43 protein-coding genes and 1 pseudogene (2 of these 44 running past the window's edge) are annotated in these 57,671 nt (G+C 51.8%); 24 read left to right on the top strand and 20 right to left on the bottom strand.

All coding sequences use genetic code 11. The features are described from left to right. The 3 genes from A6R74_RS02605 to A6R74_RS02595 form a co-directional block, all read left to right on the top strand. Nucleotides 1-400 carry the 3' portion of a hypothetical protein gene (locus A6R74_RS02605; RefSeq protein ID WP_064232908.1) on the top strand. Its footprint begins 2,405 nt before the window's first position, so the window shows 400 of its 2,805 coding nt (coding positions 2,406-2,805); the start codon falls outside the window, past its left edge; it ends in the stop codon at nt 398-400. Between the two features lie 730 nt (nt 401-1,130). Further along, on the top strand, nt 1,131-1,865 hold the full coding sequence (locus A6R74_RS02600) for a hypothetical protein (RefSeq protein ID WP_064232907.1): 735 nt from the start codon (nt 1,131-1,133) through the stop codon (nt 1,863-1,865). Further along, nucleotides 1,862-2,164 carry a hypothetical protein gene (locus A6R74_RS02595; protein ID WP_064232906.1) on the top strand — a complete coding sequence of 101 codons (303 nt, stop codon included), beginning with the start codon at nt 1,862-1,864 and terminating at the stop codon, nt 2,162-2,164. The genes A6R74_RS02600 and A6R74_RS02595 overlap by 4 nt, the downstream gene beginning before the upstream one ends. 59 nt (nt 2,165-2,223) lie before the next feature. On the opposite strand, the gene A6R74_RS02590 is transcribed toward A6R74_RS02595, so the two are convergent. The 5 genes from A6R74_RS02590 to A6R74_RS02570 all read right to left on the bottom strand — a co-directional run bounded on the left by A6R74_RS02590 (nt 2,224) and on the right by A6R74_RS02570 (nt 5,873). After that, nucleotides 2,224-2,886 (bottom strand): hypothetical protein, encoded by a 663-nt coding sequence (locus A6R74_RS02590; RefSeq protein ID WP_064232905.1) that lies wholly within the window; start codon nt 2,884-2,886, stop codon nt 2,224-2,226. A gap of 246 nt (nt 2,887-3,132) precedes the next feature. Continuing rightward, a complete protein-coding gene (locus A6R74_RS02585) occupies nt 3,133-3,636 on the bottom strand; it encodes an opioid growth factor receptor-related protein (protein ID WP_064232904.1) in 504 nt (167 codons plus the stop codon). Nucleotides 3,637-3,644: 8 nt separating this feature from the next. Continuing rightward, nucleotides 3,645-4,151, bottom strand: coding sequence for a gamma-glutamylcyclotransferase family protein (locus tag A6R74_RS02580; protein ID WP_064232903.1), 507 nt, complete (start codon nt 4,149-4,151; stop codon nt 3,645-3,647). A gap of 30 nt (nt 4,152-4,181) precedes the next feature. Then, nucleotides 4,182-5,207: a helix-turn-helix transcriptional regulator gene (locus tag A6R74_RS02575; protein WP_064232902.1), complete on the bottom strand. Its 1,026-nt coding sequence runs from the start codon at nt 5,205-5,207 to the stop codon at nt 4,182-4,184. 60 nt (nt 5,208-5,267) lie between these two features. Further along, nucleotides 5,268-5,873, bottom strand: coding sequence for a DUF2201 family putative metallopeptidase (locus A6R74_RS02570; RefSeq protein ID WP_240488145.1), 606 nt, complete (start codon nt 5,871-5,873; stop codon nt 5,268-5,270). A 553-nt stretch (nt 5,874-6,426) separates the two neighbouring features. Here A6R74_RS02570 and A6R74_RS02565 point away from each other — a divergent pair. From A6R74_RS02565 to A6R74_RS02555, 3 genes are read left to right on the top strand one after another with little or no spacing between them, the layout of a single operon-like run. Then, complete coding sequence (locus A6R74_RS02565) at nt 6,427-7,656, top strand: DUF6361 family protein (protein WP_064232901.1); 1,230 nt, start codon at nt 6,427-6,429, stop codon at nt 7,654-7,656. Then, nucleotides 7,650-9,446, top strand: coding sequence for a hypothetical protein (locus A6R74_RS02560; protein WP_064232900.1), 1,797 nt, complete (start codon nt 7,650-7,652; stop codon nt 9,444-9,446). Before A6R74_RS02565 ends, A6R74_RS02560 begins: the two co-directional genes overlap by 7 nt. Nucleotides 9,447-9,461: 15 nt before the next feature. Beyond that, nucleotides 9,462-12,821 (top strand): helicase-related protein, encoded by a 3,360-nt coding sequence (locus tag A6R74_RS02555; protein WP_064232899.1) that lies wholly within the window; start codon nt 9,462-9,464, stop codon nt 12,819-12,821. A gap of 90 nt (nt 12,822-12,911) precedes the next feature. On the opposite strand, the pseudogene A6R74_RS23820 reads toward A6R74_RS02555, so the two are convergent. After that, nucleotides 12,912-13,287 (bottom strand): annotated as a pseudogene (locus tag A6R74_RS23820) (IS1380 family transposase); the annotation flags it as partial. 263 nt (nt 13,288-13,550) lie between these two features. On the opposite strand from A6R74_RS23820, the gene A6R74_RS02550 reads away from it, so the two are divergent. From A6R74_RS02550 to A6R74_RS02525, 6 genes are all read left to right on the top strand, one after another. After that, nucleotides 13,551-18,854 carry a DEAD/DEAH box helicase gene (locus A6R74_RS02550; protein WP_064232898.1) on the top strand — a complete coding sequence of 1,768 codons (5,304 nt, stop codon included), beginning with the start codon at nt 13,551-13,553 and terminating at the stop codon, nt 18,852-18,854. Continuing rightward, entirely contained in the window at nt 18,851-21,622 is a 2,772-nt protein-coding gene (locus A6R74_RS02545) for a helicase-related protein (protein ID WP_064232897.1), read from the top strand. Before A6R74_RS02550 ends, A6R74_RS02545 begins: the two co-directional genes overlap by 4 nt. Nucleotides 21,623-21,630: 8 nt before the next feature. After that, nucleotides 21,631-26,226, top strand: a complete 4,596-nt coding sequence (locus tag A6R74_RS02540; RefSeq protein WP_064232896.1) for an Eco57I restriction-modification methylase domain-containing protein — start codon at nt 21,631-21,633, stop codon at nt 26,224-26,226. Further along, nucleotides 26,213-28,156, top strand: coding sequence for a DUF2326 domain-containing protein (locus tag A6R74_RS02535; protein ID WP_205634130.1), 1,944 nt, complete (start codon nt 26,213-26,215; stop codon nt 28,154-28,156). Before A6R74_RS02540 ends, A6R74_RS02535 begins: the two co-directional genes overlap by 14 nt. 105 nt (nt 28,157-28,261) lie before the next feature. Further along, nucleotides 28,262-30,931, top strand: coding sequence for an ATP-binding domain-containing protein (locus tag A6R74_RS02530; protein WP_064232895.1), 2,670 nt, complete (start codon nt 28,262-28,264; stop codon nt 30,929-30,931). Then, entirely contained in the window at nt 30,928-31,689 is a 762-nt protein-coding gene (locus tag A6R74_RS02525; RefSeq protein WP_064232894.1) for an HNH endonuclease, read from the top strand. Before A6R74_RS02530 ends, A6R74_RS02525 begins: the two co-directional genes overlap by 4 nt. A gap of 130 nt (nt 31,690-31,819) precedes the next feature. On the opposite strand, the gene A6R74_RS02520 is transcribed toward A6R74_RS02525, so the two are convergent. The 6 genes from A6R74_RS02520 to A6R74_RS02495 form a co-directional block, all read right to left on the bottom strand. Continuing rightward, nucleotides 31,820-33,193: a site-specific integrase gene (locus A6R74_RS02520; protein ID WP_082906559.1), complete on the bottom strand. Its 1,374-nt coding sequence runs from the start codon at nt 33,191-33,193 to the stop codon at nt 31,820-31,822. Nucleotides 33,194-33,569: 376 nt separating this feature from the next. Then, nucleotides 33,570-34,073 carry an opioid growth factor receptor-related protein gene (locus tag A6R74_RS02515; protein ID WP_064232893.1) on the bottom strand — a complete coding sequence of 168 codons (504 nt, stop codon included), beginning with the start codon at nt 34,071-34,073 and terminating at the stop codon, nt 33,570-33,572. Next, nucleotides 34,073-34,588 carry a gamma-glutamylcyclotransferase family protein gene (locus tag A6R74_RS02510; RefSeq protein WP_082906558.1) on the bottom strand — a complete coding sequence of 172 codons (516 nt, stop codon included), beginning with the start codon at nt 34,586-34,588 and terminating at the stop codon, nt 34,073-34,075. Before A6R74_RS02510 ends, A6R74_RS02515 begins: the two co-directional genes overlap by 1 nt. Before the next feature lie 42 nt (nt 34,589-34,630). Continuing rightward, nucleotides 34,631-35,665 (bottom strand): helix-turn-helix transcriptional regulator, encoded by a 1,035-nt coding sequence (locus A6R74_RS02505; RefSeq protein ID WP_064232891.1) that lies wholly within the window; start codon nt 35,663-35,665, stop codon nt 34,631-34,633. 40 nt (nt 35,666-35,705) lie between these two features. Beyond that, nucleotides 35,706-36,326, bottom strand: coding sequence for a DUF2201 family putative metallopeptidase (locus tag A6R74_RS02500; protein ID WP_064232890.1), 621 nt, complete (start codon nt 36,324-36,326; stop codon nt 35,706-35,708). 446 nt (nt 36,327-36,772) lie between these two features. Next, nucleotides 36,773-37,381, bottom strand: a complete 609-nt coding sequence (locus tag A6R74_RS02495; protein WP_064232889.1) for a hypothetical protein — start codon at nt 37,379-37,381, stop codon at nt 36,773-36,775. Between the two features lie 647 nt (nt 37,382-38,028). On the opposite strand from A6R74_RS02495, the gene A6R74_RS02490 reads away from it, so the two are divergent. The 6 genes from A6R74_RS02490 (at nt 38,029) to A6R74_RS02470 (ending at nt 41,691) form a co-directional block, all read left to right on the top strand. Continuing rightward, nucleotides 38,029-38,715, top strand: a complete 687-nt coding sequence (locus A6R74_RS02490; protein ID WP_064232888.1) for a hypothetical protein — start codon at nt 38,029-38,031, stop codon at nt 38,713-38,715. A gap of 88 nt (nt 38,716-38,803) precedes the next feature. Continuing rightward, a complete protein-coding gene (locus A6R74_RS23435) occupies nt 38,804-39,052 on the top strand; it encodes a lysozyme inhibitor LprI family protein (RefSeq protein WP_353047674.1) in 249 nt (82 codons plus the stop codon). Then, a complete protein-coding gene (locus A6R74_RS23430; RefSeq protein WP_205634137.1) occupies nt 39,022-39,204 on the top strand; it encodes a lysozyme inhibitor LprI family protein in 183 nt (60 codons plus the stop codon). The genes A6R74_RS23435 and A6R74_RS23430 overlap by 31 nt, the downstream gene beginning before the upstream one ends. 532 nt (nt 39,205-39,736) lie before the next feature. Next, the gene (locus A6R74_RS02480) at nt 39,737-40,780 is read left to right on the top strand and encodes a PDDEXK nuclease domain-containing protein (protein WP_082906557.1); all 1,044 of its coding nucleotides are present in this window, start codon (nt 39,737-39,739) and stop codon (nt 40,778-40,780) included. A gap of 47 nt (nt 40,781-40,827) precedes the next feature. Continuing rightward, nucleotides 40,828-41,085 carry a hypothetical protein gene (locus tag A6R74_RS02475; protein ID WP_125410274.1) on the top strand — a complete coding sequence of 86 codons (258 nt, stop codon included), beginning with the start codon at nt 40,828-40,830 and terminating at the stop codon, nt 41,083-41,085. Nucleotides 41,086-41,259: 174 nt separating this feature from the next. After that, nucleotides 41,260-41,691 (top strand): DUF488 domain-containing protein, encoded by a 432-nt coding sequence (locus tag A6R74_RS02470; protein ID WP_064232885.1) that lies wholly within the window; start codon nt 41,260-41,262, stop codon nt 41,689-41,691. 83 nt (nt 41,692-41,774) lie between these two features. Here the strand turns inward: A6R74_RS02470 and A6R74_RS02465 are convergent, their stop codons facing one another. Then, on the bottom strand, nt 41,775-42,341 hold the full coding sequence (locus tag A6R74_RS02465) for a YIP1 family protein (RefSeq protein ID WP_064232884.1): 567 nt from the start codon (nt 42,339-42,341) through the stop codon (nt 41,775-41,777). A gap of 127 nt (nt 42,342-42,468) precedes the next feature. Between A6R74_RS02465 and A6R74_RS02460 the strand changes: the two genes are divergently transcribed. Further along, entirely contained in the window at nt 42,469-42,885 is a 417-nt protein-coding gene (locus A6R74_RS02460) for a MarR family winged helix-turn-helix transcriptional regulator (protein WP_064232883.1), read from the top strand. Between the two features lie 138 nt (nt 42,886-43,023). Here A6R74_RS02460 and A6R74_RS02455 read toward each other — a convergent pair whose 3' ends face one another. The 5 genes from A6R74_RS02455 to A6R74_RS02435 all read right to left on the bottom strand — a co-directional run bounded on the left by A6R74_RS02455 (nt 43,024) and on the right by A6R74_RS02435 (nt 49,502). Then, nucleotides 43,024-44,517, bottom strand: coding sequence for an MFS transporter (locus A6R74_RS02455; protein ID WP_064232882.1), 1,494 nt, complete (start codon nt 44,515-44,517; stop codon nt 43,024-43,026). A gap of 56 nt (nt 44,518-44,573) precedes the next feature. Further along, the gene (locus tag A6R74_RS02450) at nt 44,574-45,032 is read right to left on the bottom strand and encodes a universal stress protein (RefSeq protein WP_064232881.1); all 459 of its coding nucleotides are present in this window, start codon (nt 45,030-45,032) and stop codon (nt 44,574-44,576) included. 72 nt (nt 45,033-45,104) lie between these two features. Beyond that, nucleotides 45,105-46,697: a hypothetical protein gene (locus tag A6R74_RS02445; protein ID WP_064232880.1), complete on the bottom strand. Its 1,593-nt coding sequence runs from the start codon at nt 46,695-46,697 to the stop codon at nt 45,105-45,107. A 238-nt stretch (nt 46,698-46,935) separates the two neighbouring features. After that, nucleotides 46,936-47,604 (bottom strand): two-component system response regulator NarL, encoded by a 669-nt coding sequence (gene narL / locus A6R74_RS02440; RefSeq protein WP_064232879.1) that lies wholly within the window; start codon nt 47,602-47,604, stop codon nt 46,936-46,938. A gap of 17 nt (nt 47,605-47,621) precedes the next feature. Further along, entirely contained in the window at nt 47,622-49,502 is a 1,881-nt protein-coding gene (locus tag A6R74_RS02435; protein ID WP_064232878.1) for a type IV pili methyl-accepting chemotaxis transducer N-terminal domain-containing protein, read from the bottom strand. 176 nt (nt 49,503-49,678) lie between these two features. On the opposite strand from A6R74_RS02435, the gene A6R74_RS02430 reads away from it, so the two are divergent. The 3 genes from A6R74_RS02430 to A6R74_RS02420 are packed head-to-tail and all read left to right on the top strand — an operon-like array spanning nt 49,679 to nt 51,079. After that, the gene (locus A6R74_RS02430) at nt 49,679-50,248 is read left to right on the top strand and encodes a hypothetical protein (RefSeq protein WP_240488144.1); all 570 of its coding nucleotides are present in this window, start codon (nt 49,679-49,681) and stop codon (nt 50,246-50,248) included. 42 nt (nt 50,249-50,290) lie between these two features. Next, entirely contained in the window at nt 50,291-50,683 is a 393-nt protein-coding gene (locus tag A6R74_RS02425) for a hypothetical protein (protein WP_064232876.1), read from the top strand. A gap of 9 nt (nt 50,684-50,692) precedes the next feature. Beyond that, on the top strand, nt 50,693-51,079 hold the full coding sequence (locus A6R74_RS02420; RefSeq protein WP_064232875.1) for a SirB2 family protein: 387 nt from the start codon (nt 50,693-50,695) through the stop codon (nt 51,077-51,079). A 164-nt stretch (nt 51,080-51,243) separates the two neighbouring features. Here the strand turns inward: A6R74_RS02420 and hmpA are convergent, their stop codons facing one another. Then, nucleotides 51,244-52,416, bottom strand: coding sequence for an NO-inducible flavohemoprotein (gene hmpA / locus A6R74_RS02415; protein WP_064232874.1), 1,173 nt, complete (start codon nt 52,414-52,416; stop codon nt 51,244-51,246). A 158-nt stretch (nt 52,417-52,574) separates the two neighbouring features. Here hmpA and A6R74_RS02410 point away from each other — a divergent pair, with 158 nt between their 5' ends. Then, a complete protein-coding gene (locus A6R74_RS02410; RefSeq protein WP_064232873.1) occupies nt 52,575-53,786 on the top strand; it encodes an NnrS family protein in 1,212 nt (403 codons plus the stop codon). Between the two features lie 6 nt (nt 53,787-53,792). Here the strand turns inward: A6R74_RS02410 and A6R74_RS02405 are convergent, their stop codons facing one another. Next, entirely contained in the window at nt 53,793-54,239 is a 447-nt protein-coding gene (locus A6R74_RS02405) for an Rrf2 family transcriptional regulator (protein WP_064232872.1), read from the bottom strand. A gap of 321 nt (nt 54,240-54,560) precedes the next feature. On the opposite strand from A6R74_RS02405, the gene A6R74_RS02400 reads away from it, so the two are divergent. Then, nucleotides 54,561-57,671: the 5' portion of a nitrate reductase subunit alpha gene (locus A6R74_RS02400; RefSeq protein ID WP_064232871.1), read on the top strand. 687 nt of this gene lie beyond the right edge of the window; the window shows 3,111 of its 3,798 coding nt (coding positions 1-3,111); its start codon is at nt 54,561-54,563; its stop codon lies off the right edge, out of view.

Genomic DNA, 57,671 nt, shown 5'->3' with positions numbered 1-57,671 from the left:
AACGGTGGCATGGGTAGCCCGTCATGTTGACCCGTCAGGTCAGTATGCCGACCCAATGGAGGCCGTTAACGCTGCCCAAGCGGCTGATCCTGAGCAAGAGCAGTTAGACGCGTTGCTGTGCTCGCTTGCAGATGTGTTTGGTAGCGATCCCTTCACCGCGAAAGACGTGAAGAAGATTCATGACAACTACCATGATACTCAGCTTAGAGAGTTCTACTTGCCTGATCCAGAGCAGACCCTTGCAGAGGCTATAACGGAATTCAAAAACGCCAAGCACTTAACCACACGAGGTGTGGGTAGCGTCTTCAAGTATCGGGCTGACCGGGTTGTAAATGGTAAGCGACTACGCAAACGCAGCGGGCGGGGAGGCGTCGCTGCGTGGGTAATTGAGACTGTTTAGCATTCGGCGTTTAGAAAAGTTGCTTTGGTTAGTCTGGTGAGTTTGTTTTCTACCGCCATGAAATAGGCATCTCAGAAATTCTGATAGATACCTAAGGCATAACAGGGGAAATCCAACCAACCAGACCAACCAGAGCCACGCGTAGGTCGAGATTAGGTGACAACTATAATTTATCAATCTACAAGCTATCGTCGGCGAACGTCAGCGTAGGGAGGTTATGTTGACCCGTATTCTCACACGGCGGTATCAGTAGCGGCATGGCTAGCGCATAGGCTGCCGGTAATATTGATGAGAGTGACACTGCCTCTAGACTGGCCGTACTTGAAACACGCGAAACTAGAAACGTCCGATATTCTCCGTCAACAAAGGATGAATGCCTTATGGGCGAAGTTCTTGAACTGCAGAAGGCTAGTTCTGAAGCTATCCATTAACTCGCAAGCTATTTATTGGCTAGCAAAAGCGAAGTAACAGGTTGAGTTGCTGAAAAATTAGCGAGCTTGCCGCGCTTACCCAATGGAATCTTCGGATAGCACTGGACTTGAGCTAACTGAAGTTACCTAAATTCGTATAACCCATTTTTGGAGTTAGTCATGAGGCAGCGAAGCATCCATACTAACCATGTTTATATAGCAATAATATATTGATTATTAAGTATAAAATTTATTAATAATTGATTTGAAATACGAGCCGCTATAGAATGTTACAAATAGTTACATTGTAAGGAGCTGCCGTGAGTAAGAAGCGCCAGGTGAAGCTAAACTCCCGCGGTGAACACCCGGCCAGCTTAGCGAATCTGCTGCCTGCTGGCCCGGGTAACCAGCGAGCACGTAAACATGGCGCCTATGCTCGGTATCATCCAACAGAGATCATTGAACGAGTTGCTCCAGCCACCTCTTCACCTGAGCGCATTGAGGCTTTGATTGAGCTAGAAGAGGCGCGCCTTCACTCCGTTTTACAAGAAAAGGTTCGCTGGGATGCTCGCTGTGAATACGATGAGCTGGTCTCGGTTGACTTAATTCTTACCGAAATTCGTACTGGCAGTGATGGTAAGGCAACCAAACGTGAGCGCCCCGACTTCGAACGACTCATTGACCGATCGATGGGCCGAATCAGTGCCCTGGTAGACCAGAAAGAACGATTGATCGTTCTGCCCGCTCATGTCGCTATCCAGACCGCAGCACTGCTTGATAAAGCGGAGGATGCGGGGATGCGCGCGATTGAGTGCGCTGAGCTTTTCGAGCGTGAAGGGCTTGCCGTACCGCTATCGGTACAGCAGCGCGTCCGGGCTGAGCTTTCCATGATGGAGCCACCGGAGCCTGAAGGCGGCATAACCGATGAGGAGCTGGAGCGGCTATCAGTCGAATACGAAGCTCAGGCTGCCCTGGAGCCAGACTGGCTAATAGAGCGACAGCAGCAAATGAAAGAAATACACGATCAGAGCAATAAGGAGCAGACCGCCCAATGATTACTCCCAGCTATACCCTAAAGCAAAATCAAGAGCTCAACGAGTTGGAGGCCAAGTATGGCTTCCCAGATCTAATCGTCGCCAGTGTTGATTCCGATATCTCAGCAACCCTGACGCCATTACAGCGCCAGCACGCAACTAACTGGCGAAGCATTGCGAATCAACGCTTCGGTGAAGAGCTAAAGGCCCAACTGGGTCGCCAATCAACCTTAGAGGAACTGGCTAACCGCTTGTCGCTATCCATAGCCATTAATCAGTTCCGCAATGACTGTACAACTTTACCAAAGAGCAGTAGCTGACTGTCATATTGATATTGCGAATTGATTCAGACTGCTAATGTAGAAGCTGCCATCGTAATTCATCGGTCTGTTCTTTTGTCATTCCAGAATCCAGAGATAAGATCTATAAATCGTTCTTTGCTGCTAATTTTGTTTTGCTTTCGGTTCCACCAAGGGCTTGCCGGGTGGTGGAAGCTCACGGATCGATGGTTAAGGCGTTTACTCAGAGCTCTTTTCGCTTTAGTTGATACGAAGACAACGTACTCTGGCTGCAGCGCCTCAATTACTTGGTTGATAGTATCTGCAGCGATCTCAATATCCTGATTCGTGGTTTTGATTGATACGCCGGTTTTGGCAGGCCGCTGAAAAGCGTTCATAAACGCAGTTTGCCGGAAAACACTGTCGTTTGCTGGCAGGCCTGCTTTTAGTAGGGCGGATTCAAGGTGGCGATAGATAGCATGCCCCTTTGCTTGCCAGCCTTTCAGGGGTTTATTCAGAATTCCCCTGGTGTGTATCCATCGCTGTTCTTTAGATGTCAATTTGTCCTCGTTGCTTGAGTACCAGCTCTCAGCGTTAATATGCACAGTACTTTCTGATGGCAAGTAGTGACTTTCAGCAATTAACAGAATTCGAGGGCCGACAGTCCCATAATCGGAGCCTACAAAGGGCTTAAGCAGTGGGTAACGCTGATAGATGTCTATGCAGTGCAGTTTGTCATCAAATACTTCTGTGTAGTAATTCATAATTCATCAGATCCAAAGTTTAGATATCGCTCCCGTCTGTTCCAGCAACAGTTCGATAACCGTTGTCGGCTTGTCTGGGGAGTACTTGTAGCGTTGCGGGGGTGTGCTCAGAATACGCAGCTGCGAACGCGCCCCTTCGCGTACTTGCACAAACGAGGGGGCTTGGGTAGCTTCTCGTCGTTTTCTAAGGCGGCCATTTCAGTCGGTTATCGGTAAAGAACTAGGGTTTTAGTAGGTTAAGCTAATTTAAATGGCATCCTGCCAAAACTGCACTGACGTTTCCGATACTATGCCGTCCTTAGCACCAATCTCGATAACGGCCTGCTGAAAAGCCTGAGCTAGCTCTAGCTGGTGACACAGCGCTAATGAACGAATGATGCGCGTAATTCGCAAGTGGTTGTGGCCGTTGGCTTTTAACCAAATATGGGACTGGATGGATAGGGTAGGTTGTGAGGAAATGGCTTTGCTTTCGCGCGCAAGGCCAAAAAAGTTCAACATCACGTCAAGAGAGCGCTGCTGGTGCTGGCGTAACAGAAGATCCCTCTCAAACGCTGCTTGTACCTCTGAGGTTAGCAGTGGCGCAAAGGCGTTAAAGCGGCCTGCTTCGGGGATGGGAAACAGCCATTGAATATAGTCATGAGTGTGTTCCAGCCAGAAGGGCGAGAGCGCCCAGATCTCGCTGAGATAGCGGCCTTTATGGTCGACCCCATCGCCACGATGAAATGCGATTAAGCGAGCGTCATTAGCCATCATGCCCCTCAAACCAAAAGTTCATCGAAACCATGCAATGCCATTTCGCGTGCATGGCGTTCAGTGTCTGGATCGTGAAGTGCCGCGATACGCTCTAGTGCGCGCACATAGGCTGCCGGTAAGCCGTGTTCTCGTGCACCTGCTAACACATGGTGCTTGTACCACGTATAGGGGAGCATGCCGGTAGAAGTAATTTTGCCCACATACGCTTGAACTTCAAATTGCCCTTCACCCTCAAGGTCAGTGACTGTCAGCCAAGTTTCATCGTAGGCAACACCAAGACCTTCGTAACCATCCAGTGTCGGTTTATGAGGCGATGCTACCTCCCAGACAACTCCATAGACAGTTGACTGATCGGATGCCGGTACAATATCGCACTTGCCCGAGCAATCCCCTCCACGCTGGTGAAAGGCAAGACGATAGGCAGGCAGCATCGCCGTAGTCACAAACCTTGCCGGAATCCGCGCGGCCAAGCGCTGAGTCGACATGTTAGAGCCATAAACAAAACAGAGCATAGCTATCTCCTTTATAAGTGTCATGGCTTTTTAAGCTGTCGTGACTGAGTCTTGGTATTGGGCAAGCACCTGTTTGGCGTTTGCTTTAAGCGTGTCACGCCATGCGGCTGGTGCGATCACCTTGACGTTCGCCCCCATGCCCATTAGCCACCACAGAGTTTGCTGGTCATCAGGCACGCAGGCAGTGAGGCGGTGCCACTTGCTATCGGGGAGCGCTTCGATCGTTTGTGTATCGGCAATAGGTGTCTCGCTCAATAACCAGGCAACCGGGCGCGTGATCTCTGCCTCAAGGGTGACGTCACCCGGTCCTTGCCGATAACCAAAGGCACCGCCCTGAATATAGGCATCAATATTGAATGCCTCTGTTGCCTGCCATTTCATATCGCTCAAGGCCACTTGCTTGACTCGATGTAGCGCAAACTGGCGCAAGTCACTGAAGCCTTCCACTTGGGCGAGGAGGTACGTCGCGCTGTGGCGACTGACAATGCCTTGTGGGTGAAGGGTAAAGTGCTTTTTCGTCTCGCTAGTGCGCGACAGGTAGGTCACATCAATAGCTTTCTGCTCTAGCAGCGCTTGGGCGACCGTTTGCCAAGTGGCTTCCTCAAGCTCAGCGGGAATTAACGCCATCCCATTAGGGATAGCGCGCACCTTACGTGCCCATTGGCTCAGCCCGTTTGAAGCAAGTTCATCTAGTAGACGCCGGGCATCGGTAAAGTGGGATGAAAGTTGTCCCACCACGACAGGCGGCAGTAAGCCTTTCAAATACTCTTCAGCCAGTACCAGTGTTAACGCACTGGGCACATCCAGTGCTGGTAAATGACATTGAAAGTCGCGATCAAAATACCAGCTATAAGGCTTCTGAGTGTCATCGCAGCTAATGGGAAACTGTGTAGAGAGCTTCTGGCTCAGGTCCCGCTGTAGCGAGCGTACGTCAATATTAACCCCCCGCTCAGCGAGTTTTTCTTTCAGTACTGGGGTGGAAATGCGTCCAGGATAGCGGGGAATTAACTGCAGAAGCGTCAAGTAGCGAAAGAGTGTATCGCGAGCATCAGACATAGATTTGCTAACCCTGGGCGTGATAATGAAAACATACAAGCTTAACGTGACTCACAAAACTTAGCGACTCTCTCGGGCAGGGCGCCTGTCTCCCGGGCGATCAAATGCGCTCGGTGCCGACAGCCATAGCGAAACCATGCGCTGATCTGGAGTGGCGTTGGGAAGGTGCCACCATAGCGCCGCGGGGTGAATGTCGGTGGCCACTTCCAGTGAGGTGTCGGGGTGTCCTTCAAGCCAGCGATACACATCGATAGCGCTGCGGCCAACGCATACGGGAAATAGCAACGAATTCAAAGGCAGCGGTATGCCGAGAGCCAGCAGCAGCGCATTGACTTCATGGTCACACGCTAGGTGCCAACGATGTCGATCAGCCACGAGCGGGGCGGTTAAATGGCCAGCCACGCAATGCCAGATGAGATGGGCATGCAAAAAGCGTCGAGACTCATCAGAGAGGCTGGCGCTATAACGAGGGCAAAAATAGAGATGTCTGCCATCCGTGCTTGCCGTGGCTATTTGCTGATGCAGTACAGGAGTTAGAATTAAAAAATTGCTGAGCATCTCCATAACTGGGAGTGTTTCTGCCCAATAGGCGCGATCCGCCTGCCACTTCGCTAATTCTTGCTGTGCATCTGCGGTTGCTGAAGCTGAACTTACCAACATATCCATACCGTACCTTCCCTGAAGGGTTAGGTGTCATAAGCTACGGTATGGGTGCGACAACTTAAGCCGCATAAAGGAAAAGAATACTTATGACTGTTCGGGTAACCAGTTTTGTATGAGGTGCTGAGCTTCCCATGATGGTTCGCGTTTCGCAAAAAGCGTGCTTGGCTCAGTTCCCAGCGATGGATTTTCTTAAATCAATTATTTAGATGCAGGTTATAAAATATGGGGCTGAGGGCGGGATGCTAACGAGCATTATAATTCTAGCCATGTTTCAAGCAAATTCGGAGATAGGCCTTCATGCCGAGCTGGCTTATTTCGCATTTACATTGACTGCAGAATTAATGGGAATGGCTGACGTAAGAAGAATCTGATATCTCGCGGTTCTTTAAGTCAAGAAACTTTCAATGCGGCGAATTCAGAAGGCGTGATGGCGGTCGCATTCCACCGGCAACACACGTTAAATTAGGTATCGAAAAGTGCCTGCAGAATGGTAATCCCTCCATTTTTATTTGGCTTTGGTACTGATAGATTCAAGAGCGCAAAACCGAGGTAAATTATGAGCAGTATTGGCTGGGTGGACTTCTCATCCACTGACAGGGAAAAAGTGTCGCAGGTTCTGGCGATGCTGCAGGAACCGGGAACTTTGGATGAGTTGGGAATAGGCCAAATTCGTGATGCTTTTGCCGATCAATTGTTTCCGGGATTCTCCACGATTCAGACCCGTGCTAAATACTTTATCACGGTGCCCCGAATTATCCGTGATTACCTCACTCTGGATGTGCGAATACAGCGCAGAACCTCACTCAGGGAGTATCTGGAATCGCAAGAGAATGAGCTCGTCGAACTTTTGGTAAAGAGGCACGATTCAACTGAGAGAGGCATTATCGGTTCGGAGATGGTCGGGAGCGAACAAGGAGTAGCCCGAAAGCCGTCATCGGTCTATTGGAATGGCCTTCGGCAGTTCGGAATTGTGAATACCTCAAAATCCCTTGCAGAGTTTTCCAGAGAGATTGGTCAAGCTAAGTCAGCTCCCCGTACTGGAGGACATGAGGAAGATGATCCAGATGCGGTAACGCACCGTTCCGTAGTGCATCTGGATGTTTTTGAGTCGGACTGGATGAGCGATGCCTCGATTCACTTATCCGAGTCCGAAGCTCGATTTCTAATCGACAAGCTGACCCATACCCCGGCCATCCGGAACAGTGTCGTATCCCAGTTTCTAATTCATGATTTAGCCAAAGAGCTAGTTGACGATGGTGCAGGGGCTCTTACATTTCCTGAGCTTGTTGCCTGGATGAAAGGGAGGGCAGAAGTCTCTCAACCTTGCCAGCATACCCTTGAGCTGGCGGACGAGTTCAGTGATGCGATAAGAGGGGCGCATATCCGGTTCAATATACTGATTGCACGTAACTCTGGGAATGCGGCGCTGGAGGCTGAGCGAGAGGAGATTTTTTCGCATTGGCTTGAGCAAGCGAGAGAACGAAATCTATTCTCGGCTTCCAGAGTGGATGACTGGTTGCAGGCTGCAACTGCTGGCAGAAACCGGGTCAATATGAATGCCCGAGAATTTCTAGATAAGTGGCATGAGGCTATTTACCAGAAAAAACCTGTAAGCAGTCTGGATCGATTGGTTGAAGGTCGAGCACAGAAAAACAAAGGCCGTCGCTCAATTCTCCTGAAGAACCTGGGAGAAGCGCCGAATTGGCAAGGGATGGATTCATTGAGTTACCGCTGGCCGACAGTCAGGACCATCTTGAAAGATATTGTGCAGGGTGCTGAATGCTGAATCCAAAAACTGAACGAGTGGATTATGGCTTGGAGTTAAGGCCTCCGGAGGGATACGAGCTTGATTCTGCTATGGCCGCAACCTATACGCTCGACCTGGATGCACTTCTGTCCGTCCCCGTTGCTTTATGTTTCCACGATACCCTGGAAGGCGAAATTCAGGGCGAGCGCCTGGCTCTGTTGGAAGCAATTGGCCAGTTGAATAACCGTCTGAAGGTTTTTTATCAGGCAGGAAAAATAAAGCTACCTAGCTCCTACAATCGCCTGTTCGCGCTGCTGGAGCCTTGGTTGCAGCCGGTAATGCCAGGAAATGTGGCTTATTCCTCCTTCCACCCGAAGTTCTGGCTGCTTCGGTACACCGCCCCCAAACTTCCTGTTCGCTATCGCCTGATCGTGCTTTCTCGGAACCTGACATTCGATCGAAGTTGGGATCTGGCCGTATCGCTGGATGGAGAAGTGTCACGAGAATCGATTTACAGCGCCCACCAAGGTTGGGATGACCTGGTGAGAGATCTTCTACTGCAGGATACTTCTTTTGAGCCTGGCAAAGTCATCAGGAAGGAGCTTGGCCGGATCAACTGGTACCCACCTGAAAACTTTAGAGATCCTAGAATTCTTGCGGGTGGGCCGGAGTATGGTCAGCCACTAGATATGCTCAACTCGAATGATTCGATATTGGTTGTTTCACCATTTCTAAAGGATTCTATAGGTGGTATAGGGGCTTTGGATGAGTTTGCTCAAAGAGTACCGGTAGGTAGCCGCTGGTTGATCAGCCGTGGTGAAGAGCTTGATGCGATAGGACCTGAGAAGCTTGAGGGATGGTCGTGTTTTTCCATCAATAGTGATGTCGTTGAGGGTGAGGAGCGTCTGGAGCTGGGCACTGCCATGCAGAATCTTCACGCAAAGTTGATTGTTGTGGAACGGGGACAAACCTGTCACTGGCACTTGGGGTCTGCCAATTCGACCGCCGCTGCCTTAGGTACCGCAGGCCATGACCCACGCAATACTGAATTGATGGTCAGACTGACAGGTAAAAGCACTTTGATTGGGCCAGCCGCGTTGTTAGAGCAGTGGGTTAATAGAGATAATCCTGGCAATGGGTTGTTTGTGGAGCATCAGTTTGAAGAGCGATCAGAGAGTGAGGGCGAAACCGAGAGAAATTTGTTTCGCGTTCTCTCGTTTGATCTCATCAAGGCGAATTGGACATTGTATGCCAGGGAAGCAGAGAGCGATCCCACCCTTTTTGAGCTAGAGCTGCAGATAGATGAAATACCGACACTGCCAGAGAGTCTTTCGGTGGAAGTGGCCCTTTTGCCAGTGAAGGGATCAGATCGGTCTCTCGGTAGTGTCATCTGCTGGAAAAACTTGAATATAAACCAGCTCAGCGCGTTCCTGGCCGTAAAAATCACTTCACAGGCAAGTTCTGAAACCGAGCACCTGGTTATTCAGACTGCTTTGAATTTACCGCCGGGTACGGATCGTGAGCGGCGCATGATTGAACAACTGGTGGATACTGAAGATAAGTTTCTGAATTACATCCGTCTGCTCTTGCAGAGACATCCTGACAAAAACGAGTGGTTTGGCTTTGATAGCGCCAGTGGTCAGTTTGGAGCTTTGGCCACCTTGTTCGGTGACTCCCCGATTTTCGAGCAGTTGATGCTTGCCGCTGCCCGAGACACTGAGGCCCTTGAGAGAATTCAAAAAATGATCGACCGGCTTGAGGGGACGTCTGTGCCCGTTCCGGAACGGTTTGTTCAATTATGGCGGCATTTCGCTCCAAAAAAGCGCTAGGACTGGTGTTATTTTATGCATAAGGTTTTTGAGCAAATCGAAAAAACACTGGCCGGGCTGAAAGACTTTCAGCAAGCCTCGGTGAACCGGGTGGTTGAAAACTTCTTTTCAGCGGGGCACAGCGAGCGGGTTCTTGTGGCTGACGAAGTCGGTTTGGGCAAAACCATTGTCGCGAAGGGCGTAATCGCAAAGATGCTTCGCATGCAAATCAATCGCAGCCTGTTATCTGACGATGCTGAACACCCCCAGCAACCTTTTCGTGTGGCCTACATTTGTTCCAATCTAGCCTTGGCAAACGAGAATCGTAAAAAGCTGGCGGTGTTCAGTGAGGATCTTGCGAAGAAGTATGTCAGAGAGCCCTCGTTTGGTCGTTTGGTCGAGTTGGCAGCCAGAGAAAAGCATGGTGCCAATGGCCAGTTGCTTGAAGTCTGTTCACTGACACCCTCCACGTCGTTTTCAATCACAAACAGCGATGGCAACGTATGGGAACGGCAAATCCTCTTTCAGTGTTTGATGAACCACAACGCACTGAAACCGTGGCGATCGGTACTGGGTCGGCTGATGCGTAGTGAAGTCAAACAGAGCACATGGGATACCCGAGAGCGATGGTTTCAGGAGTGGTATGAGCTAAATGAAGAACTTGTAGATGAATTTTTAAGTGATCTTGAATCTGAAGTATCACTTTCAGAGGATCTTTCGGACTGGCTTGAGGTTTCCGGTTGCTCGTACATTGATGCGCTGGAGGCAATCGGTCGTCGATTATTTGGAGATGTGCCGGATGACTCAGAGGAAACCTGGAATGAGCTTTTAGGTGGCGTTGCCGGGGCAGCATCAGACATCCATTCAGCTTCCTTTTACCGGTTGCGCTCGGATCTGCGGACCAAGCTGGCTAAAACCTGTGCCCGACACATACGCGCCGATCTATTCATCTTGGATGAATTTCAGCGCTTCGATTCCCTCCTGGATATGTCGGCGGACTCGGAAAACGCTTTGATCGCCCAAGAGGTGTTCAAGCGTGATAATCCCGGGAAAATCCTTCTGTTATCGGCCACGCCTTTTAAGGCGCTGAGCCGGATCGAAGATGATGAAGTTGAAGCCTCTCACCAGGACGAATTACGTCACCTACTAACGTTTCTGATGAACTCGGATCAACAACGGCTTTCCGAGTATGAGGCGGCCAGGAAAGACCTGTTGGCCAAGATCCTAAGGCTTCGGGATGAGTCGTTTTCAGTCGAGGATCTCTCTAACGCCGAAAAACTGAGAGTGGAGCGGTCACTTGGGGATTTTATTGCCCGTACTGAGCGTGGACAGATCGGTGAAAACGTTGACTCGGTATTCAGATCTAAACGCCTGGATTGCGCGAAATATTTCAGCCACAGCGATATAAAATCATTCGTGGCAATGACCGGGCTGGCGGACACCGTCGATCAGGTATCTCAGGCAAGACATGGTCATCAACTTATGGAGTACTATAAATCGGCTCCTTGGGCGCTGTCTTTTCTCGGTGGCTATTCGTTCAGAGAAAGGCTGGAGCGAAATATGAAGAACTCCAAAGTCCGCTCTGCTCTTCGAGCATCGGCTCTGTGTTGGTTGCCTCGGGAACGTATTGCTAATTTCGGATTGAATCTTTCGAAAGATGCTCCAAACGCGAAAGTGCATGGTCTGGTAAACCGTGTTATGAAGGATAGAGTTGAGGAACTGCTATGGATTCCGCCCAGCGCACCTCATTACCCCTTGCTGGGGCCGTTCGAAGCGAATCCTAACTTCGCCAAAACCCTTCTTTTCTCGGCCTGGGCAATGGTTCCAAGGGCCTTGAGTGGGTTGCTGTCTTATGAGATGGAGAGGCGCCTCCAGAAAAGAAAGGGGAGTCGCCCCAAATATTTTGTCGAGGACAAGAAGCGGAGTGTGCCGCTCATTCGCCTTGAAGGTAAGAACGCGCTAACTGGGTGGTCACTGATTTATCCCTCGCGGGTGCTGGCTTCAGCACCGTTAGTCCATGGTGATACGACATTGGAAGAGCTTTTGGCCCAAAGGAGTGTGCAGTTCGGGGATATGCTGACAAACCTCCATCAATATGAGTCTGAAGGACCTGATGACCACAACTGGTATGTGTATGCTGGCATGTTGCTGGATCATGTCAGTGGTGAAAGTGATAAACTCGATGACTGGATGGATTGGCTACAGACCGAGCAGGCAAGCTTAAAGGATATAGGGCGGCGGAAACATCTGAAGGAGATTGCGGGCAGCTTGGAACAGCTCCTGGATGGGCAGAAAACGCTGGGTAAAATGCCAACTGACCTGGCGGATTATCTGGCTCTGCTTTCGGTCGCGGGGCCTGGGGTATGTGCGCTTCGTATGTTCTCAGGGCTTTGGGATATCGGGTCCTCAGACCAATTAAAAGCGGCGGTTGGCGTTGCTTTCGGGGCTCTTACTTTGTTCAACAAGCCAGAGTCTATTGCCGTCATCGAAAAGCAATCAGGCACTCGGGTAAAGAACTCCTCCCAGCTGAGCAGTATCTGGAAGTCTCGCAAAATCCTGGACTACTGCGCTCATGGCGGCTTCCAGGCCATGGTCGATGAATATGGTCACCTTTTGAAGGGTAGCGGTCTATCCGCTGGAGAGACGTCAGACAGATTTGCAGGCGTAATGGGCTTTCAAACCTCATCCGTGACCTTTCAGTACTTGGGCCACGCAGATGGCAAGCGTCATTTAATCCCTATGAATGCCTCGCTGCGATGTCATTTTGCTGTTCCATTGGGCATACAGAGCGCCACTGATGACAAACAGCAGGTTCGCGTTGAGCACATCCGGGATGGTTTCAACTCACCCTTCAAGCCCTTCATGCTTAATTCCACGTCCATTGGCCAGGAAGGCCTGGATTTTCACTGGTATTGCAACCGAGTGGTTCATTGGAACCTACCGTCGAACCCGATTGATATTGAACAAAGGGAAGGACGGGTGAACCGCTACAAGTCTTTAGTGGTTCGTCGTCGGGCAACTGAATATGCGCATTCTCACGGGTTAGACTTAAATCAGCCGGGGAATAGTGGTGATTACTGGGAGGCTTTGTTTTCAAAAATTGATCGGCTTTATGAAAATCGCAACAGTGATTTAACACCCTACTGGCATATTCCCTCGGGAACCGCCCAGATTGAAAGACTGGTTCCAATGATGCCCATGAGCCGCGAAGAATCGCGGTTGGATGAAGCCCTCAAGATTCTCTCGTTGTATCGACTCGCTTTTGGCCAGCCTCGTCAGGAGGAGCTATTGGGCAATCTTGTTAGGCGGAAGTTTTCTGAGGATGAATGGGGGAAGATTCGGAGCGCTTTGGTTATTAATTTGGCGCCTTTGAATCAGATAATATCCAGAAATTAACTGATACAGTAATGTTATCTACCTCAGTCGCGACGCAGGTTAAGATGTATCCGCAATTTAGAAATCTCATGGGGAAGTCACTTGTTCAATGCGAGGCTGTAGGGGGGGACGATCAAACTGTCGTATCAGATAGGGATGGTTTCGTAGCTGGCCTAGGTAACAAATGTCGTGTTCCTCCAGAGCTTCCAATGTCCTATTGTCAGTGAAGTCTGCGACAATACACACTCGTATTTTTGCGCCATTGATGTCGTGAGTCGACGTTCCAGATGCGGGAGACAAGTACCGGCAGGTTCGGCAGCATTATCTAACAGCTAGCCATCAACCATTTCGCCAGTTTTCGCCAACTACGTGACCAGTGGAGTAAATGCGGGTACCTGCAAGGCCATGGAAGGCTGAAACTCCATCTTGACCATGGAATTCAATGGGCTAGACCGTCGATATTCAGTTCCCGTTGTTCAGGACGTTTGTGGCTATAGCACCCTGCTCAGGAAAGAAGGAGGAATTGCAACGGCTGAATCGTGCATTTGACCGCCTCACGGTTATAGCCGTGTATGGGGGCCACCGTTTAAATACTCAGACATCAATTGCGCAAGGAAGATTGTTAACAAGCCTCTGTGTGATGTTAGATCTGTCCGGATATCGCTTTCATAGTTAGTCACAAAATTTTGTAGCGAAATTTTCAGTATTTTCTTAGGGCGCAGTGAGAGAAATCAATAAGGGAAGCGCAGTATGGATAATGTTTTTGAATTTCGTGACCAACTAGTTGATGAGTATAGTAATTTTTCAAGGAGCTTTACCCGCATTGCAGCCTCTGATATTCGCCAAGAGGTCGAATGCCAGTACGATGCAGGGCGTTACTGGCCAGAGCCACTGATTCAGATTAATCCTAATTATCAACGCAAAGGCACTGTCCAGCAGATGGCAAAGGACGGTCTGCTACACAAGGATTGTGCTGAGATATTTCAGACAGGAAAAACCGAAGCTAACAGGCAGCCACTTCATCTCTATGCCCACCAGATGGAGGCTTTGGCGAAGGGGCAGGCAAGGCAGAGTTATGTCGTCACTACCGGAACGGGTTCGGGAAAATCACTGTCTTTTTTTCTACCAGTAATCGATCGGATTCTCAAAGCCAAACAAATCGATTCGACTCCGCGTACTCGGGCTATCGTTATATATCCAATGAACGCGCTAGCCAACAGTCAGTTAGAGGAGCTGGAGAAATTTCTGTACGGTTTCCCCGATGACGAGAAGCCATTTACTGTCGCGCGTTACACTGGTCAGGAGAAAACTGCGGAAAGAGAGGCTATTGCCAACAATCCGCCCGATATTCTGCTGACCAATTTCATGATGCTGGAGTTGATACTCACCCGCTATGAAGATACGGATCGGCGTGTGGTTGAGCACTGTCATGGTCTGGATTTTCTTATCCTGGATGAGCTGCATACTTATAGAGGGCGTCAGGGTGCGGACGTTGCTCTGCTAGTAAGACGATTGCGTGAACGTCTGCAGGCTACAGAGCTTGTTTGTATTGGCACATCGGCAACTATGTCCAGTGCTGGTACGCAGGCTGATCGCAACAAAACTGTAGCGGTGGTGGCTAGCAAGCTGTTTGGTACAAAGATCACCGAACATGACGTCATTGGCGAAACCTTGGAACGAGTCACAGATCCTTCCAAAGATGTAGCAGCGATACGTGCAAGATTGAAAGCCCAGCTTGGTAAAGAAGCTTTTTTCTGGGAAAGTTTTGATGAATTTCGTAACGACCCCTTTGCAATATGGGTTGAACTTCACTTGGGTATTGAGCTTTCCGCCCATGAAGCGCCGCGTCGCGCTAAGCCAGTCACGCTTGAAGCCGCCAGCAAACAGCTTGCTCTCGATGCTGAGTGCGGTGAAGCTTTAGCAAGAGAAGCTTTGCAACGATTTTTGATTGCTGCACATTCTGTAAAAACCGATCAGGGGAGAGCGCCCTTTGCCTTCAAACTCCATCAATTCATTAGTGGCCCCGGCAAGGTACACACAACCTTGGAGCCCGCGGGATCTCGGCAAATCACACTTGATGCGCAGCGTTATGCACCTGGTCGACAGTCTGAGTCTGTACTTTTATACCCCGCACATTTCTGTCGTGATTGTGGCCAGGAATATCATCCGGTTTGGCGCTCTGAGCAAGGCCGCGTGCAGTACTCTCCTCGCGAAATTGATGACATCACCGCAGATGATAATGACGATGTACGTTTCGGCTTTCTCTGCGCGAAGAATGATGCACAGCTCTATAAGGGTCAGCTTGAAGACCTCCCAGAGTCCTGGCTCGATCTGACCAGGGCAGAACCAAAAGTCAAAAGCACCTATAAAAAAGCAATGCCTGTGCCAACCCAGGTTGACCCGCAAGGTCTGGAAGGGCGAGGTGAGCAATACTGGTATATTCCAGGAAAATTCCGCTTCTGTCTTAATTGTGCCATCTTGCACGAAGCCCATGGCAAGGACATGAACCGATTGGCTAGCCTATCGGGTGAGGGGCGGTCTTCCGCCACCACAGTATTAACCCTGGGCGCGTTGCGCCAGCTTTTCTCCATGCAGGATTTACCTGAAGGGTTGCCAGATCCGCGTAAGTTACTCGGTTTCTCAGATAACCGTCAGGATGCGGCCCTGCAAGCGGGGCACTTCAACGACTTTGTTTTCCTGCTCACTCTTAGAGCGGGTCTAATTGGTGCTCTTCAAAAGAATCAGGGTCTGCTTACAGAGGAGCATCTGGCAGATTCAGTATTCAAGGCATTGGGTTTTGGGTCAGTTGACCCAGCCATGCTTGCCGAATACCTGCGCACGCCAAAACTGATGGGCTTGGCCAGGCAGGAAGCACAGCGGACGCTACGATTTATTATCGGCTATCGATTGTTGCGTGACCTGCGTCGTGGCTGGCGTTTCAATAATCCCAATTTAGATCAGCTGAATCTGCTGGCCGTTCGCTATCGTGGACTGGATGAGTTCTGTAATGAAGCCCCCCTTTTTGAAGACAGGGGTTCAGTTCTTCGTAAGCTTCATCCGGAGAACCGAGCAGCGCTCTATCAGATTGTGTTTGATGAAATGCGTCGCGGCTTGTGTCTCGAAACTCGTTATCTTGATCCGGTGGAGCAGGATAAGGCTCGTACCAGTGCCTTCAGTTATCTGCATGAGCGTTGGGCTTTTGCTGCAGACGAAAAGCTTGAAACGGCGCGCTACCTGATTTTTGACAAGCGGCCAGAGTACAGAGGAAAACCCCGCACTGATCTGTTAAGCGGCGGGCCACGTTCACGGCTACTCAAGCAGGTCAAAATGGCCGAAGTGTGGAAACAAACCGCTTTCGCTGGCCAAGTCCATGAGTGGAAAGAAGTCGACTGGGCAGAGTTGATTGAATCCATGCTTCAAGCGGCAAGTTATTACGGCTATATCCACAAACATTCTATTGATTCGAAGCTGGTTGGCTGGCGCCTGAATGCCGCTGCCATGGACTGGTGTCTAATCGCTGATGAAAATGATACCGGTCGAGTCAATGCCTTCTTCCGCCACCTGTATCTCAACGTGGCCAAACTGCTTGAGCAGCCCGGCCATCCACTGTTTGATTTTGAAGCTCAGGAGCACACGGCTCAGGTAGAGCCAGCTCGCCGGCAGTTGTTAGAGCAGCGTTTCCGCTTTACAGAAAAAGATCGCAACGACTGGGATGAGAATCCTGCCCACGAGGCACCGCTGGAACGACTTCCTGTCATGTTCTGTTCACCCACCATGGAATTGGGCGTGGATATTTCCGCGCTCAACACTGTTTATCTGCGGAATGTGCCGCCCACGCCTGCCAACTATGCCCAGCGTAGTGGTCGAGCTGGGCGCTCAGGCCAGCAGGCGCTTGTGGTGACCTACTGTGCGGCGCTTAGCCCCCATGATCAGTGGTTCTTTCATCATGCCAGTGACATGGTGCATGGTATCGTCAAGCCGCCAACTTTGGATTTGGCGAACCGCGATCTGGTTGAGAGCCATTTACACGCGGTCTGGCTGTCATGTGCTGAAGTGGGACTGGATACCAGCATTGCTCCCCTTCTGGAGTTGGAAGAGCCCGGCAAACCTGTGAAGCAGGCATTGCATGAGCGGCTTGCAGACAGAGCTGTGTTGGAGCGAGCCCGCCGAAGTGCACTTGACGTAGTTACACAATTGTCGGTGGAACTGAAGGACAGCAGTTGGTTCTCGGAGGATTACGTTAATCACGTGATAGATGCTGCTCCACTAGCATTCTCTGCTGCTCTGGAGCGATGGCGAGCCTTATTTGATGCAACACGCAAACAGATGGAAATGGCCGATCAGATCGTTAAAAGCCATACCGCTACCCATGCTGAGCGCAATAATGCCGGTCGTCGTTACGGTGATGCTGCCCGTCAATTTGCAGTGTTATTAAAAACGGGGAATACCCAAGGTTCAGATTTCTACACCTATCGCTATCTAGCAAGCCAGGGCTTCTTGCCCGGCTACAATTTCCCGCGTCTTCCTTTAATGGCTTGGATCCCCGCAAGAAGCGGGCAGGGGGCAAGTGGTAAGGATGACGAGGGCAGCATGGTTAGTCGGCCTCGGTTTCTGGCGCTTTCCGAGTTTGGCCCGCGCAGTCTGATTTATCATCAGGGGCGCATGTACCGTGTTATCCGTGCCAAGCTAAATGTGGGCTCGACCGATCATGTATCAGGTAGTAGCCAGCTAAGTACCATTGCGTCGCGTATTTGCAGCCAATGTGGCTATGGTCATCTCGGTGAGCCGGACGAAGGCGAGCCCTTGGTTGACCGCTGTGAAAACTGTGATGCTCTATTGACTGATAACGATTGGGTGAGAGAACTGTACCGCATTGACACCGTCGAAACGGTTCCGGTTGAACGCATATCGATCAATGATGAGGATCGTCAGCGGCAGGGTTTCGAGCTGCAAACCACCTTTCGCTTTTTGCCAGGCGCAGATGGAACCATTCAGAAAAGTCATGCTGAAGTTCGCCAAGGTGATGATCTGTTGGCAGGGCTTGTCTATACACCCGCTGCCCGCCTGTGGCGCATCAATCGAGGCTGGCGGCGGCGCAAGGACAAAAACCAACTGGGCTTCTATATCAACCCCATCACCGGTACCTGGAGTAAGAAGGATGACCCCAATGCAAATGAGGGTGATACGGCCGTTGATGAACCGTTACTTGATAAAGTATCCAATCAGCGCATAGTGCCTTTTGTCGAGGATCACCGGAATTTGTTGATCCTTACCCCGCTCGGGGAGCTATCACTAGAAGTTATGGCCACCTTGCAGGCAGCTATCAAACGCGGCATTGAAATGACCTTTCAGATTGAAGAGTCAGAACTGGTAGCTGAACCTTTGCCAACACTGGACGAGCGCAAGTCGCTAATGTTTTATGAGTCTGCAGAGGGCGGTGCAGGTGTACTCACACGCTTAGCGAGCGAGCCGCAAAGTCTTGCAGAGGTGGCGAGTGCAGCACTTTCGTTGATGCACTTTAACAAGCCCGAGGGCCATTGGACGTTTGAAGCTCTGGAGGGGCTGGAGCAGAAGCACGGTGACCTTTCGATTTGTGAAGCGGGTTGTTATCAGTGTCTATTGTCCTACTTCAATCAGCCGGATCACGACTACATCAATCGCCGTAACGACGAAGTATTAAAGCTACTGGTTGCACTAGCCAATTCCAAGGTCAAGTTATCGGATCATGCGGCCACACTTCTCCAGGAAGCCGCCAATCTGAAACCAGTGCCGGGCACAAGCAGCATGCTGCAAGAATGGCTGCACGCTTTGGATAAGCGAAACCTGCGCCAGCCTGATGCACTAAATGTATCAGTAGGGCAAGGCGCTGCGATTGCGGCGGCACAATATAAAGCTTCGCGAGCACTGGTTTTTATTGATCCAGTTACCGCCGATATAAACTCGATGCTTGCTGACAAGGGATGGCAAATACTAGATTTTTCAGATCAGAACCAATGGCCGATCTTGTTTGAAGAACATACAGAAGTATTCGGTAAACATAAGAGCACTCAATGACTCAAGCCAATTTTCTTCCTGGTAACCTGGTGCGTGCACGCGGCCGCGAATGGGTGGTGCAAAGTGACTCCCAGCCAGACTGGTTGCGCCTACGCCCCTTGGGCGGCACCGATGAAGATATCGTTGCGCTGCTTCCTGAGCTGGAAAGCGTACCGGTTGAATCGGCTACTTTCCCCTGGCCCGACCCATCCCGACCCGGTAACCATGCTGCAGCATTACTGTTGCGTGATGCCCTTCGCTTAAAATTACGTGCTGGCGGAGGCCCGTTCCGCTCGTTCGGTAATATCGCCGTTGAACCACGTAGCTACCAGCTTGTACCTCTGCTCATGGCGTTGCGCCTATCCACGGTTAGGTTGCTGATCGCCGATGACGTAGGTATCGGTAAAACCATCGAAGCAGGCCTGATTGTCCGCGAGTTAATGGATCGAGGCGAGATTGCACGCATAGCCGTTCTATGCCCACCACATCTGGTGGAGCAATGGCAAAGCGAACTGGCGTTTCGTTTCAATTTACAGGCCGTTGCCCTGACTTCCTCCAGTGCACCCCGTATTGAACGAAACCTGCCACACGGTGTGAGCTTATTTGACCATCATCTGGTAATCGTTGTCAGCCTTGATTACATCAAGAGTGAACGTCATCGCGAGTATTTTTTGACCATTGCCCCCGAGTGCATCATCGTCGATGAAGCCCACACCTGTGTTACTGGTGGCCATGGCAAACAGCTGCGTTATGAGTTACTGCAACGCCTGGTAGTCGATACCGAGCGCCACTTGATTATGCTCACCGCTACCCCTCACTCGGGGGATGAAACGGCTTTCTACAACCTGTTGTCACTGCTTGATCCGCGTTTTGCCGTACTGCAGAGTCGAACTACTGCAAGTGATCCCTTGCGTCAAGAACTGGCACGGCATTTTGTCCAGCGTCGCCGCAAGGATATTGAAGAATGGCAAGCTGAAACTGACGCAGGCCGTGCCTTCCCCAAACGTATGAAAACTGAACTCACCTATCAGCTCAGCGGTGATTGGGGCCGCCTATTTGATGAGGTGCAAAGCTATTGTCGCGAGTTAGCGGAAAGTATAGAACAAGCCGACAGCGGCGCCTCGCGGCTGATCTGGTACGCTACCCTGGCGCTATTGCGCTGCGTAGCTTCCTCTCCGGCGGCAGCAGTCAAAGCGCTCAGTACGCGCCTGCAAGGCACATTGGAAAGCGTAGACGTCCTTCACGACGGGCGCCTTCACGATGGCGAAGCTGATGACCTCTCCGGCAATGATCTGGAACCCCCTGGCCAGTTACAGGACACCAGCCGCCTGCAAGCCCTGATCGCTGAAGCTGCTCGCTTATCTGGTAAAAAAGGTGACCCCAAGTTGGCTGCGCTGATCCAACACTTGCAGGAACTGGTTAAAGAGGGCTATCAGCCGGTAGTGTTCTGCCGCTATGTTGCCACCGCACACTATGTAGCCGAGCAACTGCGCAGCCACTTTGGAAGCAAAGTCATGGTGGAATCGGTCACCGGTGAGCTGACCCCGGATGAGCGCCGCGAACGTGTGGAAACTATGGTAGAAAACGGTCAGCGCATTCTAGTTGCCACCGACTGCCTTTCCGAAGGCATTAATCTGCAACACCTGTTTACCGCTGTAGTGCATTACGATCTTGCTTGGAATCCCACCCGCCACGAGCAGCGCGAAGGCCGAGTTGACCGTTTTGGGCAACAGGCGGATGAGGTGCGTGTCACCATGCTCTATGGTCAGGACAATCCGGTAGACGGTTTTGTACTCAACGTGATTCTGCGCAAAGGTGAGGCAATTCAAAAGGAATTGGGCGTACTGGTACCCATGCCGGAGGACGAGCAGCGCATCAATCAGGCTTTGGTCAAGGCGGCGCTGATGAAGCGCAGCGATCGCAAGCACTTTACACCGGATATGTTTGCTGAAGCTGAAGTCATGCTTCAACCTCTACAAACCAAATGGCGTGATGCACTGGACAAAGCCAAAAGCAACCGCACAGTGTTCGCTCAGCGTCGTATTCGTCCTGACGAAGTGCTGCCTGAATGGCAAAGACAGCAACAGGTGTTGGGTAGCGCGGATGATGTAAAGCGCTTTGTCCACAGTGCCTGCGCTCGCCTTAACGCACCGTTGGAACAAACAGAGCAAAACCAGTTTCGCTTTTTACCCCAACATCTGCCAGAGGCGCTCCGCTTGCGCCTAGCCGATGAAGGCATAATCAAACCGCTCTCCCTCGACTTTGCAGAACTGCACCGCAGCCACCCGCTAGTAACGTTGTTGGCCGATCACTTGTTGGAAGAGGCTTTGCAAGGTGATAAACCGATCGCCGCTCGCTGCGCTGCGACCGTCACCACCGAAGTGGATGTGGTAACTACCCTTTATTTGCTACGTCTGCGACATCAGTTAAGTTATGTGCGGCGCCGCCAGCCCCACCAAATGATGGCCGAGGAAACTGTCACTCTTGCCGTTCAGGGGCGGAACAATCCCCAGTGGATCAGTGATGACAATTTCAGTACCTTGCTTCAATGCCAGCCCAGCGCCAATCTTCCTGCCGAGCAAATGCAGCGCGAAGTTCGTGTCGCATTAGAGTTCTTGCAGACCCAGCCTGAATGCCTGACGGCGTTGGCTGAAGCACGAGCACAGGCCTTGCTGGAAGACCACCAGCGGGTGCGTAAAGCAGCCCGCGATGTGGGCCAATATAGCGTAGCCCCTTGTCTGCCGGTGGATGTCATCGGCGTTTATGTTCTGTTACCTGATTCATTGTAAGGCGGCATATGAAAAAGATCAGTCACAAAAAACACGCCGCTCTCAATCTGCCTAGCTTGCGTCTGGAGGGAGTCTTGTTCCTGCCTGATCAACTAGAAAAGGCTGCCCTGGGCGTTCTGGGTGATGCTTTAGGACAAGGCGAAGCCGACTACCATACCCCCAAGGGCTTAAGCCTTAAGGACGACTACAGTCGAGCCTTCCAGATCGCTAGTGCCCAGTGGAAGCACTTTGCTCCGCTTATCGAGCGCACTGACAGAGCCCCCCTCGCCGTTACCAATAACTTTGTTCAGGAACTGTTGCGAGATGCCTTTGGCTATCACACAATCCAGCCGATAGACGGATTCAGCCGGAACGAACGCCATTTCCCCATCAGCTTTCTGGCAGGCGCAGTGCCAGTTGTGGTGGCACCCCACCATCTCGGCCTGGACAGCGCCGATGAGTGCTTTGCCATAAGCCATGTTGATGGTGGCGGTAGCCGTAAGAAAACCGCTTTTCAGTTAGCGCAAGAATGGCTAAACGCCAGTGAGGAACACTTCTGGGCACTGGTTACCAACGGCAAACAATTGCGCCTGCTGCGTGATGCCGAAACCTTGACTCGCCCCAGTTACCTTGAAATCGATCTGCAAGACATACTTAGCGGTCAACGTTTTGCTGAGTTTGCCATTGCTTGGCGGCTGCTGCATGCCAGCCGTTCCAATCAGTCAGGGGAACAGCCGCAACATTGCATTTGGGAAGCTTGGCGTGAAGCGGGCAAGGAGGAGGGCACTCGCGTGCGCGAAGGCTTGCGCAAGGGGGTGACCCAAGCCCTAATTACACTCGGTACAGGCTTTTTGCAGCATCCGAGCAACAGTGCATTGCGCCAGCAACTGCAAGAAGGGAGTCTGAGCAAATATGATTACTTCCAGCAATTGCTGCGCCTGATCTACCGGCTGATCTTCCTGTTCACCGTAGAAGAACGTGGCGTACTGCACCCGGATGACGATAGCCCACAGGCGCAGCAAGCCCGGCGAGCCTTCGCAGAAGGCTATGCAATGGCCCGCTTGCGGGAACGTGCATTGAAACGTCGTGCGCGCAACGATTTTGATGATCTGTGGCAAGCCGCCTGTATCCTGTTTCGCGGCCTACACCAGGGGGAACCGCGCCTGGCATTGCCAGCCCTCGGAGGCCTGTTTGCCCAAGATCAGTGTCCGGAGCTTGATAGTGCCAGTCTGACCAATGCCGATTTTTTGCAGGCCATCCTGCATCTGCGCTGGGACAACGCTAGTGGTAGTTTAGCCCTGGTGGACTACCGAAATATGGGGCCCGAAGAGCTGGGGAGCGTATATGAAAGCTTGCTGGAGCTAGTACCAGAGGTGGAGCTGCCCGGTCGCCAGTTCGGTTTTGCAGGCCTCACCAGTGAGGGTTCCACTCAAGGAAACGCTCGCAAAACCAGCGGTAGTTATTACACACCGGATTCGTTAGTGCAGGAGCTGATTAAAACCGCGCTGGAGCCCGTGATTGAACAGCGTCTGGCTGACAACCCAACCGACCCTTCCGCCGCACTGCTTGACATTAAGGTCATTGATCCATCCTGTGGCAGCGGCCACTTCCTGCTCGCCGCTGCTCGCCGTCTGGCTGAAGAACTGGCCGTGCTGCGTAGCCCTGAAGGCGCCGTCAAGCCCCAGGATTACCGCCACGCTCTTCGTGAGGTGATCAGTCAGTGCATTTTCGGTGTGGATCGCAACCCAATGGCGCTGGAGCTGTGCCGCACCGCTCTGTGGTTGGAAGGGTTTGAAGAGGGAAGGCCATTGTCCTTTCTTGATCACCACTTGCAATGCGGCGATGCTCTGCTGGGCCTCACCGATCTGGGCGCGCTGAAAATCGGTATTCCTGCTGCTGCCTTTAAGCCGCTATCTGGTGATGACAATGCCTCCTGCAAGGAGTTAGCTAAAAGTAACAAAGTGGGCCTCAAGCAACTCGAACGAGACCTCAAACACGGCCAGCAGCTGATGCGTTTTGACACCGCTCAGGGCCTGACCCAATTACAAGCCCTGGAAGCTCTGCCGGAAGACACGTCAGCAGACATCGCCGCTCGTGCCACCGCCTATCAAGCTTTTGAGCGACAGGCCTTCAACAGTCGCATCGCTCAGGCCGCAGATTTGCTGGTGGGTGCTTTTGTATTGCCCAAAACTGAAGCCACAGCAAACCTGATCCCCACCAGCCAGACCCTTTACCTGCATCTGTTCAGTGAGCAGCCCAATGCACAGCACCAGCAACAGTTGGAGGCCGCTCGCGAAGCCTGCCGCGAGGCGCGGGTCTTCCATTGGCCGTTGGCGTTTCCACAGGTATTTACTAAAGGCGGCTTTGATTGCGTATTGGGCAATCCGCCATGGGAGCGCATCAAACTGCAAGAGGAGGAGTTTTTCGCTAGCCGCAGTCCACTAGTGGCGCAGGCGAAAAACAAGGCCGAGCGTAGCCAGCGCATTGACTGGCTAGCCCAGGGGAAACTGGCCAGGCAATTGTATCCTGGTCAGGAGACTGATAGCGCCGCCTGCGTGGCCGAACAACGCCTTTATCGCGAGTTCCTGAGAGCCCGCCGCACCGCCGAGGCCGCTAGCGTATTTGCCCATGTTAAGGGATCAGAAGGTGGCCGCTACCCGCTCACAGGCGTGGGTGATGTGAACACCTATGCGCTGTTTGCTGAGACTATTCATCAAATCACCTCTGCTCGTGGCAGAGCTGGATTTATAGTGCCCTCTGGTCTTGCAACGGATAATTCAACCAGAGCCTTCTTCGGCGAGCTGATCTTTAAAAAGTCCCTGGACAGCTTTTTTGAGTTCGAGAATGAAGGTTTTTTCCCAGGCGCGGGCCAAGGGCATATGTTGCGTTTTGCGCTCACTACAATTGTCGGCGCCGATCAGAATATTCCAGAAACGCGTTTCCTGTTTCAGGCTAAGAAGCTGGAGCATCTGCACGACCCTGAACGAGTGTTTACTCTCAGCGCTGAGGACATCGAACGGGTGAACCCAAATACCCTTACCTGTCCTATTTTCCAGTCCCGTTACGATGCGGAGCTGACTAAAAAAATCTATCAGCGTGTGCCGGTAATGATTCGTGAAGCCCGCGAGGGACAACCAGGACAGAACCCCTGGGGCATTCGATTTATGGCGATGTTCCATATGTCCAACGATAGCCATTTATTCAAGACTTATAAGGATTTGATTCGGGATGGCTTTGAGTTGGAGGGCAATGAGTTTATTCAAGGAATGGAACGGTTTGTGCCGTTGTACGAGTCTAAGATGATTCAGTTATACAATCATCGAAACGGAGACTTTGCAGACTCAAATCATGAGCGGGCGCATATATTGCCGCTAGTGCCCGAGGATCGTCTAGCAAATCGAGATTATCTAACAATGCCTTACTACTGGGTTAGTAGTAATGATGTTGACAATGCACTTAAGGAAATTGGGTGGAGCAGAAAATGGTTTCTTGCATGGCGTAATGTTACTGATTCAAGGGCAAGTGCAAGAACGCTGGTAACAACAGCTATACCGTTTTGTGGCGTGGGGAATAGCCTGCCAGTCTATTTGCCGTTAGCTGCTGAGCCGAAGGCATGTGCGCTACTTCTAGCTAATATGTCCTCTTTGGTGGTTGATTACGCCGCTAGAAATAAGGTTGGCGGTTTGAATTTTAACTATTTTATTTTCAAGCAAATGCCAGTGCTAGCCCCTGATTATTATACGAAAAAAGACTTTGAATACATTATTCCGAGAGTTGCCAAGCTTTGCTGTAGCTCTGTAGACATGGCTGAGTTTGCAAAGGATCTGGACTGCAAGGTTTCTGAAACAGACAGTATCTCCAAAGATAAAATTCAGGCTGAATTAGACGCCTACTACGCAAAACTTTACGGGCTGAATCGTAATGAACTTGAATTTATACTTGAGCCTGAGTCAATCAAACCTGGTTATCCATCTGAAACTTTCTCAGTTTTAAAGCGCAATGAAGAACGTGAGTTTGGCGAATATCGCACCCGGCGATTGGTGTTAGAAGCTTGGGATAAGCTGGAAAGTGGGCAGCTGTCGACTACTAATGTCTCAAATATCATAGCGGCAAATGAATCCCCGCTGCTTGACACTACAATTTTGCCGGATCTCGCTTGGCAAAGGCCGGGCGTAGATCAACGTGCGGAGACTGGTGTGCAGCTATTGGCGCTACTCAAGATTGCTAACAGACCACTTCCCGCAGGTCAGGTTCGGCTGGCGGCAGTTCTGACTATGGAACCGCGATTACTGTTTTCTATGTTGGATCAGCAGCAAAATGCCGAGTGGCAGCGCCTGATCGGCAATGAAGCCATACCACTATCTACGAATATTCTTACCTTTGCTTCTCGCAGTAACCATGCATGGGGTGCCGCAGTAAGAAACCTCAGAACTAATGACTATCTGGTAGAGGACCAGCAAAACCGTACTTGGGCGTCTGGTGCTCGAATCCATGAATTTGCTGTACCTGAATGGGCACATGGCCGCGCTAACTGGGTACTAGGCCTTATGCGGACTATGGATACGGATTTCATTCTCAGCCGGTTGCCAGAGGCAGCGAAGGAGTGGATCAATGCAGCCGCGTGAACTTTTCCATTACCCTCTGAATATTAAAATTCCTTCTGGCGAAGCTGTACCTCGTATGTGGGTGCGTCGACTAGTGATTTGGGATGCGCCGGACGAGATACCATTACGGGACATCAGTTTGCGACCGGGTTTGAATATCGTTTGGACGCCGGATGAACATGGTATTGGGCATGGTGGAGGTAAGACACTGTTTTGCCGATTGTTGCGTTACTGCTTGGGTGAGAACACTTATGCCCCTCAGGAAGAGCGTGACGGTATAGCTTCAGAATTTCTCAATGCGTTTGTTGGTGCAGAAGTAATGCTGGATGGAGTCTGCTGGGCTGTTTTGCGGCCGCTGGGCAACCGTCGGCGACATTTTGCGGTACCTGATGGACAGCTCGAAGCTCTGATTAGAGGCGAAGTAGCACCCACTGGTATTGAGTCCTTCCTTGATGCCATTGAAAATAACCTGATCACTCAGCCGGTAGCGGCGATGGTGCCTGGTCGGAAGCAACCATACCTAGCCTGGCAGGTGGCCTTGGCGTGGCTAACTCGCGATCAAGAGTGTCGGTTCGACCATGTTCTGGACTGGCGATCGGTTCAGTCAGACTCGGACTCGCCCGCCCGTGGGTTGAACCAAACTGAAAAGTTGGAGGCTCTGCGCGCGCTGATCAGTGCCATGGCACTTCGGGAGCAGTCATTACGACGCAAAATTGCAAGCCTAGAGCAAGAGAAAACCCGATCAGAGCAGGATGCTGCTTATAGGTACTGGGAGATCCAACGATTACGGATTTTTGTTTCCGAGCAGTTAGAGGTTGTCGACGAGGAACTGATTCAAGGTGATTTGGGCTTAGCTGTGCTTCGTGATCTCGCGCAACAACGGCTGGCTAAGGCATGTGGCGACGCAGGTTCGGGTGACATCAGGCTGATAGAGGCTAAAAATACTTTTGAAGCCGCTCGGCAATCAATGGTAGAGCTTGAAAAAGAAGAGGAACAGCTTAAGACGCAGATCGATATTTTACCACGCGTCATTGCACATATAGAGGCTGAATACCCTTCGAGTCAATATGCTTTAGAAGAGGCAGAGAGCTTTCCTTGCCCAATTTGCGAGGTTCCGGTGGACAGAGTGTTAGCCGAAAAATGCAGCTTGTCTCACAAGTTGCCGGATTTGGAAACGTGCAGGAAACGTCTGAAAAGTAATCGTGAAAATTTCCAGCGAGAAACAGAGCAACTGAAGTCAGCCAAACAAAAATTTGATCTGCTAAAACCGAAGCTTGTGTTGGCTAAACAGAAAGTAAACAACGCAGAAAAGCAATACAAGCAGTTGGAAGAGCTGCGCACTGGAAGGGAGCAGCTAAGCTATGATGCTCAGCGTTTAGTCGATGAAGTGGAGCGGCTTTCGAAATTGATGCACGAGCAACAGCTGGCTTCTGAAAAGGCTCAACAAGCATCAGATGACCTGAATGGAAAGCGTCAGGACGTTCTTAAACATATAAACCAACAATCCCACGCGTTATCGGAGTTGAATGAAAAGTTCAATGCCATTATTCGTATTCTTCTATCAGACGATGCTAGTGGCGAAATACGTCTGACCGGCAACGGCTTGAAGCTCACGGTACAAATGGGGGGCAACCGTTCTACATCTGCTATTGATTCTCTCAAAGTGGTCGCCTTTGATCTGGCAGTGATGTGCTTGAGCATGGAGAATAAAACTAATATCCCTGCTTTCTTGGTGCACGATAGTCCGCGTGAAGCGGATTTGGGACTCTCGCTTTATCATCGGCTTTTTGATCTAGTTTTCCAGCTTGAGCAAGTTGGCCCTGCTTTTCAATATATCATCACTACGACTACAAGGCCGCCAGACAACATGGCAATGGATCCTTGGTTGGTATTAACTTTATCGGGCTATCCTGCGGGAAAGCGGTTGTTGAAGTGTGACTTGTCATCGTGATTGGGTCATCGGAAATGGCCCATTTTAATTTGGTATCAATGCTTTTTATATGCAGCAGGCGCTGGATGCGTCTCAAGTGTGTTAAAGCTCAGAGGGATTGCATTAATGGATGACTTTGGTTATTCACAGCTGGCTGAAGAAGCGTTAAGCACATTTGATGAAATTGCGAGCACTGCTAACAGTAAATTCAATGCCCTTACGCATGCTAGTACTGATAGCTTTGCCGCTGGTAACACTTTGACAGGAGCAGCTGCTTATCAGAAGTTGAGAGGAATTCAGCAGGTAGAGCGGGAAGCGCTGCAGAAACTGTGCGAAGAGCCAGCAATACTTCGCGTGGTTTTGCAAGATGACGCTGACAATCACAGAGTAATCTATATCGCCCGCACCAGTAACCTGCCGTTGAGTTCAGGTAAGGAGTTTGCCAGCTACCGTTCGCCAATAGGCCGCATTGCCGAAATTCCCCCTGGTGATGAGGTTTCTATCACCCTGAAAGGGCAGGAACATCTTTATTGGGTCATAGAAAAAACCAGTTTCAAACCCACTATTGATTCAAGCATCTGGGACTCGCGGCCCAGCCAGTACCGCCATTATGATAGAGGGGCTTATTCGATTGAGTCTCTGCGTGCCTTGTTGCAGGCGGAAGATAGCGGTGATTCTGACGAGTTGGATCGATTGCTTGAACAGGCAGAGGCGCAAGTCGGCATTGTTAAAGGCATCAGCCATCAGTTGCGCACAGCAATGGGTTTACGCGATCAGCCAATTCTTGATCAGTTTCAGGGGGAAATATTCCGTCTACCACTGAATACTCAGCTAATCATTCTCGGGCCGCCTGGTACTGGTAAAACTACGACTCTAATTAAACGCCTTGGCCAGAAGCTGGATCTGGAAAGTCTTGATACTGAGGAGCGCCGGCTGTCAGAAACATCCAACACCCAGCGGCCGCATCAGAACAGCTGGTTGATGTTTACCCCCTCTGAGCTGTTAAAACACTATCTTAAGGAGGCATTTAGCCGCGAACACGTACCAGCTTCAGATACTCAAATTCGCACTTGGATTAGTTTTCGCAACGACATCGCACGAAATACTTTGGGGATTTTGCGAACAGCCAACGGCGGTAAATTCACATTGAAGGTTGGTCAATCCTTGGTTCTTCCTGCAGTAGTTGAAGAAGCTAGCGCTTGGTTTGATAAGTTCCGTGTTTTTCATGAGTTGCGTTTGCGTAAACAATTTAAAGATGGTGTGGTCATCGTATCCACGGCTGCATTAGCATCAGACCAAAAAGTTGTTCAGAAAATAAAGCAAGTATTCGATATTAAGAAAGAGCGCCCACTGATAGAAATCTATCGGACGCTGGATTCGCTAGAAGACTCTTTTAAAAAAGCGCTAGCTGACTCAAAAGCTATCGCAGATGACCTTTTAAAAAGAGAGCGTAATCGTCTATATAACGCTGATAAAGAGGTTTTTCAGCGCTTAGCTAAGCACTTGGAAGCGGGACAGCAAGATTACGAACAGGATGAAGAAGAATTATTCGATGATGACGAAACAGATGAGCGGGCATCTCCTTCCCTGAGCGCGATACAGGGTGCTGTTCAAGCTTATCTTTCTTCCTTGAAAGCATTAGCGCGAAGCAAGTATCTCAAGCGCAGCATCCCAAAAAAATCTCGCTCTGGTTCAGTAATTCGGTTTCTTGGAGAAAGTATACCGAACGATGAAGTGCTAAAAGAGATTGGTCGACATATCAGCTTTCAAAATGGTTTGCGCCGTTTTATACAGAGTCACAAGCGCTATGTAATGGATGTAATAGCGAGTTATCAGCAGTTTCGTAAGGATCGTTCAGTTCTAGCTGAGTTTTATTCGCATGAGGATATATCTACATCTCAGATATCTGGTATTGAGCTAGATGCCATCATCTTACTTATGCTGAAGAACGCAAGGCAACTGATGCGCCAAAGTTTTGTGCTGAAATCATTAGACGAACCCAGGTACAACTACTTAAGCAATATAGGCGAGATTTTCAGAAACCAGATTATGGTAGATGAAGCAACCGATTTCTCTATGGTAGAGCTGGCCTGCATGGAGAGTTTGACTTCGTTAGCTAGTGAATCATTTTTTGTCTGTGGTGATTTCAATCAACGTATTACCACGACTGGGATTCGTCGCCGGGAGCAGTTGGAATGGGTCTCCTCATTGCTTTCAGTGAGGACGGTGCAGATTGTTTATCGCCAAAGCAGGAAACTTAATGCCTTTACTGGTGAGTTGCTTCGTTTGCAAGGTGGTGATTTGTCTTCCCTAGGGCAGGTTTTTGAAGATAGCAATCACGAAGGCGTGGATCCTGTTCTTCGCGAGTGGGCGTCGGATGTGGATGCCTCTCACTGGATTGCTGAGCGTATAATGGAAGTAGAGCGCTCAGTGAAACAGTTGCCTACCATTGCTGTACTGGTTAATTCCGAAAAAGAAGTCAAGCCTACCGCAGAATGCCTTACGCATTATTTAGAGGGGGTCAACCTTCGTGCGGTTGCCTGCGAGGAAGGCAAGGCGCTGGGGGAGGGAGCTGATGTGCGTGTTTTTGATATTCAGCATATTAAGGGGCTAGAATTTGAAGCGGTTTTTTTTGCTGGAATAGATACACTTGCAAAGGATAATCCAGAGCTGTTTGATCGCTATCTATACGTAGGAGCGACTCGTGCAGCAACATACCTTGGGTTGGTCTGCGGCGAGGGTTTGCCTCATGAGTTGTCAAGTTTAAGGCCGATGCTCAAAGCTGACTGGTCATGAATCCTTTCCAGCGCGCTCTGATCGAGAAAACCGGCCATGACTATGGTTTTGAATATGTACTTTCCGGATCAGAAGGAAGTGTCAACTTGGCCTCAGCTCGCCAGCCTGCAAAAGTGGCAATCAATCTTGAGAGCAGCCAGTTTGCCTTATCGTTCACCTCGCCAGCCCACGCCCTGTTGAATGCTGAGCTAATGCGTAGCTTTCCCGCTGTTGCTTGTACAGGCGAATCATTTATTGCACCCGATCAGGATACCTTGGCCGCTTTGTTACGCCGCGCTGCTGAACTGGCGCACGCCTTGCCTAATCAAGCGTCCCACGATTTTGATGCTCGTTTGCAGCAGGAACTGGCAGAATTACCTGCAGATCTTAAAGGTACTGAAGTCGAAAGAGTAGTGCGCCAGCGTGTGGGGCAACAAGCTTTTCGTAGCGCTATGTTGGATTACTGGGGCGGATCCTGCGCGCTAACAGGGATTGCTCTGCCTGAGTTGCTGCGAGCCAGCCATGCCAAACCTTGGGCCGAATGTGCCAGCGATATTGAGCGCCTAGATGTTTTCAACGGTTTTCTGCTCAGCGCAAATCTCGATGCGTTATTTGACCGATTTTTAATTAGCTTTAGTGATACGGGTGGCTTACTAATTTCAGCGCGCATCTCATCTAGGAATAAGGCATTACTTGGACTGGAACTCCCGCTTCAGCTGCGCTGGATTGTTGATGAGCACCTGCCTTACTTGCGATATCATCGTTCAAAATTTGTATAAAAATTTTTGTTGAATTGCTACTTTTGCTTGGATTTTTATGGTAGGAAGCATTCCTAATGCATCTGCTCGCTTTAATGGATTGTCTTTACCGCATGTCGTTTGTGTTTTACCGAGCAGGTACCACGTCGAGTTACGATAGGTATGTTGATTGCGTTAGCGATGGCCTAATTCTGTTAGCCTCAGCACGTAACCTGGCCTTTTGGCTTGGCCCTTGTTTTGCGAATGCCTCCACAGCGTCGCGGGCATGGTCAGGTCGCAAGTGGGCATAGTACTGGATGGTTGTTTGAATATCGGAATGTGCCATTAGCTTGGAAACTGTCAGCAAGTCGATACCTGCCATTACTAACTGGCTAGCGAAGTTATGCCGCAAACTGTATAGCAGCAAGTCATCAGGCAGCCCGGCGAGCTTGCGCACATTTGCCCACGGCTTTTGCATGGCGGTTCTGTCCATTCGCTGCCCATTGCGCTGCGAGGGAAACACCAAGCCTGTCTTTGGTTCGCCCAGGTGCTGGTGCCAGGTTGTCAGTATATCGAGGGCCGCTGAAGATAAGGGGAAGGTCATTGGCTCGGGTTGATGATGCGCCGTTTTTTCTATCACCTTGCGGATCGTACCAAAGGTCAGATTGACATGCTCCCAGCGAAGGCCTGTTATATCGCCGGGCCTAAAGCCGGTGTAATACATGGTCAAGACCCATGGCTTGACGTGATCCACATAAACCAAGCCATCCAAGTCGGGCAGGTATGATTTCCCATGGGCGCGACTGCGGCGACGCTGCTCTCGCTTCATTTCTTGATAAGCTTCCAAGCCAGTAAATAGTGCTTCAGCTTCATCATTTTCTAAATAACGACGTTGTGACGCTTGCTCAGCCATATCGTCGTCATTCATTGCTGGCTTCTGTAACTTGATACCCGTAAGTGGGTTGGTGGGGATTACCTTGCGCTCGGTGGCGTGCATCAACATGGCGTGCATGGCGTCGAAAGAACGCTTGAGACTGCCAAAGGCCAGTGGTTTTTCTTTGGTTTCTTGCCTAGCTTGCCAGCGTTCAACCTCTGCACGGGTGAGGCTACTCATGGGTTTATCTAGCCATTCATAAAAATCCTTTTGGATTCTGCGCAAAGTTCCTTTGCCGTCTTTCTTTCGATTCTGGTAGGCAGTGTAGGGGCCATCTAAGTAAGCTCGCAGCGTTTGATCTTGCTGGCGCTGTTCCTCGGCTTTAGCTTCCTCGAGCACCGCGCGCGGGTCGCCACCTTGAGCCACGATAGCTAGCGCTTCAGTAGCATTTTTGCGCGCTTGGGTTGCTGTCAATGTGCCATAACGGCCAATCGTCAGAATGCGTTGCTTACCGGACTTTGTGCGATAGAACAAGCGGAAGGTTAAACCGCGTTTGCCCGGCCTCACATGATAACCAGCCAATTCAGTATCAAAAATGTTATCAATCGGCGGCTCTTTGGTTAGCTGCTCAAGTGCTTTGCCGGTTAGTTTCATTTTTCCCGTGGTTGCCATGCTTGGTCTCTTATTTTCTAGGTAGCAAATAGGTAGCAAATATAGAATATAACGGGGTACGTCTGGAAACAATAAGAAAACTATAATATGATAAATATGTGATAAATTTCAACTAGTTAACGTTATTTATTGTTTCTATTAGTTCCTGCTTGAATATGGTGTAAACGGAATTGGGTTGCAAAGGTCGCAGGTTCGAATCCTGTCGCTCCGACCAAAAATTATTAAAAACGGTCACTTAGCAAATTGCTACAGTGGCCGTTTTTGTTTGCCAGCGTTTCAGGAGGCCTCTGGTAAGCTGCGCTCACCGCCTTAATCAGAACTACCCTAGACGGATCCCGTCTTGATGTCTCCAACGATATCGTTTAGTTGACGCTGCTTAAACCGCATCTCGCCAAAACTGCACCGACGTTTCTGACACTATGCCGCGCTGAGTACCAATATCTATTACGGCTTGCTGAAAAGTCTGAGCAAGCTCTGGCGCATGGCACAACGCTAACGAACGGATCATACGCGTAATGCGTAGATGATTATGGCCACCTGCTTTCAACCAAATATTCGTTTGGATCGAGAGGTCGGGCTGTGCTGTGATGGTGTGGTCTTCGCGTTCCAGTCCAAAAAAGTCCAGCATCACGTCCAGCGAGCGCTGCTGGTGTTGGCGTAATAACGCATCTTTCGCAAACACCGCTTGCACATCGGGTGTGAGCAGAGGAGCAAAGGCGTTAAAGCGGCCCATTTCAGGGATAGGAAACAGCCACTGAATATAGTCGTGGGTGTGTTCCAGCCAGAAAGAAGGGAGTTCCCAGATGTCTTCGAGTCGACGACCTTTATGATCGTGGCCTTCCCCGCGGTAAAATGCGATTAAACGCTCATCATTACCCATTACGCTCCTCGCACTAACGATTCATCCTGACCATGTAGCACCATTTCGCGTGCATGGCGTTCGGTGTCTGGGTCAATTCGGGCATCAATTCGTTCCAGTGCGCGAACATAGGCTGCGGGTAATCCGTGTTCTCGTGCGCCCGCTAAGACATGGTGCTTGTACCAAGAATAGGGGCGCATACCTATGGACGTGATTTTGCCAACATACGCCTGTACTTCAAACTGCCCGTCACCAACCCGGTCGGTTACCGTCAGCCAGGTTTCATCGTAAGCAGCGTTGAGCCCTTCATAACGATCCAACGTCACCTTATGGTGCGAAGCCACTTCCCAGACGACGCCGTAGACAGCCGACTGCTCAGATGCCGTTACAATATCGCATTTGCCAGAGCCGTCACCGCCTTGCTGATGAAAGGCTAGGCGATACGCAGGCAGAAGGGCGGTGGTCACAAAGCGCGCTGGGATCCTTGCAGCTAAGCGCTGGGTAGACATATTCGAGCCATAAGCAAAACAGAGCACCGTTATCTCCTTGTCAATATGTTGGCTTCCATGAACAAGACTTTAATAGGTTTTTTGCGCGACCAGTGTGCTTTGGTAATGCGCGAGTACCTGCTCTGCATTCGCTTTTAGCGTTTCCCGCCACGATGTTGGGGCCAGAACGTTGACATTGGCACCCATGGCCATCAGCCACCACAGCGTTTGTTGATCATCGGGCACCTCGGCTTCTAGCTGCTGCCAGCTGCTATCGGGTAGTGAGGTCAGCCGCTGAGTTTCCGACAGTGGCGTCTCACTGAGCAGCCACGCGACTTGTGGTGCTACCTGGGCGACGAGTGTGACGGGGACTTTGCCTTGCAGATAGCCAAATGCCCCGCCAGCTATGTAGTTGTCTAAGTCAAAGCCGTGCAAAGGTCGCCAAGTCGCTTCGCTTAGAGTGGCTATTTCGATCCGGTTCATGGCGAACTGACGAATATCGTCATAGTCGTCCACTGTCGCCAGCAAATACGTCACGCTGTGTCGGCTGACCAGCCCTTGTGGATGAAGGGTGAAGTGCTTTTCGGTTTTGGACGTGCGTGATAAGTACACGACATCCACCGGTTTCTGCTCCAGCAAGGCTTGAGAGACGATCTGCCACGTCGTTTCATTAAGCGCCGCAGGAATAAGCGCTTTGCCATTGGGGATGGCGCGAACTTTCCGAGCCCATTGACTCAAGCCGTTGGAGCTCATCTTATCAAGCAGCCGCCTCGCATCTGTAAAGTGCGGCGATAATTGCCCCACGACCACAGGGGGGAGTAATCCTTTTAGGTACTCCTCGGCCAGTACTAGCGTTAGCGCACTCGGCACGTCCAGTGCGGGCAACTGACACTGAAAGTCGCGATCGAAGTACCATCGGTAGGGCTTCTGGCTATCGTCGCACCCTATAGGAAACTGAGTAGAGAGCTTTTGGCTGAGATCGCGTTGTAAAGACCGAGTATCAATATGAAACCCGCGATCAGCGAGTTTTTCTTTCAACACGGGGGTCGACATTCGCCCAGGATAGCGGGGAATGAGCTGCAGAAGCGTCAAGTAGCGAAAAAGCGTATCGCGCGCATCGGACATAGTGACGCTAACCCTGGCTATAGGAATTGAAACATCAAGTTTAACGTGCCTCACAAAACTTAGCGACTCTCTCGGGCAGCGCATCGGGTTCCCGAGTAATCAAATGAGCTCGGTGTCGCCAAAGTCCAGTCATGCGCTGGTTTGGTGTGGCGTGGGGGAGGTGCCCCCATAGTGCGGCAGGGTGAATGTCGAGAGGCATTTCAATGGACGTGTTTGGGTGTCCTTCAAGCCATCGATACACCTCCAAAGCGCTGCGGCCAACGCATACGGGAAATAGCAGTGCATTCAAAGGCAGGGGTAAGCCGAGAGCCAACAGCAGGGCGTTGACTTCATGGTCGCAGGCAAGGTGCCAACGATGCCGGTTCGCTACTAGAGGAGCGGTTAAATGGCCTGCCACACAATGCCAAATTAGGTGGGCATGCAAAAAGCGCCGAGATTCATCGGAGAGACTGGCACTATAACAGGGACAAAAATAGAGATGCCGGCCATCCGTACTCGCCGTGGCTATTTGCTCCTGCAAAACAGGGGTTAAAATTAAAAATTCGCTGAGCAACTCCATAACAGGGAATGTTTCTGCCCAATAGGCGCGATCCGCCTGCCACTTCGCCAACTCTTGCTGTGCATCCGCCGTTGCTGAAGATGAATGTACCAACGTATCCATAGCATGCCTTTCCTCATGGGTGAGGTGTCATAAGCTACGTTAGGGGTGCGACAACGTAGGTCGCGTAAATACGAGGTATACCTATGCCTGCTCCGTTAACCATACGTGTATGAAATGCTGAGCTTCCGGTGATGGGGGCGCGTTACGTACCCCGCGTGCCTCGCTTAACTTCCAACGCTGGCCTTGGGGCGTGATGGCAACGGTTACTGGTGCAGGTTGCTGTAGGTGATAGATAGCGACTTGTCCGTTGGCGACGGCGCTGCTGTAACTGCCCACTCAGTTCCGCATATGCTCTCCCTCCAAGAGTAAATTTTGCCAAGAAGTGATAGCAGTGATTAACGTTGTGTTAGGCAAGGGCGGCGTAGGGTAGGGCCCATGGCGTTGCTGCAGTTCAGCGGCGCTACTTTGAAGGTTGCCCGCGGTTGAGTGGGCATTAAAAACATTCACTAACTGGTCGTGCAGGGCCGAAAGGCCGCCAATGAGTATACGGGGTAAAGGGCTTCAGTCCTTGTAGCTAACATGCGTTGGGTATCCACCAGCATCGCTTTAAGCCAAGCACTACCACGGTAATGGGGAGCTGGGGTTAGCGCCTCGTTGATAAGCTTGAGCAATCCCGGCCAACGCGCGCCCTCATAATTGGCTAAAAAGATAAGGTGCCTGGCGTGAACATAAAGTTGATGACGCAAAAACTCGCTGTTATCGGGATTATTTAACGCCTTTTTAAGCGGAAAGAGCTCGCGCCGAATCACCGGGCCAAGCTGGCAGCGACGCAGCAACTTGGCGCTTGATCGTGTTGCGGGTAAACTTGCAACTGCACATAGTGTTGATTGCTTGTGGTGAAGTAATGCCGCGAAGGTGTCCGCTGACCACCTTTCTTGTGCCCCCTTTTCTACCAGCAGTGTTAGCAGTAACGGGGAAGATATAGCCATGTCGAGGGCAGCGTCTAGCCGGCCCATAACCTGTGCTATTTCAATGCCTAAAAAAGGCACCGCATTAATAACCCCAATTAGTGCGTCGGGCATACCCAGCGTTAGTGTCTCTCCCTGGGGGGCCATAAGCACCTCTCAGCTGATGCCGGGGGCTCCAAAAACGCGCCCGTCGCTAGCTGTGCACCTTCTGTCTCACTTACCCACGAAAACGGCTCATCCGACTGCCAGGGGGAAAGCCGTACTTCGATTTGGTAGCCAACAGCAGAAGACAAATCAAACACAATGCGGCTATTGCAGTGTGGGTTGTGTTTCGGACACAAGTGCCGGAAAAAGCCTGAAAGACTTCGAAGGCAATTAGATAAAAATGTTTGGCTGATCATAGAGCGCAGCGGGTGTTTAACCTAAAGGCAGCGAGGTTGTCTGATCGTGACAGATATATGCGACATTAAGTGTCGCTTGGCTAGTTTAAGGTAGTGCTAAAGGCTTTGTTAAATATTGGTGATGTTGCCTATCGCTTAATTCATCATAGTGATAGCCTCTTTTTATTTATATTTTTCCGCTAATTGGCATGATGAGCATCATGCGACACGAGTTGTCGGAGCTATGACTTACTCTCCTGACAGCTTCTTTCTTTGTGACTGGCTATAACAAGGGAATAGGGGAAACTCTCTACTTACCCAGCGTTCGTGAGGTGATCCTCGACTGTTATTGGATTGAATGCTGTGTCGATGCTAGTCACGATATTATCCTAAATATATATTGGAGTATTAATAATGAGTATACGTCACGCAAGCAGGGCCATCCTGGTGCTCGAATCTCCCTGGGAACTGGATGACCGGGATGCCAATCGCAGCAGTGTGATTCCTTTTGTCGAGGGTGTGGCAAAACTGACCGGTGATACGGATGTTCACTATGCCAATTTCTACGATAAAAAGAGCTTTGAGATGGCTCTGGAGTGCCTTTGTAAAGGTGATCTAGATAGCAGAATTGTCTACATAGCGGCGCACGGTTTTGGCAAAGAGATCGTAGGTGTTCCCATGCTTGATTTGCTGCTCATTGTGGCCCGCTATTCCAAACGTTACCGCATTGACGGTGTGCTGCTCGGCAGCTGCTTTGTTGGCAAGCACTCCACCACCATGGAGGTCTGTATTGAAGAATCTCGCTTGCGCTGGTGTGTGGGCTATACCGAAGCTACTAACTGGCTGGATGGTACCCTGGTGGACTGCAAGCTGCTGGCGGAGCTATCTGAACTGGAGGATGACGATTTCTTTGAACGTGAGCCAGCAGTCGATGCGATAGCGCAAGCGCTAAGCCTGTTCGACCCAGATGCCGTAATTGGCTCTGACAAGGATGATAATGAAGTAGTGCTGAGAGATGCTATGAGCTTTGTACTTCAGCTTCGTGGTCAGGGGCAGCGTGCCCGTAACATTACTGCTGCTGTGTGGGAACAAGCAGAATAATGAAAGGCGATTAACCATAACGGCAGAATGCTTGTGAGGTGAACGGTTGCCATATTTAGGCTGTAAAACATACGAAGGAATCAACGATATGGTGATACAGAAGTGCCAACAAGCGACAGCGCTTTGCTTTCTTTTTCCGCTGGCCGCTCCCGCGCAAAGCAGTACTGAAGCTGAATACACTGCTCGTTATAGCAAATGTATGGATGCCTCTGGTGGGGTGACGGTGGAAATGCTGAGCTGTATAGCCGCAGAGATGGCTGTTCAAGATGCGCGATTAAACAATGCCTATAGCGATTTCGTAGTGAACTGTTTGAGGAGCGTCGGGAAGCGCTGTTAGCCGCCCAGCGCCTATGGATTTCCTACCGAGACGCTAACTGTAATTTCTACGCTACTGCAGGTGGCACGTTGGCACAGGTAGTGAGTAATGATTGTTTTCTTCAGGAAACCACTGAACGAGCGGCTGAACTCGAAAATATGCTGGGATGGTAATGCTAAGTGCAAGCGAAAAACAGAGATGAAAGTGTTATATGCGAGCAACCGTTAGAGGAGCGTGAAACGGTAAGACTTAACTGATCTTGTTCGGGTTCTGGCTTTTTCGTTGGCCCGACTTGGGGTCTGGTTAAATAGGTATCAAGCCTCAGTGCCGGTTCCCCATATTAAGGCTAAATGCGCACAACTGATGGACGGCACTTCTTTTTACATCATAAGGTCTCACTTGCAACGCAAAATACACTAGGCTGGTAGCCAGGCGCTGGCATCAGGACTGAACACACGACTGGGAGGATAGAATGGCTTTTTTAAGACGACTCGGTAGGCTGTCTATTTGATCAAGCTAAATCCATATGAAGTGAAGAAGAACCGCAAATATAAAGTTACTCTGCTTACCTGTTTTTCGGGAATGATATGAATCCGAACACCGCCGTGAATTACCTGTACTCTCTCAATCCCGAGGCAGCATATTTATTGCAGCAAGCAATGAATGTTAAGCATTCTTCAATCGCCAGAGAGCAGGTTGCTGACGATGAATAAGCCGCTGCTATTATCTGAGATGCTCCTGAAAGATGCCCGCTCTATCATCGCCACCGCACAGAACAATGCGGTGCGCTCGGTGGAATTTCACCGGGTAGAGATGTATTGGAAGCTGGGTGAGCGGATCTTTGTTGAAGAGCAGCAGGAGCAGGAGCGCGCCGAGTATGGTACCTACCTGATTGCGTCTCTGGCTCAGGAACTGGAAAGAGAGTTCGGCAGCGGATTTTCCAAGAGGCAGTTGGAACTAAGCCGTCAGTTCTACCGCTGCTTCCCGATTGCGAACACGCTGTGTTCGCAATTGAATTGGTTCCAGTATCGTCTGCTGATCCGCATAACCGATGTCGACAAGCGCGAGTATTACCAGCTAGAGACCGTGAAAAATCGCTGGAGCGGCAAAGAGCTGGAACGCCAAATCAATGCCCAGCTCTATGAGCGCCTACTAGCCAGTAACGATAAGGAATCCGTGCTAGCAGTGGCACGCGGTCAACGCCAACCGGAAACTGGTCGGGAGATTATCAAAGACCCTATGTATCTTGAGTTTTTGGGTCTTGAGAAATATGCCAGCTACTACGAGCAGGACTTGGAATCATCGCTGATTACCCATTTGCAGTCGTTTTTGTTAGAGCTTGGTAATGGCTTCACCTTCGTGGCTCGGCAAAAGCGCTTACTCATTGAAGATGATGAGTTTTTTGCTGACCTGGTGTTTTATAATCGCCTGCTGCGCTGTTTCGTGGTGATTGAGTTAAAAACCAGCAAAATGAGCCACCGCGACCTGGGTCAGTTGCAGATGTATGTGAACTATTACGACCGCTATGAAAAGCTTCCGGATGAGAATCCAACCATCGGGATACTGCTGTGCCCGTCACGCAACCAGGGCGTGGTTGAGCTAACGTTACCTGAAGAAACTACGCTCCGGGCGACTGAATACAGCTTGTGTTTGCCCGATAAAGAGCAGTTGGAAGAGAAACTGCACGAATGGATAGAAGAGTTTGAAGCTCAAACCGACCGGATTGCTGGCGAGAAACAAGATGACTGAAAGCCGCGTACAACAAGCACTGGCTCGCCTGTTTGAGCGCCAGCGAATTGTCTTCTAGTACGAGTTTTACCCTAAGACACCAGATACTGCGGGAGTCACCCAAGCAATCATTTCTGCTCTATCGCGAAGGTAAAGAGCCGGATTACAACAACTGGCTGCTGGATGTTCAACTGAACAGCGCCGTGTTCCGTAGTGGCCAGTCGGCGATCTGGCTCAGTGAAATGAACCTGCCATCTGAGTTTGTCAATGTGGTGACTGATCACGAGGTATTCTTCGATGGTGATCGTGCGCCCAGACAGGCATAGATTCACAAGCAGCGTCTGCTGACGCTATTGAAGCCGGATGACCTCAAGCACCAGGTGCGCCTTAAATGGCTAGTGGTCTATGCCGATCTGCATTGGCTAAATTTACTGGTATGTTAATACCGATATGAATAAATTCGCTGAAGCCACGTGCGTGCTGGCGGAGGTATATAAACGATGTCCTATGAAATCATGCTTAAGCGTGTATTTGCGCCGATAGAGGAGCATGACGGTGTGCGCGTCTTGGTTGATCGGCTATGGCCTAACGGGGTGTCGCGCCACTCGCTGGCGTTGAACGAGTGGTACCCGGAGATAGCACCCGGCTCTCAACTATGTCGTCAATATCAACAGCAAGAAATCAGCACGTCACTGTTTTTTGAGCGGTACAGTAGTGAGCTGAAGGCATGCCCTGATAAGCTGCTGCCTTTAATGAGGTTCGCAAGAATGGGGCAGCTCACTTTACTAACCGCAGTGCGACAAATTGAGGATTCACACCTTCCGGTAATCAAAAGATTGACGCTATCAGCGCTCGAAGAGGAAGACGCGAGTGATCGTGAACTTTGCTCATCGCCCTGCCTGGCGCACACATTACCCACTTCTCAACGTTAGACCGTTTGCTTCACGCGTCATCATTGGGCTTGACGATGACTGCATTAGTGACCCTGTAGGCCGGTGCGCCTAATGTTCATGGCTTAATAAGCCCAGATAACAGCAAACAAAAGACCCCACCCCAGAGCACTGGCAGCCATAATGGTGTAAGTGGCTGAGATCGTAGCAACATCAAATTCTTGATGGGTACAGAGTGCTTGTAAGCCGTGGTAAATCAAGCTGCAAGAGATGCCCAGCCCGCTAAGTATAACCACTACGTTGAAAAGTAAGCTGGGTACCAATAGTGCCAATGAAGCGACGAATAACGGTAGTGGTGCAAGTGTGGCAAGTAAATAGGCATCTTGATAGCTGATAGATAGCTCTTCAGTTCCATTGACTACAGCGTAGATTACCCAGCCAATAACGAAAAAACTCAATATCTCTGCTAGGAAAATAATTGTCGTGAGAAAACGCCACTCCCGGTCAGCAAAGCCCGCCATAAATGCATCGCCGTAATGGGTGCCCGCATAATAGAGCATTACTGGCGGCAAGAGCGACATGGGTAACACCACCAGCCACGCTAGTAAAGGAATGGAGGGGGAGGAAGCCTGTAGCTCTTTCCAGCCTTCACGATGGTTGAATGGTAATTTGAGAAAAGTGAGTGCTCTCATTTCAGATCCCCCCTGCAGGTGTAATCTCAATGGTTATTTGTATCATGGTGTGATATTGTATTTTTTTAAAGCGCTCTAAATTGGCGAGTCAGCAATAGCCGAGTATGTGGTAAAGAGAATTGGAAAAATGAATAACCCTCAGACACTTGATAAAAGCGACTTTGAGCGGCTGTCGCAATTTCGTTACCGGTTGCGTTGCTTTCTTCGCCATAGTGAAGATATCTGTCGCCGCTATGGGTTGACGCCCTTGCAGTATCAACTATTGCTACATCTTCGTGGTTTCCATGGAAGAGACTGGGCGACGGTGGGGGAGCTGGCGGAGCGGCTTCAATCAAAACATCATGGGGTGGTGGCGCTAGTTGACCGCTGTGAGCAGCTATCGTTGGTTGTGCGGCGGCAAGGGCGTGAGGATCGCCGCCAAATAGAAGTGCATTTGTTGGAAGAGGGAGTGAATCGGGTAACCCAAATCGCTGAAGCTCATCAACCTGAGTTGCGTTATTTGCAGGAAGAGGCGTCATTTCCAGGTTGGCATAAGTCCACTTAATGCAGAGCTTAAGAAGTTGGATATAGCCAATATACATCACGACTCATAATTAAGTGCGCTCTGAAGGTCACTATTTTGGCTTTTAAAGGCACTGTCTGGATCTTGGACAGTGCCTAAAACTTCCGAGAACTCTAACGATTAGCGCTTAGCACTCTGCAGTGCCTGCTCTTCGATGTCTCTATCGACCGAAGAAACATAGTACTCGTCGTCAAAAGCGCCCTCTGGCTCCTTGAGCCATACCAGACAGATCAGCCAGCTAATGAAAGCGCCAGTGGCGATGATGTAGAAGAACTGCGACGGAGTGACAAACGTAAAGATAGTCAGATAGACCACCGCGCCGACATTACCGTAGGCGCCGGCCATGCCCGAGATCTGCCCGGTGATGCGGCGCTTGATGGAGGGAATGATACCGAAGGTCGCTCCCTCAGCGCCTTGTACGAAAATCGAGGTGCCGATGGTCACCGCAATGGCCAGAATGAGCGGCCAACTCGAATTGAGCATGGCCATCAGCAAGAACCCAACGCTAATGCCAAACATGTAGCACAGCATGACGAAACGGCGATTACCCATACGGTCGGATACCATGCCGCCCATCGGGCGCGCCACCAGATTGACGAAAGCGAACGACGCCGCGATCAGGCCAGCCGTTGCGGCATTGAGCCCCCAGGTCTCCTCAAAGAACATGGGCAGCATCGACACCACCGCCAGCTCAGCACCGAAGTTGGCAAAGTAGGTGCTGTTGAGCGCGGCCACGCTGTTAAATGAGTATTTATCATCCTCGGGTACTCCCTGGCGCAGGATTGGCAGGTTGACCCGCAGAATCTGTATGATCTGGTAAATAACGATCGCCACGATGACTAAGTAAGCGACGACGGCACCGGTGACCGATAAATAGCCCATATACTGAATACGCCAGACCAGGATGGCGAGTACGCCGACCAGCGGGATCGTCCAGATGATCAGCTTGATCATATCGCCCCAGGAGCTCACTTCCATGGCGGCGGATTTGCGTGGCTTACGGTGAGCCTGGGCGTCCGGGCCATCGGTGATCGCGAACCAGTAGTAAACACCGTAAGCCGCCATAACAACCGCACTTTGCGCGATAGCCCAGCGCCAGCCATCGGGGCCGCCATACATACTGAGCGCAATGGTCGGCAGCGACATGGCCGCTACGGCGGAGCCGAAGTTACCCCAGCCAGCGTAGAAGCCTTCGGCGAAGCCGATGTCCTTGGGCTTGAACCACAGCGCTGTCATATGGATACCGACCACGAAGCTGGCCCCAATCGAGCTCAGCACCAGACGCGCCACAAGCAGCTGCGTCATGCTGTTGCCGAAAGCAAACGCCAACGCCGGTATCGACATCGTCACCATAAGCACCGAGAACACCCGACGTGGGCCGAACCGATCCAGTGCCATGCCAACGATTATGCGCGCGGGAATAGTCAAGGCGACGTTGCAGATGGCGAACAGCTTGAGATCGTCCGTGGTCAGCCAGTCGACGCTCTTGAGCATGCTCGAAGCGAGCGGCGCCATGTTGAACCACACGTAAAAAGTAATAAAGAAGGCAATCCAGGTCAGGTGCAGGGCCCGGATTTCAGGGCTGCGAAACTTGAATACAGCGGAAACTTTCATGGTCGTATCGTCCTATGTCCCGATGGGGGTATGTCCCAAAGGAGGGTAGAGGCTGCTCAAGGGCTGGGTAGGATCAACAAGGGACACTCGGCGCGCCGAGCCAGAAACGAGCTGACGCTGCCGAAGGTCATGTAATCGAGTTCGTCGACGAAGTAAGTCAATGACTTGGCGATAATGCCGCCGTCCGGCTGGTGGCTATGGCGGGCAATCACCAGTAGGTCTGGCGAGAGTTTGCGGGTGGCCTGAAGCAGCATCTTGCGAGCGTCCCCCTCGGCGAGAAGCTGCTCGGCTTGGAAACCCTCGCCAGTTGCAAACGCTACTCCCTCCTGAAGGTGCTGTTTCAGCTCGTCCTGCTCCTGCTGAAAAAGCGTTTCGTTGTTATCGGTGGCATCGAGTGGATTCTCCACCACACCGACCAGTACCAGCAGCGGCTGGTTGCAGCGGAACATATTGACGACCTGGGCGAGTGCCAGCTTGGCGTTCCGAGAACCGTCATAGGCAATCATGATTTTCATAGTGTCCTCCCGCATTGGGGTAGGGGGGTAAGACCCGGAGCTTGGCTCCGGGCGTAAACACGCAAGCCGCACTCAGGGGTTCTTAACGTAGGCACCCTTGCGTAGGTAGAACCACCAGTTGATGACGAGGCAGATAGCGTAGAAGACCGCAAAGCCGTACATGGCAAGTTCAGGTGTGCCGGCCTGGATTTGCTCGCCCATTACCCGCGGGGCGATGAAGGCGCCATAGGCAGCGACGGCAGAGGTCCAGCCAAGTACCGGGCCTTTCTGCTGCTGATCGAAAATCACACCGATGCTGCGGAAAGTGGAACCGTTGCCGATACCACTGGCGGCGAATAACACAATGAATAGCAGCAGGAATAGCCAAAAGAATTGATTTGGATCGGTGGCGTTATAGGCCTGCATCATCACATAGCCGGTGGCGATGGAGACGACCACCATGATCGCAGAGATTATTTGGGTAACGATGGAGCCGCCCACTTTGTCGGAGATCCATCCGCCTAACGGGCGGATTAGAGCGCCCACGAAGGGGCCTATCCAGGCCCAGGTCAAAGCGCTGGGCGCCTCGGGGTTGGCCACGTGAATCAGCGTGCCATCGGCAGTTGCTTCCATCATGTTGCCGAAGATGACGTTGATGGAGAGAGGCAGGGCTGCTGAGAAACCGATAAAGGAGCCGAAGGTCAGGATGTAGAGAATGGTCATTGACCAGGTGTGCTTGTTGGAAAATATCGCGAACTGCTTCTGGATATTGGGCTTGATATCGCCAGGAATCAGGCGCAACAACACAAGGGTCAGAACGATGGTTAGCGGCAGGGCAATCCACATATTAACCCAACCGAGCGCCAACATACCGATGATGGCGGTCACCATGCCGACGCCGTAGAGGCCTAATATTTTGCTGAAAGCCGCCAGCGGCGAACCCGGGTTGGGCGTAATAGTGCGAAGATTGTTCATGCCGAACCAACTGGCGAACGCTAATGGGATCAAGAACACGAGCCAGATAAAGCCAGCATTCTGGATCCAGGTATCTGTACCTGCTTCAATCCGGCCGATCAAGGTGCCGCTGGCGCTTTGCAATTCCATTGGAGAACCGGCAATCGCGCCGAAGACGCTGACGGTCATTACCAGCGGGATCACAATCTGCATGGTAGTGACGCCGAAATTGCCCAGGCCCGCATTCATGCCCAGGGCGTAACCTTGCTGCTTGCTGGGATAGAAAGTGGAAATATTGCTCATCGAGCAAGCGAAGTTGCCACCGCCAATACCGGACAGCAGTGCCAACGCCTGGAATACCCAGAACGGCGTGCCTGGATTCATCAAGGCAATACCGGTACCGGCGGCGGGGATCATCAGCAGCGCGGTGGTCAGGAAAATAGTGTTACGCCCGCCAGCGATGCGGATCATGAACGATGCTGGGATGCGCAGCGTGGCACCCGCTAGACCGGCAAGCGCCGTCAGGGAAAATAACTGGTTAACCGTGAACGGAAAACCCAGGTTCTGCATTTGAGTGGTGATCATTCCCCACATCATCCAGACAGCGAAGCCCATTAGCAGGCTGGGAATGGATATCCATAGGTTGCGGTTGGCGATGTGCTTGCCTTCCTGTTCCCAGAATTGGGCGTCTTCGACATCCCACTTCTCAATGTCGGCGTTTCTCTTGCTCATGGCGGTTTCCCCTTGGCATCAAACCTTTCTGCACTTAGCAGTTAAAAGGCAAGATACGCTTGAGGAAGAAATGGGGGAATAGGTGCAAATAGCAGTAAAATCAGCGATATACCTCTTGAGAGGTAGTCGCTGAAAAGCCCGGATTGATTGATATTAAAGACAAAAAATCGAGAGGGGGTAAAGGCGGGTCAGAGCAAAAGTACGCTGGGAGTCTTTGGAGGTATCCACACAGAACCGATTAGTGATCGATACCTTCCTGGACTGCCCAGACGGCGGCCTCGACACGTGAGCGTAAGTTGAGCTTCTTGAGCAGGTGTTTGACGTGAACCTTGACCGTGCCTTCGGTAATATCCAGCTTGCGCGCAATGAGCTTGTTGGAGAGTCCCCCAGCAAGCTGTTGCAGAATTTCACGTTCACGCTGCGTTAGGCTATGAATATCCGGGGTCGTGGGGGCATTGCGCTGATTACGCAGGGCTTCAGCGAGTAGGGCGGTCAGGCTTTCGCTGATGACCATGCGGCCCAAGGCCGCCTGGCGCAGTTGGCGAACCATGTCTTCAGGCTCCATATCCTTTAGCAGGTAACCGTCGGCACCGTTGCGCAGCGCCGCGACCACATCATCCTCATGGTCGGAAACAGTGAACATCACCACACGGCCACTATAGTTGGCTTCCCGCAGGCGGCGTAACGCTTCTAAGCCATTGACGCCCGGCATGTTTAAATCCAGTAACACCAAATCAGGCTCAAGTTTGAGGGCCAGGGCAATGCCCTCTTCGGGATCGCCCGTCTCGCCAACCAGTTCAAGGTCGTCTTCTAGCTCAAGCAGCTGAATCACACCGCGCCGTAGTAGTGGATGGTCGTCGATAATCATCAGACTGGCAGGTGTGTCTTTGGCGGTGGTCAGCGTCATTAAGAAGCCCCTGTACCTTAGTGTGAGTTGGTGGCAGCCGAAGCGGGCTGCTGCTGAATTAAGCGAGCGGTTAAAGGGGTAAATTCTACCTCAATGCTGGCTCCCCCGGTGGGGCGATTGGTGATGCTCAGTTGCCCATTCAGGGTAGTGGCACGGTCGCGTATGATCACCAAGCCGTAATGCATTGGCGGTGAGCCATCGTCTTCCAGGCCGACGCCGTCATCCTCGATACGCACTAACAGGCGGGCATCAGCGAATCGAACTGTGACCTTAGCCCAATGGGCTTGGGCGTGTTTGTGGGTATTGGCCAGTGCTTCACGAATGATCTGCAGTACGTGAATTTCTTCATTGGGGTTAAGCAGATAAGGCGGCACATCGTAATCAAGCTTGACCGTTGCCTCCATACGCTGGCTGAACTCATCGACGGTCTGGCGCAAGGCAAATTGCAGCCCCGGCCCCTCTAGTTTGAGTCGGAAGGTGGTGAGCAGCTCACGCAACTGACGGTAGGCACTGTTTAAACCGGTGCGCAGCTCATCGAATACCGCAGACTGCGCCTCTCGGGTTGCCTCTTTTTGCTGCATGCGTTCAAGTCGGGCGACCTGCATCTTTAGGTAAGATAGCGATTGCGCTAGGGAGTCGTGCAGTTCCCGCGCGATGATGGTGCGCTCGTTGATCAATGTGACGTGCTGCTGCTCTTCGATACGCCGCTGCAGGTACACCGCCGTGGCCAGCTGGTCGGCTAACATGGTAAGCAGGCGACGCGTGCTATCGTTTAGCCGTTCCTGGGGATACCACACTTCCAAGGTGCCTAGCAGCGTATCGCCTACGCTGATCGGTAGCAGCAGGCATTGCGACTGGTTATTGGCCACCAGATCCAGGGGGCGAGGATCAATCAGGCAGGCATGACAATCCTGATCGCGGCAGTACTCGGGGCGGGTACGCGAATGCGTTTCCAGTACCGGCATTGCGCGTTGATCGAATGGGTCTTTTAACGAAAGGCGTATCGGTCCGATATCCAGCAGCTTTTCAAGTTCGCGTAGCATGGGGGCTGCGCTAGCGCAGAGGTCATTACCGCCGCCATACAGCGCGCGACTGGCATCGTGCATCACCCGAAGTGCTTGGTTGCTGCGCTCAAGCTCCTGTTTCTTGCGAGATACCTTGTCTTCCAACGCGGCGTAACTTGTTGCCAGCTCGGCCGACATCTTGTTAAAGGTATGGCCCAATAATGCCAGCTCGTCGCTACCGCGGAGCTGTGAACGCGGCTTGAAGTTACGCTGTGCCGCCTCTCGGGCCAGTACCATAAGCTGGCGCAAAGGGACTACCAGATTGTAGCGAACATCGTAGAGGGCGATGGCGACCACTATCGCAATCAACACTAAAAAGAGCACTTGCATCATGCCCAGCAGCCGTACCTTGGCTTCGGTGCTCTGCTCCAGGTAGGTGACTAGCATCTCGATGTCATTGACCATCGCAACGATCATCGCTTCTCGCGTATCCAGGTCAAGCGCTGCAGCGGTGGACGGTGCTTGTAGAGCCGGGCGAAGCGTGTGCTGCCAGTAGGTTTGAAGTTTTTCCAGTTGACGTCGGCGCTCGTGGCGATCATCAGCGGGGATCGTTTGCTGTAGCGTTGTGCCATGCAAACGCTGTTCGAAACGCGTTATCAGACTTTCGAGCTGCTCTTCACTCGCCTCTTCAGGGGCATACTCCAGGCGCTGCAAGGCCCCCAATATCTGATAGGCATTCATGCGTAATGAGCCCGCGACATTAATCGCGGCCGCGTCGCCACGGCTGCTGTTAGACATTGCCATGGTCAGGGTGATGCTAATGAGTGCCATACCGCTAATGGCAAGCAGAGACGCAATGATGCGAGCAACCAGGGAGCGTTGAAGTAATTTCATGGCAGTTCCGATAGCGCGGAAGGGGTAAGAGAGTGTGACAGTGTCTGCATCTTGATACGAGGGCTATTCCTTTGGAGTTAGTCGACCTACCTCCAATGTTTTTTGACCTACGTCAGGTATTTACCGACAATTCTGGCATGCCTTCCGATGTCTTAATACTTTCGCTGGGAAACGTCATGCCACCACCCGTGCCGCCTCCCACGTTGGAGACATCAACACAGCCAGTCAATGTTTATCAGTTGCTGGTAGCCATGCTGCTAATGCCGCTGGCAAGCTCTTTAGCGGTGGCTAGCTGGACACTTTATGCTCTGCTCGCAAAACAGCCCCTGTATGTGCTGGTACCGTTGAGTAGCGGTGTGCTGTTGGCTTGGCCTGCTTGGTTTATCGCCAGGCGGGGAGACACCTGCCGCTTGATGCAGTGGCTTTTGCTGGGGCTCGCACTGGCCCTGGGTGGGTTTGGTGTGGCAAGCCGTCCTTGGGAGTTTTTGTTGGTGGGGGCTGGGCTTGGTTTGGGAGGTGCGGTGGTTACAACTGGCATCGCCCACGCCAAAGGCTGGATGCCTGATCGCTGGGTGCTTCTTCTTGTAGCCTTGTGTCTCGCTTTAAGCGCAGGCGTAGGGTTTTCCTTACGGATGACGCCTCTGGTAGTACAAGCCTATGGCTGGCGCGCCGCGCCACTTAGCCTCTTGATCCCGCTGTTTATGATAATGCTGCTGTTGTGGCTTTTCGTAGAATCACCCGAGTAACGCCACCTACTAATCTTCCCGACTAGGGATAAGGCCCATTATATGACCATAGCGACGTTTGCCGATTTACTGCAGGAAGCGCATAAACAACCTAAACCCCAGCGCCTATTGTTTGTGTTCGTTCGCGCAGAACTGCCCGATTTTCCCGATGCTGAGCAGCGTCGTCGCTTCGAACAGGGCGAAGGTGGGGTGTTGGTGCCGGTGATATGCGTAGACAAATCGACCAAAGAGCTGAGCAGCATGGTGGCCTTAGTCGAAGAGTCTCGCCGCACCGAGATCGAATGGGATCTGATGTTCACTGCGGCCATGGATGACCCAAAGGACGAAGCCGAGGTTGAACGACAGCTCCAGCGTATGATGGAGTCGCTGCAAATGGGTAATATCACTTCTTTTCTTGCCTTCGATCCACACGGTGATACGGTTAATGTCGGCTAGGGGGAAACCATGGAGCACTATTTTCTCATCAAGCACCTGCACATGACCGCCGCTGCACTGAGCATTACACTTTTCGTGGTTCGCGCCTGGTGGTCGGTGCAGGAAAGCCCGCGAATCCACGCCCGTTGGGTCAAGGTACTGCCCCATCTCATTGATACGGCCCTGCTGGGGCTGGGAGTCACCTTGATGGTGCTGCTCTCCGTATGGCCCTGGCAGCTTCCCTGGCTTGGTGCCAAACTGCTGGCGCTGCTGGCCTATATCGGTATTGGCACCATCGCGATTAAGCGCGGGCCAACGCCCAAAGTGCGTGCCGTGGCCGCCGTCGTAGCGGTGGCCATTTTCGCCTATATGGTGGGGGCTGCTATGCGCCACAGCTCCCTTTCCTGGCTGGCCTAATATATTAGCCTTATCCATTTTTTAGTGAGCGCTATGGTGTCTCTAGAAATAGATTGGGCCGATTATTGCAACATGTTCAAGTATTGGCGCAGTATTTCGTCATAGCATCTAGATAGGTAGCCCGGAAATGTTCGCCCGGAAATGTTAGCCCTAATCGCCCATTATCAAGCTGCGTCGAGTGGGCGTGATGGGCCAAAGTGTTCGAAGTGGCGGCGATCCTCGTCAATACCCAATTCAGACAAGGCGCTGTTAATCGCCGTCATAAATCCTTGGGGGCCAACGAAATAGCAGCGTGCCTTGAGATCAGGCAGGTAGTGAGCTAATAAGCTGCGGTCGATACGACCAATATGCTCGGCTTCGTTGCCGTGTTCATGGATGCGAACGGCTTGAAGGCGTTGAGGATACTCGCTTTTTAGCGCCTCTAATTCCTCTTTAAAAGCCTGATGCTCGGTATCCAAGGCCGCGTGTAGATAGGTGACCTGCCGTCCAAGGGACAAAGCATGGCGTGCCATGGGGAGGAGGGGCGTTTGACCAACGCCGCCGCTAGCAAGTAGTAGAGGCTCATCACCCTCAACCAACGTAAGGTTACCTGCTGGCGGTAACAGCTCCAAGGTGTCGCCTGGTTGTAGGACATCATGGAAATGGCGGCTGACTTGGCCCTGTTCTTCACGTTTGATCGAGATTCGATAGCTTTGGCCATTAGGCGTGTCCGAGAGGCTGTAGTGTCGATAGACCAACTCGCCGTTTATAGTCAAACGTACGCCGATATACTGACCGGGCTCATGGTTCGCCACGCAGCCGCCATCCTCGGGTTCCAGAATAAAAGAACGGATTAACGTACTTTCCTGTCGGGTGCTGGCAATCTTGAAACGGCGTGTGCCCCGCCAGCCGCCTGGGCGCTGCTCGAACTCACGATAGCGTTGGTCTTCAAGGTCAATGAGTAGGGCGGCTAGCTCATTGTAAAGAGCACCCCAGGCATCAGCGATTTCTGGTGTTACGGCATCACCGAGTACTTCGCCAATCGCCGCCAGCAGGCACTCACCTACAATAGGATACTGTTCGGGAAGAATACCTAGCGAGACGTGTTTGCTGACCACAATATCCAGGGTGGCACGCGCTTGAGCAGGATTGCCGCGAAGTTGGACATAGGCCAACACGGCGCTGGCTAGGGCACGAGGCTGGCCGCCACTTTGCTGATGAACCTCATTAAAGAGCGGTTTGACCTCTGGATAGCGGCTAAACATCAACGGGTAAAAGCGCTGGGTAATTGCATTCAGGTGTTCTGCAACAACAGGAGCGGTCGCGTTGATTAGTGTTTCTTGCTCATTAGTTAGCAATGTCAATCCCTCGGCATATTAAGAAGTATTTCATATGAATCTTAATGCCGTGAGCCTATAAATGCTAGCCATAAGATGTATTTTTGATACATGTCATGGTCTGCGTTGATAGCTAGGCGCACAATCATATTTCCAAGTAATTTAGTCGGGATTACGCCATGCCAATGACCACCTCATCCGAGCCTGCTTCAAAACGTGAGCATCTGCCATTAATGCGTCTGTCTTTTAGGCCTTTTTTTCTGCTGGCTGCGCTGTTTAGTGTGGCGTCCCTATTAGTATGGCTAGCCTTCTGGCACGGCCATATTTTGCTGCGACCTTATGGCGGCTTGGTGTTCTGGCATCAGCATGAAATGTTGTTTGGCTTTGCCGCGGCGGTGGCAGCGGGATTTTTGCTTACCGCCGTGCGTAACTGGACAGGATTGCCGAGTTTAAACGGCGGGCCGCTGCTGGGTCTGGTGGTGCTATGGCTATTAGGTCGGGTGCTGATGGCTTTCCCCATGGAGTTGCCGGGGTGGATGCTGCTGGCGGTTGACCTTGCGTTTCTGCCAATAGTCGCCATTGTTATGGCACGCCTGGTTATCACCGCAAAGCGTTGGCGCAACTTGGTCTTTATACCTGTGCTGTTGCTGTTTGCCATTGCTAATCTGGCGATGCACTTAGGAGTGATGCAGGGTGACGCCGAGTTAATTCGCCAAGCTGCCTACTTAGCCGTGCTGTTAATCACACTGATGATGACCGTCGTTGGCGGGCGTGTGATTGCCATGTTTACCGCTAACCGTTTGGGACGAACCAAACCTGACCCTATTCCTTTACTAGAAGGAGTGACGCTGGTTAGCACGGCTGGCGTAGTCGTGCTGCAGCTGGTCGTCATGCTGGGTGTTGTCATGCCTACTTTATTACTGGGTGGGGGGATGCTGTTAGCGGCGCTGGCTAATAGTATTCGTATGGCGCGCTGGGGTGGGCTGCACAGTTGGCGAGAACCCTTGCTTTGGGGATTGCACGGTAGCTACGCCTGTATTCCGCTAGGGCTTGTTATGTGGGTCTTGGCACTCATGGGGCTGATGCGTGCAGAACTTGCTGTACACGCCCTGACTATTGGGGGCATGGGCACTATGATGCTGGCCATGATGTCTAGGGTTTCGCTAGGTCATACGGGCCGCCCCATACGCACTTTGCCGGGTATGGGTGTGGCGCTAGGCTTAATGCTAATAGCCGCCTTAGTGCGCTCGCCCGTATTAGCACTATTTCCCCAGATCACCCACTGGACTTACACGCTGAGCATCATTTTCTGGTGCGTGGCCTACGCAATATTCCTAGTGCACTACACTTGGCCGTTGATGCAGTCGCGAGTCGACGGGCAGGATGGCTAGGGAGTGCTAGGCGCTGACGGTAGGAATGCGCATAAGTTGCGCCAATTGAGATTGTTGACTGCCCAGCAGGTCGGCCAATGTGTAGTGGTCGAGTACACCTAGAAATGCTGACAGTGCGTCATTAAGTATCGGTTGAAGGCGACATGCCGGAGTAATGATGCAGGCATTGTCGCTATGAAAGCACTCCACTAGCGCCATGTCATGCTCCATCTCGCGTACTAGCTCGCCTAACCCAATAGTTGCGGGGGCACGTGTCAGCAGTAAGCCGCCATTCTTGCCACGAATAGCGGTAACGTAGTTCTTTTGACTTAGCTCCTGAACAATTTTCATCAAATGATTGCGTGAGATATCAAACGTCTCGGCAATTTCATTAATCGTAGAACGCTCCTCTCCCTTGGCCGCAAGAAAGATCAATACGCGTATCGAATAATCAGTGAATCGGGTGAGGTGCATGGAGTGCGCTTTGCTCCGAAGTAATCCAACTATAAAAAGCATGTTGTATGAATGTTCAGTGAGTTGCAATGTAAACGTGGTTGAGGCCTGCAAGCACATCTGGTTTTGCAAAAGTCAGCCCTCGCGCACGCTGTAATTCACGTTGTTATTTCAACAGCGCCAACTGTCTATTCCTTTACGTTGGCCGCTCTATCACCTTGTGGGTAGATAGGGTGTATATGGAGGTAATCACGCAGTAATCCGCTGTTCGATCGCGCAGAATCCACTCCATGGAACCCGCCTGACGGGTATGCAAATTTCCGAGGAGCCTGGAGATCGACCATGAGTCACTTCATAGATCGGCTGAATTTCTTCCGCAAGTCCCGCGAGCCTTTTGCCAACGAACACGGCGAACTACGCAGCGAATCCCGCCAGTGGGAAGATAGTTATCGTGCCCGCTGGCAACACGACAAAGTGGTACGCAGCACCCACGGGGTGAACTGTACTGGCTCTTGCAGCTGGAAGATCTACGTTAAGAACGGTTTGGTTACCTGGGAAACCCAGCAGACCGACTATCCCCGCACACGTCCTGACCTGCCTAACCATGAGCCGCGGGGCTGCCCACGCGGTGCCAGCTACTCCTGGTACCTCTACAGTGCCAACCGGCTTAAGTATCCATTAGTCCGCAAGCCGTTGCTGGCCCTGTGGCGCGAAGCGCTGAAGGCGCATCCTGACCCGGTCGACGCCTGGGCGTCGATTGTCGAAGACCCCGCCAAGACCAAGCAGTACAAGCGTGCCCGCGGTATGGGCGGCTTCGTTCGCGGTAACTGGGACGAGCTCAACGAGCTGGTCGCGGCCTCTAACGTTTACACCGCGAGGCAGTACGGCCCTGACCGGATCATCGGCTTCTCGCCGATTCCTGCCATGTCGATGGTCAGCTACGCCGCAGGTAGCCGCTACCTGTCGCTGATTGGCGGCGTCTGCATGAGCTTCTACGACTGGTACTGCGACCTGCCACCCGCCTCACCGATGACCTGGGGCGAACAGACTGATGTACCCGAGTCAGCGGATTGGTACAACTCTGGCTACATTATCGCCTGGGGCTCTAACGTGCCCCAGACGCGTACCCCGGATGCCCACTTTTTCACCGAAGTGCGCTACAAGGGCACCAAGACGGTGTCGATCACTCCGGACTACGCCGAAGTCTCCAAACTCACCGATGAGTGGCTGTCCGCCAAGCAGGGCACCGACGCTGCTCTGGCGATGGCCATGGGCCACGTCATCCTCAAGGAGTTTCACCTTGAGAACCCCAGCACCTATTTCACCGACTATGTGCGCCGCTATACCGATATGCCGTTCCTGGTGGAGCTGGAAGTGCGTGAAGATGGCAGCTTTGTGCCCGGCCGCCAGCTGCGGGCCAGCGATTTCGATGCCGCCCTGGGGCAGGAGAACAACCCTGAGTGGAAAACCGTCGCTTGGGACGAAACCCGCGATCAGCTGGTGGTGCCGCGTGGCTCCATCGGTTTCCGTTGGGGCGAAACCGGCGACGAAGTAGGCAAGTGGAACCTGGAATCGCTGGACGCCGCCGGCACCGAGATCAAGCCGCTACTAACTCTGGCCAACCATCACGATAGCGTGGCGCGGGTAGCGTTCCCCTACTTCGGTGGCATCGAGCACGAACACTTTGAACACGTCAAAGGGGCCGGTGTTGGCGCCGCCGATGACCTACTGTTCCACAATTTGCCCGCCAAGCGGCTGAAGAGAGCCGATGGCAGTGAAATGCTGGCGGTCACCGTTTTTGATCTGATGTGTGCCAACTACGGTATCGACCGTGGCTTTATCGGCGACGGCGAAGACGACGGCGCGACCTCGTTTGATCAGATTCGCCCCTATACACCGGCATGGCAGGAGAAAATCACCGGCGTCTCGGCAGAGCAGTGTACCCGCATTGCCCGGGAGTTCGCCGATAACGCCCATAAAACCAACGGACGTAGCATGATCATTGTGGGTGCCGGTATGAATCACTGGTACCACATGGACATGAACTACCGCGGCCTGATCAACATGCTGGTGATGTGCGGCTGTATCGGTCAAAGCGGTGGCGGCTGGGCCCACTATGTAGGTCAGGAAAAACTGCGCCCGCAAACAGGCTGGACGCCGCTGGCCTTTGGCCTTGACTGGCAGCGCCCACCCCGCCATATGAATTCTACCTCCTTCTTCTATAGTCACTCCTCCCAGTGGCGTTACGAGAAGCTCGAGATCAAGGAGATCCTGTCGCCGTTGGTCAAGGCCGAGGATTACCCCGGCAGCCTGATCGACTTTAACGTGCGTGCTGAGCGCATGGGCTGGCTGCCGTCAGCACCACAACTGGACACTAACCCGCTGCGCCTGGCGGAAAAAGCCGAAGCCACGGGTATGTCCACCTCCGACTATGCGGTGCTGCAGCTAAAGAGTGGTGAACTGCGCTTTGCCGCGGAAGACCCGGATGCACCGGAGAACTTCCCACGCAATATGTTCATTTGGCGCTCCAACCTGCTGGGCAGCTCCGGTAAGGGCCACGAGTACATGCTCAAGTACCTGCTGGGTACCCGCCACGGTATTCAGGGCACAGACCTGGGCGACTTCGGCGGCCAGAAGCCCGAAGAAGTCGTGTGGCATGACGAGGCGCCGGAAGGCAAGCTCGACCTGCTGGTGACGCTGGATTTTCGCATGTCCACCACCTGCCTCTACTCGGACATCGTGCTGCCTACGGCGACCTGGTATGAGAAGGACGACCTTAACACCTCTGATATGCACCCCTTTATTCACCCCTTGACCGCCGCCACCGACCCGGCTTGGGAGTCGCGTAGCGACTGGGATATTTACAAGGGTATTGCCAAAGCTTTCTCCAAGGTATGTGTAGGCCACCTGGGCGAGGAGACCGACCTGGTCACGCTGCCGATGCAGCACGACTCGCCAGGGGAGTTGGCCCAACCGGCGGTGATGGATTGGAAGAAGGGCGAATGCGCGCCGATTCCCGGCAAAACCATGCCATCACTGATTGAGGTCAAGCGCAACTATCCCGAAACCTATGAGCGTTTCACCTCTGTGGGGCCGCTGCTGGAAAGTATCGGCAACGGCGGCAAGGGTATCGCCTGGAATACTGATGCTGAAGTGGAGCTGCTGGGCAAACTCAACCATCGTAAGTTGGATGGCCCGCATAAAGGCCGCCCGTTGATCGACAGCGCTATCGATGCCGCCGAGATGATTCTGACCCTGGCCCCGGAAACCAATGGCGCCGTGGCAGTAAAAGCGTGGGATGCACTCTCCAAGATTACCGGGCGTGATCACACGCACCTGGCGAGGCCCAAGCACGAAGAGAAGATCCGCTTCCGCGATATCGTCGCTCAGCCGCGCAAGATCATCTCCAGCCCGACCTGGTCTGGCCTTGAGGATGAACACGTCTCCTATAAC

Source organism: Halomonas sp. ALS9 (genome assembly GCF_001651035.1).
GTDB lineage: Bacteria > Pseudomonadota > Gammaproteobacteria > Pseudomonadales > Halomonadaceae > Vreelandella.
This window is presented reverse-complemented; position numbering and strand designations above follow the sequence as displayed.

Coding starts and splice junctions, on each gene's coding strand:
- A6R74_RS02595 (WP_064232906.1), top strand. CDS start 1,862: ATGATTACTCCCAGCTATACCCTAAAGCAAAATCAAGAGCTCAACGAG.
- A6R74_RS02590 (WP_064232905.1), bottom strand. CDS start 2,886: ATGAATTACTACACAGAAGTATTTGATGACAAACTGCACTGCATAGAC.
- A6R74_RS02585 (WP_064232904.1), bottom strand. CDS start 3,636: ATGGCTAATGACGCTCGCTTAATCGCATTTCATCGTGGCGATGGGGTC.
- A6R74_RS02580 (WP_064232903.1), bottom strand. CDS start 4,151: ATGCTCTGTTTTGTTTATGGCTCTAACATGTCGACTCAGCGCTTGGCC.
- A6R74_RS02575 (WP_064232902.1), bottom strand. CDS start 5,207: ATGTCTGATGCTCGCGATACACTCTTTCGCTACTTGACGCTTCTGCAG.
- A6R74_RS02570 (WP_240488145.1), bottom strand. CDS start 5,873: ATGGATATGTTGGTAAGTTCAGCTTCAGCAACCGCAGATGCACAGCAA.
- A6R74_RS02565 (WP_064232901.1), top strand. CDS start 6,427: ATGAGCAGTATTGGCTGGGTGGACTTCTCATCCACTGACAGGGAAAAA.
- A6R74_RS02560 (WP_064232900.1), top strand. CDS start 7,650: ATGCTGAATCCAAAAACTGAACGAGTGGATTATGGCTTGGAGTTAAGG.
- A6R74_RS02555 (WP_064232899.1), top strand. CDS start 9,462: ATGCATAAGGTTTTTGAGCAAATCGAAAAAACACTGGCCGGGCTGAAA.
- A6R74_RS02550 (WP_064232898.1), top strand. CDS start 13,551: ATGGATAATGTTTTTGAATTTCGTGACCAACTAGTTGATGAGTATAGT.
- A6R74_RS02545 (WP_064232897.1), top strand. CDS start 18,851: ATGACTCAAGCCAATTTTCTTCCTGGTAACCTGGTGCGTGCACGCGGC.
- A6R74_RS02540 (WP_064232896.1), top strand. CDS start 21,631: ATGAAAAAGATCAGTCACAAAAAACACGCCGCTCTCAATCTGCCTAGC.
- A6R74_RS02535 (WP_205634130.1), top strand. CDS start 26,213: ATGCAGCCGCGTGAACTTTTCCATTACCCTCTGAATATTAAAATTCCT.
- A6R74_RS02530 (WP_064232895.1), top strand. CDS start 28,262: ATGGATGACTTTGGTTATTCACAGCTGGCTGAAGAAGCGTTAAGCACA.
- A6R74_RS02525 (WP_064232894.1), top strand. CDS start 30,928: ATGAATCCTTTCCAGCGCGCTCTGATCGAGAAAACCGGCCATGACTAT.
- A6R74_RS02520 (WP_082906559.1), bottom strand. CDS start 33,193: ATGGCAACCACGGGAAAAATGAAACTAACCGGCAAAGCACTTGAGCAG.
- A6R74_RS02515 (WP_064232893.1), bottom strand. CDS start 34,073: ATGGGTAATGATGAGCGTTTAATCGCATTTTACCGCGGGGAAGGCCAC.
- A6R74_RS02505 (WP_064232891.1), bottom strand. CDS start 35,665: ATGTCCGATGCGCGCGATACGCTTTTTCGCTACTTGACGCTTCTGCAG.
- A6R74_RS02500 (WP_064232890.1), bottom strand. CDS start 36,326: ATGGATACGTTGGTACATTCATCTTCAGCAACGGCGGATGCACAGCAA.
- A6R74_RS02495 (WP_064232889.1), bottom strand. CDS start 37,381: ATGGCCCCCCAGGGAGAGACACTAACGCTGGGTATGCCCGACGCACTA.
- A6R74_RS02490 (WP_064232888.1), top strand. CDS start 38,029: ATGAGTATACGTCACGCAAGCAGGGCCATCCTGGTGCTCGAATCTCCC.
- A6R74_RS23435 (WP_353047674.1), top strand. CDS start 38,804: ATGGTGATACAGAAGTGCCAACAAGCGACAGCGCTTTGCTTTCTTTTT.
- A6R74_RS02480 (WP_082906557.1), top strand. CDS start 39,737: ATGAATAAGCCGCTGCTATTATCTGAGATGCTCCTGAAAGATGCCCGC.
- A6R74_RS02470 (WP_064232885.1), top strand. CDS start 41,260: ATGTCCTATGAAATCATGCTTAAGCGTGTATTTGCGCCGATAGAGGAG.
- A6R74_RS02465 (WP_064232884.1), bottom strand. CDS start 42,341: ATGAGAGCACTCACTTTTCTCAAATTACCATTCAACCATCGTGAAGGC.
- A6R74_RS02460 (WP_064232883.1), top strand. CDS start 42,469: ATGAATAACCCTCAGACACTTGATAAAAGCGACTTTGAGCGGCTGTCG.
- A6R74_RS02455 (WP_064232882.1), bottom strand. CDS start 44,517: ATGAAAGTTTCCGCTGTATTCAAGTTTCGCAGCCCTGAAATCCGGGCC.
- A6R74_RS02450 (WP_064232881.1), bottom strand. CDS start 45,032: ATGAAAATCATGATTGCCTATGACGGTTCTCGGAACGCCAAGCTGGCA.
- A6R74_RS02445 (WP_064232880.1), bottom strand. CDS start 46,697: ATGAGCAAGAGAAACGCCGACATTGAGAAGTGGGATGTCGAAGACGCC.
- narL (WP_064232879.1), bottom strand. CDS start 47,604: ATGACGCTGACCACCGCCAAAGACACACCTGCCAGTCTGATGATTATC.
- A6R74_RS02435 (WP_064232878.1), bottom strand. CDS start 49,502: ATGAAATTACTTCAACGCTCCCTGGTTGCTCGCATCATTGCGTCTCTG.
- A6R74_RS02430 (WP_240488144.1), top strand. CDS start 49,679: ATGCCACCACCCGTGCCGCCTCCCACGTTGGAGACATCAACACAGCCA.
- A6R74_RS02425 (WP_064232876.1), top strand. CDS start 50,291: ATGACCATAGCGACGTTTGCCGATTTACTGCAGGAAGCGCATAAACAA.
- A6R74_RS02420 (WP_064232875.1), top strand. CDS start 50,693: ATGGAGCACTATTTTCTCATCAAGCACCTGCACATGACCGCCGCTGCA.
- A6R74_RS02410 (WP_064232873.1), top strand. CDS start 52,575: ATGCCAATGACCACCTCATCCGAGCCTGCTTCAAAACGTGAGCATCTG.
- A6R74_RS02405 (WP_064232872.1), bottom strand. CDS start 54,239: ATGCACCTCACCCGATTCACTGATTATTCGATACGCGTATTGATCTTT.